Annotated in this window: 55 protein-coding genes (2 of these 55 running past the window's edge); 32 read left to right on the top strand and 23 right to left on the bottom strand. The window is 72.1% G+C overall.

All coding sequences use genetic code 11. The features are described from left to right. On the top strand, positions 1-443 hold the end of the coding sequence (locus ABZ953_RS10770; protein ID WP_361720049.1) for a glutathione S-transferase C-terminal domain-containing protein. Its footprint begins 574 nt before the window's first position; only the last 443 of its 1017 coding nucleotides appear in the window; its start codon lies off the left edge, out of view; it ends in the stop codon at positions 441-443. Positions 444-445: 2 nt separating this feature from the next. On the opposite strand, the gene ABZ953_RS10765 is transcribed toward ABZ953_RS10770, so the two are convergent. Beyond that, a complete protein-coding gene (locus ABZ953_RS10765; protein WP_361720046.1) occupies positions 446-700 on the bottom strand; it encodes a hypothetical protein in 255 nt (84 codons plus the stop codon). Positions 701-879: 179 nt separating this feature from the next. Here ABZ953_RS10765 and ABZ953_RS10760 point away from each other — a divergent pair, with 179 nt between their 5' ends. Continuing rightward, the gene (locus ABZ953_RS10760) at positions 880-2130 is read left to right on the top strand and encodes an MFS transporter (protein ID WP_361720043.1); all 1251 of its coding nucleotides are present in this window, start codon (positions 880-882) and stop codon (positions 2128-2130) included. A gap of 19 nt (positions 2131-2149) precedes the next feature. Here ABZ953_RS10760 and ABZ953_RS10755 read toward each other — a convergent pair whose 3' ends face one another. The 4 genes from ABZ953_RS10755 to ABZ953_RS10740 all read right to left on the bottom strand — a co-directional run bounded on the left by ABZ953_RS10755 (position 2150) and on the right by ABZ953_RS10740 (position 5219). Beyond that, on the bottom strand, positions 2150-3361 hold the full coding sequence (locus ABZ953_RS10755; RefSeq protein WP_361720040.1) for a glycosyltransferase: 1212 nt from the start codon (positions 3359-3361) through the stop codon (positions 2150-2152). Next, the gene (locus tag ABZ953_RS10750; protein WP_361720037.1) at positions 3358-4218 is read right to left on the bottom strand and encodes a MerR family transcriptional regulator; all 861 of its coding nucleotides are present in this window, start codon (positions 4216-4218) and stop codon (positions 3358-3360) included. Before ABZ953_RS10750 ends, ABZ953_RS10755 begins: the two co-directional genes overlap by 4 nt. A gap of 76 nt (positions 4219-4294) precedes the next feature. Further along, the gene (locus tag ABZ953_RS10745; protein WP_361720034.1) at positions 4295-4528 is read right to left on the bottom strand and encodes a hypothetical protein; all 234 of its coding nucleotides are present in this window, start codon (positions 4526-4528) and stop codon (positions 4295-4297) included. A gap of 13 nt (positions 4529-4541) precedes the next feature. After that, entirely contained in the window at positions 4542-5219 is a 678-nt protein-coding gene (locus ABZ953_RS10740; RefSeq protein ID WP_361720202.1) for a TNT domain-containing protein, read from the bottom strand. 340 nt (positions 5220-5559) lie between these two features. On the opposite strand from ABZ953_RS10740, the gene ABZ953_RS10735 reads away from it, so the two are divergent. Continuing rightward, the gene (locus ABZ953_RS10735) at positions 5560-6795 is read left to right on the top strand and encodes a lactonase family protein (protein WP_361720032.1); all 1236 of its coding nucleotides are present in this window, start codon (positions 5560-5562) and stop codon (positions 6793-6795) included. A gap of 48 nt (positions 6796-6843) precedes the next feature. Here the strand turns inward: ABZ953_RS10735 and ABZ953_RS10730 are convergent, their stop codons facing one another. Beyond that, entirely contained in the window at positions 6844-7737 is an 894-nt protein-coding gene (locus tag ABZ953_RS10730; RefSeq protein ID WP_361720030.1) for an NADP-dependent oxidoreductase, read from the bottom strand. Between the two features lie 70 nt (positions 7738-7807). Between ABZ953_RS10730 and ABZ953_RS10725 the strand changes: the two genes are divergently transcribed. Next, on the top strand, positions 7808-8383 hold the full coding sequence (locus ABZ953_RS10725; RefSeq protein WP_361720027.1) for a helix-turn-helix domain-containing protein: 576 nt from the start codon (positions 7808-7810) through the stop codon (positions 8381-8383). 20 nt (positions 8384-8403) lie between these two features. On the opposite strand, the gene ABZ953_RS10720 is transcribed toward ABZ953_RS10725, so the two are convergent. After that, positions 8404-8577: a hypothetical protein gene (locus ABZ953_RS10720; protein WP_361720024.1), complete on the bottom strand. Its 174-nt coding sequence runs from the start codon at positions 8575-8577 to the stop codon at positions 8404-8406. A gap of 223 nt (positions 8578-8800) precedes the next feature. After that, on the bottom strand, positions 8801-9574 hold the full coding sequence (locus ABZ953_RS10715) for a glucose 1-dehydrogenase (protein ID WP_361720021.1): 774 nt from the start codon (positions 9572-9574) through the stop codon (positions 8801-8803). Positions 9575-9721: 147 nt separating this feature from the next. Here ABZ953_RS10715 and ABZ953_RS10710 point away from each other — a divergent pair, with 147 nt between their 5' ends. Continuing rightward, complete coding sequence (locus ABZ953_RS10710; protein ID WP_361720018.1) at positions 9722-10501, top strand: inositol monophosphatase family protein; 780 nt, start codon at positions 9722-9724, stop codon at positions 10499-10501. A 44-nt stretch (positions 10502-10545) separates the two neighbouring features. Then, positions 10546-10836 (top strand): hypothetical protein, encoded by a 291-nt coding sequence (locus ABZ953_RS10705; protein WP_361720015.1) that lies wholly within the window; start codon positions 10546-10548, stop codon positions 10834-10836. On the opposite strand, the gene ABZ953_RS10700 is transcribed toward ABZ953_RS10705, so the two are convergent. The 3 genes from ABZ953_RS10700 to ABZ953_RS10690 form a co-directional block, all read right to left on the bottom strand. Further along, positions 10798-11511, bottom strand: coding sequence for a DUF2470 domain-containing protein (locus ABZ953_RS10700; protein ID WP_361720012.1), 714 nt, complete (start codon positions 11509-11511; stop codon positions 10798-10800). The genes ABZ953_RS10705 and ABZ953_RS10700 overlap by 39 nt on opposite strands. Positions 11512-11640: 129 nt before the next feature. Then, a complete protein-coding gene (locus ABZ953_RS10695; protein WP_361720009.1) occupies positions 11641-12297 on the bottom strand; it encodes an MBL fold metallo-hydrolase in 657 nt (218 codons plus the stop codon). Beyond that, the gene (locus ABZ953_RS10690; RefSeq protein ID WP_361720006.1) at positions 12297-13382 is read right to left on the bottom strand and encodes an S-(hydroxymethyl)mycothiol dehydrogenase; all 1086 of its coding nucleotides are present in this window, start codon (positions 13380-13382) and stop codon (positions 12297-12299) included. The genes ABZ953_RS10695 and ABZ953_RS10690 overlap by 1 nt, the downstream gene beginning before the upstream one ends. A 106-nt stretch (positions 13383-13488) precedes the next feature. Between ABZ953_RS10690 and ABZ953_RS10685 the strand changes: the two genes are divergently transcribed. Together ABZ953_RS10685 and ABZ953_RS10680 are read left to right on the top strand one after the other, a co-directional pair. Next, on the top strand, positions 13489-14265 hold the full coding sequence (locus ABZ953_RS10685) for an ABC transporter permease (RefSeq protein WP_361720003.1): 777 nt from the start codon (positions 13489-13491) through the stop codon (positions 14263-14265). Between the two features lie 11 nt (positions 14266-14276). After that, positions 14277-14765: a glutathione peroxidase gene (locus ABZ953_RS10680; protein ID WP_361720001.1), complete on the top strand. Its 489-nt coding sequence runs from the start codon at positions 14277-14279 to the stop codon at positions 14763-14765. A gap of 32 nt (positions 14766-14797) precedes the next feature. Here ABZ953_RS10680 and ABZ953_RS10675 read toward each other — a convergent pair whose 3' ends face one another. Next, positions 14798-15208, bottom strand: coding sequence for a helix-turn-helix domain-containing protein (locus ABZ953_RS10675; protein ID WP_361719998.1), 411 nt, complete (start codon positions 15206-15208; stop codon positions 14798-14800). A gap of 101 nt (positions 15209-15309) precedes the next feature. Between ABZ953_RS10675 and ABZ953_RS10670 the strand changes: the two genes are divergently transcribed. After that, complete coding sequence (locus ABZ953_RS10670; RefSeq protein ID WP_361719995.1) at positions 15310-16173, top strand: alpha/beta hydrolase; 864 nt, start codon at positions 15310-15312, stop codon at positions 16171-16173. 12 nt (positions 16174-16185) lie between these two features. Here the strand turns inward: ABZ953_RS10670 and ABZ953_RS10665 are convergent, their stop codons facing one another. Next, positions 16186-16839 (bottom strand): LysE family translocator, encoded by a 654-nt coding sequence (locus tag ABZ953_RS10665; protein ID WP_361719992.1) that lies wholly within the window; start codon positions 16837-16839, stop codon positions 16186-16188. A 269-nt stretch (positions 16840-17108) separates the two neighbouring features. Here ABZ953_RS10665 and ABZ953_RS10660 point away from each other — a divergent pair, with 269 nt between their 5' ends. Continuing rightward, positions 17109-18311: a serine hydrolase gene (locus ABZ953_RS10660; RefSeq protein WP_361719989.1), complete on the top strand. Its 1203-nt coding sequence runs from the start codon at positions 17109-17111 to the stop codon at positions 18309-18311. A 61-nt stretch (positions 18312-18372) separates the two neighbouring features. After that, positions 18373-19425 (top strand): Gfo/Idh/MocA family oxidoreductase, encoded by a 1053-nt coding sequence (locus tag ABZ953_RS10655; RefSeq protein ID WP_361719986.1) that lies wholly within the window; start codon positions 18373-18375, stop codon positions 19423-19425. A gap of 15 nt (positions 19426-19440) precedes the next feature. Here ABZ953_RS10655 and ABZ953_RS10650 read toward each other — a convergent pair whose 3' ends face one another. Then, positions 19441-19854, bottom strand: a complete 414-nt coding sequence (locus ABZ953_RS10650; RefSeq protein ID WP_361719983.1) for an SsgA family sporulation/cell division regulator — start codon at positions 19852-19854, stop codon at positions 19441-19443. 305 nt (positions 19855-20159) lie between these two features. On the opposite strand from ABZ953_RS10650, the gene ABZ953_RS10645 reads away from it, so the two are divergent. The 4 genes from ABZ953_RS10645 (at position 20160) to ABZ953_RS10630 (ending at position 24127) form a co-directional block, all read left to right on the top strand. After that, the gene (locus ABZ953_RS10645; protein WP_361719980.1) at positions 20160-21707 is read left to right on the top strand and encodes an ATP-dependent DNA ligase; all 1548 of its coding nucleotides are present in this window, start codon (positions 20160-20162) and stop codon (positions 21705-21707) included. A 114-nt stretch (positions 21708-21821) separates the two neighbouring features. Next, a complete protein-coding gene (locus ABZ953_RS10640; RefSeq protein WP_361719977.1) occupies positions 21822-22235 on the top strand; it encodes a hypothetical protein in 414 nt (137 codons plus the stop codon). 136 nt (positions 22236-22371) lie between these two features. Then, positions 22372-22857: a TrkA C-terminal domain-containing protein gene (locus ABZ953_RS10635; RefSeq protein WP_361719974.1), complete on the top strand. Its 486-nt coding sequence runs from the start codon at positions 22372-22374 to the stop codon at positions 22855-22857. A gap of 4 nt (positions 22858-22861) precedes the next feature. Beyond that, positions 22862-24127, top strand: coding sequence for a cation:proton antiporter (locus ABZ953_RS10630; protein ID WP_361719971.1), 1266 nt, complete (start codon positions 22862-22864; stop codon positions 24125-24127). Positions 24128-24183: 56 nt separating this feature from the next. Here ABZ953_RS10630 and ABZ953_RS10625 read toward each other — a convergent pair whose 3' ends face one another. Then, positions 24184-25827, bottom strand: a complete 1644-nt coding sequence (locus ABZ953_RS10625; RefSeq protein WP_361719968.1) for an ABC-F family ATP-binding cassette domain-containing protein — start codon at positions 25825-25827, stop codon at positions 24184-24186. 540 nt (positions 25828-26367) lie between these two features. Here ABZ953_RS10625 and ABZ953_RS10620 point away from each other — a divergent pair. Next, positions 26368-27615 (top strand): hypothetical protein, encoded by a 1248-nt coding sequence (locus ABZ953_RS10620; RefSeq protein WP_361720199.1) that lies wholly within the window; start codon positions 26368-26370, stop codon positions 27613-27615. Between the two features lie 24 nt (positions 27616-27639). Here ABZ953_RS10620 and ABZ953_RS10615 read toward each other — a convergent pair whose 3' ends face one another. Further along, entirely contained in the window at positions 27640-29730 is a 2091-nt protein-coding gene (locus ABZ953_RS10615) for a transglycosylase domain-containing protein (RefSeq protein WP_361719965.1), read from the bottom strand. 248 nt (positions 29731-29978) lie between these two features. Between ABZ953_RS10615 and ABZ953_RS10610 the strand changes: the two genes are divergently transcribed. The 5 genes from ABZ953_RS10610 (at position 29979) to ABZ953_RS10590 (ending at position 35839) form a co-directional block, all read left to right on the top strand. Continuing rightward, positions 29979-31097 (top strand): amidase domain-containing protein, encoded by a 1119-nt coding sequence (locus tag ABZ953_RS10610; RefSeq protein WP_361719962.1) that lies wholly within the window; start codon positions 29979-29981, stop codon positions 31095-31097. Between the two features lie 105 nt (positions 31098-31202). After that, the gene (locus tag ABZ953_RS10605; RefSeq protein WP_361719959.1) at positions 31203-31925 is read left to right on the top strand and encodes a hypothetical protein; all 723 of its coding nucleotides are present in this window, start codon (positions 31203-31205) and stop codon (positions 31923-31925) included. A gap of 83 nt (positions 31926-32008) precedes the next feature. Then, entirely contained in the window at positions 32009-32632 is a 624-nt protein-coding gene (locus ABZ953_RS10600; protein ID WP_361719956.1) for a sigma-70 family RNA polymerase sigma factor, read from the top strand. 201 nt (positions 32633-32833) lie between these two features. Beyond that, positions 32834-34294 (top strand): MFS transporter, encoded by a 1461-nt coding sequence (locus tag ABZ953_RS10595; RefSeq protein ID WP_361719953.1) that lies wholly within the window; start codon positions 32834-32836, stop codon positions 34292-34294. A gap of 12 nt (positions 34295-34306) precedes the next feature. After that, positions 34307-35839, top strand: a complete 1533-nt coding sequence (locus ABZ953_RS10590; protein WP_361719950.1) for an MFS transporter — start codon at positions 34307-34309, stop codon at positions 35837-35839. Positions 35840-35848: 9 nt separating this feature from the next. Here ABZ953_RS10590 and ABZ953_RS10585 read toward each other — a convergent pair whose 3' ends face one another. Further along, the gene (locus ABZ953_RS10585; RefSeq protein ID WP_361719947.1) at positions 35849-36337 is read right to left on the bottom strand and encodes a GNAT family N-acetyltransferase; all 489 of its coding nucleotides are present in this window, start codon (positions 36335-36337) and stop codon (positions 35849-35851) included. Between the two features lie 274 nt (positions 36338-36611). Here ABZ953_RS10585 and hemC point away from each other — a divergent pair, with 274 nt between their 5' ends. The 8 genes from hemC (at position 36612) to ABZ953_RS10545 (ending at position 45203) form a co-directional block, all read left to right on the top strand. Beyond that, positions 36612-37547, top strand: a complete 936-nt coding sequence (gene hemC / locus ABZ953_RS10580) for a hydroxymethylbilane synthase (protein ID WP_361719944.1) — start codon at positions 36612-36614, stop codon at positions 37545-37547. Positions 37548-37722: 175 nt separating this feature from the next. Next, complete coding sequence (locus ABZ953_RS10575; protein WP_361719941.1) at positions 37723-38673, top strand: trypsin-like serine protease; 951 nt, start codon at positions 37723-37725, stop codon at positions 38671-38673. Between the two features lie 167 nt (positions 38674-38840). Continuing rightward, positions 38841-39653 carry an SGNH/GDSL hydrolase family protein gene (locus ABZ953_RS10570; RefSeq protein ID WP_361719938.1) on the top strand — a complete coding sequence of 271 codons (813 nt, stop codon included), beginning with the start codon at positions 38841-38843 and terminating at the stop codon, positions 39651-39653. 109 nt (positions 39654-39762) lie between these two features. Then, the gene (locus ABZ953_RS10565; protein WP_361719935.1) at positions 39763-41037 is read left to right on the top strand and encodes an acyltransferase; all 1275 of its coding nucleotides are present in this window, start codon (positions 39763-39765) and stop codon (positions 41035-41037) included. A gap of 104 nt (positions 41038-41141) precedes the next feature. Then, on the top strand, positions 41142-41933 hold the full coding sequence (locus tag ABZ953_RS10560; RefSeq protein WP_361719932.1) for a response regulator transcription factor: 792 nt from the start codon (positions 41142-41144) through the stop codon (positions 41931-41933). After that, the gene (locus tag ABZ953_RS10555; RefSeq protein ID WP_361719929.1) at positions 41930-43435 is read left to right on the top strand and encodes a HAMP domain-containing sensor histidine kinase; all 1506 of its coding nucleotides are present in this window, start codon (positions 41930-41932) and stop codon (positions 43433-43435) included. The genes ABZ953_RS10560 and ABZ953_RS10555 overlap by 4 nt, the downstream gene beginning before the upstream one ends. Then, positions 43432-43974, top strand: a complete 543-nt coding sequence (locus tag ABZ953_RS10550; protein ID WP_361719926.1) for a hypothetical protein — start codon at positions 43432-43434, stop codon at positions 43972-43974. The genes ABZ953_RS10555 and ABZ953_RS10550 overlap by 4 nt, the downstream gene beginning before the upstream one ends. A gap of 92 nt (positions 43975-44066) precedes the next feature. Further along, on the top strand, positions 44067-45203 hold the full coding sequence (locus tag ABZ953_RS10545) for a hypothetical protein (RefSeq protein WP_361719923.1): 1137 nt from the start codon (positions 44067-44069) through the stop codon (positions 45201-45203). On the opposite strand, the gene ABZ953_RS10540 is transcribed toward ABZ953_RS10545, so the two are convergent. After that, entirely contained in the window at positions 45179-45871 is a 693-nt protein-coding gene (locus ABZ953_RS10540) for a hypothetical protein (RefSeq protein ID WP_361719920.1), read from the bottom strand. The genes ABZ953_RS10545 and ABZ953_RS10540 overlap by 25 nt on opposite strands. After that, complete coding sequence (locus tag ABZ953_RS10535; RefSeq protein WP_361719917.1) at positions 45868-46053, bottom strand: hypothetical protein; 186 nt, start codon at positions 46051-46053, stop codon at positions 45868-45870. Before ABZ953_RS10535 ends, ABZ953_RS10540 begins: the two co-directional genes overlap by 4 nt. Positions 46054-46621: 568 nt before the next feature. On the opposite strand from ABZ953_RS10535, the gene ABZ953_RS10530 reads away from it, so the two are divergent. Continuing rightward, entirely contained in the window at positions 46622-46990 is a 369-nt protein-coding gene (locus ABZ953_RS10530) for a PRC-barrel domain containing protein (RefSeq protein WP_361719914.1), read from the top strand. 32 nt (positions 46991-47022) lie between these two features. On the opposite strand, the gene ABZ953_RS10525 is transcribed toward ABZ953_RS10530, so the two are convergent. Then, positions 47023-47253 (bottom strand): hypothetical protein, encoded by a 231-nt coding sequence (locus ABZ953_RS10525; protein WP_361719911.1) that lies wholly within the window; start codon positions 47251-47253, stop codon positions 47023-47025. Between the two features lie 424 nt (positions 47254-47677). Between ABZ953_RS10525 and ABZ953_RS10520 the strand changes: the two genes are divergently transcribed. Then, positions 47678-47944: a glycosyl hydrolase gene (locus ABZ953_RS10520; protein WP_361719908.1), complete on the top strand. Its 267-nt coding sequence runs from the start codon at positions 47678-47680 to the stop codon at positions 47942-47944. 30 nt (positions 47945-47974) lie between these two features. On the opposite strand, the gene ABZ953_RS10515 is transcribed toward ABZ953_RS10520, so the two are convergent. Further along, positions 47975-48421, bottom strand: a complete 447-nt coding sequence (locus ABZ953_RS10515; RefSeq protein WP_361720196.1) for an alpha/beta fold hydrolase — start codon at positions 48419-48421, stop codon at positions 47975-47977. 402 nt (positions 48422-48823) lie between these two features. Beyond that, entirely contained in the window at positions 48824-52588 is a 3765-nt protein-coding gene (locus ABZ953_RS10510; protein ID WP_361719905.1) for a hypothetical protein, read from the bottom strand. Positions 52589-52891: 303 nt separating this feature from the next. Here ABZ953_RS10510 and ABZ953_RS10505 point away from each other — a divergent pair, with 303 nt between their 5' ends. Beyond that, on the top strand, positions 52892-53275 hold the full coding sequence (locus ABZ953_RS10505) for a hypothetical protein (RefSeq protein WP_361719902.1): 384 nt from the start codon (positions 52892-52894) through the stop codon (positions 53273-53275). A gap of 107 nt (positions 53276-53382) precedes the next feature. Here ABZ953_RS10505 and ABZ953_RS10500 read toward each other — a convergent pair whose 3' ends face one another. Beyond that, on the bottom strand, positions 53383-55080 hold the 3' portion of the coding sequence (locus ABZ953_RS10500) for a BTAD domain-containing putative transcriptional regulator (RefSeq protein WP_361719899.1). 1527 nt of this gene lie beyond the right edge of the window; only the last 1698 of its 3225 coding nucleotides appear in the window; its start codon lies off the right edge, out of view; the stop codon is at positions 53383-53385.

Genomic DNA, 55080 nt, shown 5'->3' with positions numbered 1-55080 from the left:
AATCCGCGTGCCGCGATGTCTTCCGCCGTCTCGAGCTCACCTCCGAACGCCTGGCGAGCCGCCGCTATCTCGTCGGGGACACCCTCACGGAGGCGGACATCCGCCTGTTCAGCACGCTGGTGCGGTTCGACGCCGTCTACCACGGCCACTTCAAGTGCAACGTACGGAAGCTGACCGAGGACCCGGTCCTGTGGGCGTATGCCCGCGATCTGTTCCAGACCCCGGGGTTCGGCGACACCATCGACTTCGACCACATCAAGCGCCACTACTACCAAGTGCACGCGGGCATCAACCCGACCGGCATCGTGCCGCTGGGCCCGGACCTCGCCGAGTGGCTGACGCCGCATCACCGGGAGGAGCTGGGCGGGCGGCCCTTCGGTGACGGCACACCGCCGGGGCCCGTGCCTGCCGGGGAGGAGGTGCCGGCCACCGGGCGGCCCTGAAGTCACCGCTCCTCCGCCCGGCCCGGGACCTGCTGCCAGGTGAACTGGTCGCCGCCCACCCAGCGCACCGCGTCCGGGTCGTCGAGGTCGTGCACGGTGATGCCCGCCATGGCGGCCGCGTCCAGGACGTCCGTGACGGTCTTCGCCTTGCCGACGACCTGGCCGTCGATCTCGACGATGCGGAAGGGCGGGTGCCCCGGCTGGACGCCGAGGACCGTGATACGGGGGTTTGCCATGTAAAAGTACGCTTCGGTCATGCCTGGAAGCCTTCCACGGTGACCGGGCGCGGCCACCTCGCCTGTCGGCCGCTCGGGCTACCCAACGCGTGGTTGTGACCCGGGGCCGAGCAGTTGTTTGATCAGCGGACCGGTCGCTCGCTTGGATGTCATGCGGCAGCACGAGGCTGCCCGGTGAGTCCTTCGAGGAGCGGCGGGGCATGGCGGGGAAGCGGTCGCTGGGGCGACGGTTCGGGTGGCTGTGGGCGGCGTACACGGTCAGCACGTTCGGGACGCGGCTGGCGTTCGACGCGTTCGCCATGATCGCGATCCTGACCCTTGACGCCGGGTCGGCGGAGGTGGCGGTGCTCGCGTCCGCGGGGCTCGCGGTGGGCGCGGCGGCGGCGATCCCGCTCGGGCCGTGGGTGGAGGTCCGGCGCAAGCGGCCCGTGATGGTGGCGATGGACCTGGTGCGGTGTGCGGCGCTGCTGAGCGTGCCAGTCGCCTTCGTGCTCGGCCTGCTCACCTTCGCGCAGCTCCTCGTCGTCTCGGTGGTGGTCGCCGCGGCCGACATCGGGTTCGGGGCGGCGAGCGGCGCGTATCTCAAGACGCTCGTGGCCCCGCAGGACCTGCTCGTCGCCAACGGCCGCTTCGAGTCGACGGCCTGGACGGCCACCATGCTGGGGCCGCCGCTCGGCGGGGCCGCGGTCGGCCTGTTCGGCCCGCTGTTGACCGTTGCGGCCGACGCCGTCAGCTATCTGCTCTCCGCGGTGGGCCTTTGGGCGATCGGCGGCAGCGGCGACGAGCAGACACCTCCCGTGCGCTCCGGGGAGGCGAGGCGGCTGCGCGCGGGAGATGTGCTCGAAGGCTGGCGGTTCATTCTGGGCAGCGCGGCTCTGCGGCCGCTGTTCCTCAACACCGTCCTGGTCAGCGGACTGATCATGGCAGCCTCGCCGCCGCTCGCCGTCCTCATGCTCGGCCCCCTCGGCTTCGCGCCCTGGCAGTACGGCCTCGCCTTCGCGCTGCCCTGCCTGGGCGGCCTCGTCGGCGCGCGGCTGTCCCGACGCCTCGTCGCCCGTTACGGGCAGCGCGCGGTCATGCTCGTGGCCGGCACGCTGCGCGCCTGCTGGTCCGTCGGGCTCGCCTTCGTACAGCCCGGCGCCGCCGGGCTCCTCCTCGTCGTGGCCGTGGAATTCGGGCTCATCACGTGCATGGGGGTCTTCAACCCGGTGTACGCCACGTACCGGCTTGCGCGGACCCCGGCGGACCGGGTCGCCCGCACCCTGTCCGCCTGGTCGGTCAGCAGCAAGGCCACCGTCGCCGCCATGACCGCGCTGTGGGGTCTGCTCGCCGGTCTCACCGGCCCCCGCACCGCCATCGCCGTCGCCGGTCTTCTCCTGCTCGCCACCCCGCTGCTGCTGCCCCGGGCCGACCGTTCGGCGCCGGAGGCAGTGCGCGTTCCCGCCCGTTAGGGCGTTCTGCGGAAGCGCCCTAGGCCAGCCGCTCGACCGCCTTGAGGGCCTGCCCCGCGCCGTCCTCCGCGGCCATGGTCCTGGCGAGGCCCGCGGCCGCCCGTCCGTACGTCTCCTCTCGCACCGCTCGCCCGAGCGCGTCCGCGAGACGGGGTGCGGTGAGGTCCTTGAAGGGGATGGGGTCGGTCGCCGCGCCGAGTGCGGCGAGGCGGCGGGCCCAGAAGGGCTGGTCCGCGGTGACCGGGACGGGGACGGCCGGGACGCCCGCGCGCAGCGCCGCCGCCGAGGTGCCCGCGCCCGCGTGGTGCACCACGGCCGCCACCCGGGGAAACAGCAGGGCGTGCGGCACCTCACCGATCGTCAGGACGTCGTCGCAGGACGCCGCGAGGCCGGCCCGGCCCGCCTGCAGCACGCCCCGCAGCCCGGCCGCGCGCAGCGCCCGCACCGCGAGCTCGCTCAGCCGCTCGCCGTCACCGCCCGCCATGCTGCCGAACCCGATGAACACCGGGGGCGGCCCGGCGCGCAAGAAGGCGTCGAGGTCCGGCGGCAGGCCGCTCGCCGGGTCGTGGTGCGGCCACCAGTTGCCGACGACGTCGAGCCCGGCCCGCCAGTCCGCGGGTCTCGGCACCACGGCGGGGCTGAATCCGTGCAGCACGGGCCACCCCGCCCGCTCCTGCCGGGCGCGGACTTGGCCCGGCGTGGCGGCGGGCAGCGAGAGGCGGGAGCGCAGATCGCGTACGGCGTCGGCGTAGACGCGGTCGACCATGCGCAGCGCGAGCCCGCCGAGAACGCGGTTCCCGAAGCCGCCGAGGGACCGCGCGGCCCCGACGACGGGCGGAAACGCCCGGGTGGGGTGCGCCGGTTGGAGGTACGCCCCGAGGGCCGGTATCTCCATCGCCTCGGACAGTTGCCAGCCGAGCGGCGCCGTCGTCGTGGAGAGCACCAACAGGTCGGCGCCGCGCACGGCCGCGTCGACGAGGCCGCCGCCGAGTGCGCGCACGAAGACCGCGGCGGCCCGCATGAGTTCCTTGCCCCCGTCCGCACGCTGTTGGTCGTCCGTATCGGCGGGCAGTTCGCGGAACTTCAGGCCCGCGGCTTCGACGAGCGGGGCGAACGTGCCGTGCGTGGCGAGCGCGACATCGTGTCCGGCTTCGCGCAGCCGGAAGCCGAGGCCGGTGTAGGGGGCGACATCGCCGTACGAACCGGCTGCGGCGATCAGAATGCGGGTCATCGGTTTCCTCCACCCTCAATCTCACCTTTAGGGTGAGGGTCACTCTCAGGCTCATGTCGAGCCTCCTGCTCATGCCGGGCCTCCTGGCTGCCCCGGGCCTCCGCGTTGGCGCGTACCGCCGTACGCAGATACGCGGCGAGCCCCGGCCGCTGCTGGGACGTCGGCACGACGAGGGCGAAGGCTCGCGGGTCGTCGGCGAAGTCGTCCGCGATGCGCAGGTGCATGTCGAGCGGGCACGGGGTGAACCAGCGGGCGAGGTGCTGCCGGTGCGCCTCGGCCAGGTCACGGGCCCGTGCGCCCGCCGCGGGCTCTGCGGCGTCGAAGGCGGCGAGCAGCTCCTGCCGCCACTGCGCGGCCTCGCCCATGAGCCGCGCCCAGTCCTCCTTCGAGTGCGTGGCGGCGCTCTCCATGGCTGCCCGGTGCCCCGCGCTGTCCTGCCACTTCAGCTCGGCCTCGGTCGCGTAGCTCAGGTCGAAGGTGATCTCACCGAACACCTCGGACCGCTCCCGAGGGCTGAGGCTCACTCCGGTCCGCTGGAGCTCCATGGCCCGTTCGGTGACCTCCGCGAGGCGCTCAAGATCGTCGATCTGCTCGCGCAGCGCCCGGTGCCTGGCCTTCAGCAGGCCGAGGGCGTCGGCCTGCGGACCCGTGAGAATCCCGGCCGTCTCATCGAGGGTGAACCCGAGCTCGCGGTAGAAGAGGATCTGTTGCAGCCGGGCCAGGTCGGCGTCGTTGTACAAGCGGTAGCCGCCGGGGCTGCGCTCGCCGGGCGTGAGCAGCCCGGCCCGGTCGTAGTGGTGCAGGGTGCGGACGGTGACGCCCGCGAATCCGGCGACCTGACCGACGGTGTAACTCATGGACCTCGCCTTTCGTCACCGCAAGCCTGCAGCCTGACGCGACGTGAGGGTCAACCGGGGGTGCCGAGGCAGGCTCTCAGATCAGCTGACGCAGCAGATGAGCACAGGCCGCCGCCTCGTCCATGTGCCGGGCGAGGGGGTGGTGCACGCCCCGTTCGTACGTTCCGACCTCCCACGCCCCGCCGTCGGCTCTGCGCAGATATACGAAGTCGGGTGGGGTGGGGGCCGGTTCATGGACGCCCTCGATCCAGTAGTAGCCGTCGGCCACGTGTGCGGCGCGCAGGGCTGCCGCTGCTTCTCGGACGTCCATGTCGCGATAGACCCTAGACCTTCGCCTGCTCCAGGTAGCCGTGCTCCAGCAGCCACTTCACATTGAGGCGCTGCCCCTCGCCCGGGTCCACGAAGGCCGGGTCCAGCTTGATCTGCTGTCCCTTCCCGGGCTGCTCGAACCACGGGGCGATGCTGCCCTGCCAGACGCGGAACGGCTTGATCACCTTGTAGACGTGGTAGTCGCAGGCGAAGGCGGCGTCGCGGGTGTTGAGGTTCTGCGGGGGCAGTGCGCGCTTCGCGTAGGAGTCCCCGGCGGGCGCGAGGTACCCGCCGTACTCCGAGCCGAAGCGGTCCAGCTTCTGGCCGCGCTCCAGGCGCTCGCGGTGCTTGTCGACCTTGCCGTTGACGGTGCCGAAGCCGTCGTTGGGCGGGTATTTCCAGCTGCCGCTTTCCGCGGGGCCCTCCCAGTACTCCTTGAGGAAGGCCTGCGGTGACAGCTTGCCCGTCCGCTTCCAGTTCTTCAGGAGCGGTCCGACGGGGCGCTGCCACTGCTTGGGGAGCCAGGCCGGGCCGAGCCGGGCGTCATCGTGAAACTCTCCCGTGCACGGGTCGTGCGCCGCGGCGGCGCTCACCGGGGGCGCCGGTGCGGCGGAGGCCGTGCTGACGGCGGGGGCGGCCGCTGTGGCGCCTGCGACGGCCAACGCGGCCAGGACAGTACGTATTCGGATCACATGGCTGTGGTCCACTCGGCAACTCCTCATGCGGGTGCGCGCGGTCGGGTCGGTCCGTGCTGACCGCACTGCGTATGCGGTCGACGTCAGGTGCGGCGCACACCGTATAAGAGCAGCGGCTCTCAGTGGTCAACTCGTCGGGAGGGACGCCCTCTGATGGCCGAAATCCCCCCGTAGCGGTCCTCCGACGCGCGGCCCGGCCGGTTCCACGGGCCCGCCCCGTGACACACATCGGACACGGCCCACGACACCCTTGCCCCTCCCATCATGTACGGGACACTGTGTCTGCCACATCCGTCACCACCGACGCACGAGGTGCAGGCATGACAGAGGTGCGGGCATGACCAGTGGAGCAGGGCCGACCACGGTTTTTGGCAGCGGCCACGGGCGGCGGCGGTTCATCGGCGCACTGACGGGAGTGGCCGCCGCGGGCGCGGTGTCGGCGGCGGCGGGCTGCGCCACGCCGACCGCGGCGGAACGAGAGCGCCCCGAGCGCGCCCACCGCGACACCGCCTCCTCCGCCGCCCACCGGCCGCGCCGCGAACGGCAGTTGTTCCTGGGTACATACACCTCCCAGGAGGGCGGCGGCGGGGGCATCGGCCTGGCGACGTACGACGACGTGACAGGACGCATCACCGGCACCGGCACGCTCACCGGCGTCCCCGACCCTTCCTATCTGGCGCTACACCCCTCGGGCCGCACCCTCTACGCCGTCAACGAGCGCGCGAAGGGCGGCGTGACCGCTGTCGCGCTCTCGCCGTCCGGCGACCACGAGGTCCTCGGCACCCGCGACACCGGGGGCGCGGGCCCCTGCCACCTCTCCGTGCACCCCGGCGGGCGGTGGCTGCTCAGCGCCAACTATTCCTCCGGCAGTGTGGCCGTCCACCCCGTCGAGGCGTCCGGCGCGCTGGGCGAGCGGACCGACCTGGTCGAGCACTCCGCGCCGCCGCCGGGGCCCGGCCAGCAGGGGCCGCACGCCCATCAGATCAGCACGGCCCCGGACGGCCGCCACGTACTCGCAGTCGACCTCGGCAACGACACCGTCTATACGTACCGCCTCGACGAGAAGGCGGGCACGCTCAGCCGCGTCTCGCACGTGACCGTGCGGCCGGGCGCGGGCCCCCGCCACCTCACCTTCCACCCTTCGGGCCGTTTCGCGTACCTCGCCAACGAAGTGGACGACACAGTCGTCGTCTGCGGATACGATCCCGCCACCGGCCGCCTCACCCCGGGCGAGCCGCAGGCGACGGGCTCCGGTGAAGGCACCAACTATCCGGCCCAGATCGTGGTGACGCGCGAGGGCCGCTTCGCCTTCCTCGCCAACCGGGGGCACAACAGCATCGCGCGGTACGCGATCGAGCGCGGCGGCGCCCGGCTGCGACTTCTGGACACGGTCTCCGTCGACGGCGACTTTCCGCGACAGCTCGCGCTCTCCCCGTCCGGGCGGCTCTTGTTCACCGCGAACCAGAAGTCGCATTCGGTGAGTGTCTTTCAGGTCGACGAGCGCACCGGAGATCTGCGCCTCACGGGCAAGCCGTTCAAGGCGCCGATCGCGGTATGCGCGCTGCCGCTCTGAGTGCAGCACTGCCGCGAGGCGTTCATTCGTACGTGCCCGTCGCTGCGGTCAGACGACCATGACCCGGCGCCCCCGCGTGTGACCGGCCTTGCTGTCGATGTGCGCGGCCGCCGCCTCGGCGAGCATGTACGACTTCTCGACCGGGATGTGCAGCTTTCCCCGCGAGATGAGGCCGGCGGCCTCGGCCAGCGCATCCGGCACGCTCCCGGCCACGCCGGAGAAGCGGACACCGAGGTCCGGTGCGCCGAGATCGGCGATGGAGATCACCTTCCGCGGGTCCCCGGTCAGCTCGACGAGCTCGCGGATCACGCCGGACCCGGACAGATCGAGAGCCGCGTCGACCTGACCGAGGTGCCGCACGCGCTCGACCCAGCCCTCGCCGTACGTCGTGGCGACGGCCCCCAGGCCGCGCAGATAGTCCTGGTTCGCGGCTCCGGCCGTGCCGATCACGGAGATGCCGCGCTCGCGGGCGATCTGCAGCACAGCCGATCCGACTCCCCCGGCCGCGCCGCTGACCAGCAGTGTCTGTCCGGGGCGCACACCGGTCTCGCGGATGATGCGCAGCGCGGTCTCCACCACGGAGGGGTACCCGGCCGCCTCTTCGAACGTCAGGCCCTCGGGCATGCGGGCCCAGGCCGAGAGGACGGCGAACTCGGCGTAGGTGCTCGCCCCTTCGCCGAACACGTGGTCGCCGACCGCGACCCCTTCGACACCCTCACCGACCTCGTCCACCACTCCCGCGGCATCCTGCCCCACGCCGGAGGGCAACTTCGTGGGATGCGCACCCAGGACCTGGCCTTCGCGGACCCGCCAGTCGACGGGGTTCACGCCCGCCGCCCGTACGGCGATGCGTATGTGGCCGGGGCCCGCGTGGGGCTCCTCGGCGTCGATGAGGTGCAGGACATCGGGGCCGCCGAACTCGGCGAAGCTCACTTTCTTCATGCCGCTGAACATAACACTAACGGTTAGTGTTTAACAACGGTTACGGTTTTGCAGCTGATAGCATCACGGCATGACCGAGCCGCCAGGCCGCCGTGAGCGCAAGAAGGCCGCGACCCGTCAGAAGATCGCCGACACCGCCCTGCGGCTCTTCCTGGAACGCGGGTACGACGCAGTGGGCATCCGTGACGTGGCCGCCGAGGCCGACGTCGCCGTCACCACGCTGTTCTCCCACTTCGCCTCGAAAGAGGCGCTGGTGTTCGAGCAGGACGAGGACTTCGAGCACCGCCTCGCGCAGGCGGTCGCCGACCGAGCTCCGGACGAGCCGCTCATCCCCGCGCTGCGCCACGAGATGCGGGCCCTGGTCCGCCACTGCACGGCGGACGGCTCGGCCCCGATCTGGCGCATGATCGACGCATGCTCCGACCTGCGGGAGTACGAGGAGTCGATGAGGCTGCGCCATGCTCAGTCGCTGGCCACGGCCATCGCCGCCGATCTCGGCCTCCCGCAGCCCACGACGGCCTGCCGGACGATCGCGAGGTTCGTGGTCGACGCCCATTCACTGGCCCGCGAGTCGGCCGATCCTGACGCCGCGGTGGACGAGGTCTTCCGGATGATCGAGGCCGCCTGGGGCGTCACCGGCCTCTGACGCGACGTCCGGCACAGGCCCTAGGCGAACAGCTCGTACCGGAAGGGGTCATCGGCCTGACGGGTCGCCATGCCCGCTCCGGCGACCGCCGCGACGATCGACAGGCCGTACCCGGCCATGTAGTCGACCGTGCTGATCTCCCCGGACCGGGAGCGCACGATGACGTACGCGGGCCCGGCGGCACACAGCAGCATCGCGTCGCCCCCTCAGTAGGAGTAGCCGAGCGGGCTGGTGACGTGGTGGTCGAACATCAGCAGCGACGCCGCCCAGCGGAGGCCGGGCAGCGGAGGCCGGGCGTACGAACAAGGGCGTACGGGCAGGGGCGTACGGGCAGGGGCGTACGGGCATGGGCGTACGGCGCTTTCAGGTGCGGGGGCGCCGCTGGCCCACCCCCGCACCCTCGCCCGCGCCGTGGCGTCAGTTGGAGGTCAGGCCACCGTCCACGGCCAGGGCCGTCCCCGTGGAGAACGAGGCGCGGTCGCTGCACAGCCACAGGGCCGCCTGCGCGATCTCGACCGGCTCGGCCATGCGCTTCTGCATCTGACGGGCGACGAAGGCCTGTTCCAGCTCCGGCCGCGCCTCGACCACCTGGCTGATCATTTCGGTGCGCGTGGTGCCGACGACGAGCGTATTGATACGGATGTCGTGCGCGGCGTACTCGGCCGCGGCGGCCCTGGTCATGCCGAGCACCGCGTGCTTCGCGGCGACGTAGGGCACGGGGGCGCCGGTGGCCACCATCGCCGCGGTGCTCGCCGTGTTGACGATCGCGCCCTTGCCCGCTTCGAGCATCACCGGGATCTGGGAGCGCAGGCAGTTCCAGGTGCCGCGTACGTTGATGTCCATCGTTCGGTCGAAGACGTGACGGTCGAGCTCGTGCAGCGGTGCCAGCTGATCCCCGGCGTACCCCGCGTTGTTGAACGCCGCGTCCAGCGCGCCGAAGTGCTCGCGCGTCGCGTCGACCGCGCGCTGCACATCATCGGCGACCGAGACGTCGCCCGCGCTGACCGCCGCCCGGCCGCCCGAGTCGTTGATCTCCTTGGCGATGCGGGTCAGCGCGTCCTCGCGGCGGGCCATGAGCAGGACCGCTGCCCCCTCCGCGGCGAACAGCCGCGCGGCCGCCTCACCGATCCCGCTCGACGCACCCGTGATCATGACGGCCTTGCCGGCCAGCAGTCCATTCGTTTCGGTCATGGCGTGAGTAAAGCCCCTGCGGCCCGGGTCCGCACCCCTCAATGATCATGAGATCTCCCACAGTAGAGGGATTCGCCGGGTGGGTGGCTTCCTCTCGATAGGGTGCACGGTGTGATCAACTCATCTACTGCCAACGCCAGTACGAGCTTGAACGACACCGAGGTCGCGGCGGCCGGGGCGGGCGCGGGCGCCGACGTGGTGCGCGCCATGTACGGCCGACAGCTCACCCGCATCGACAAGGGCGCCGGGGACTTCGCCACCGCCGCCGACGTGGCGGCCGAGGAGGCGATCCTCGACGTCATCCGGACCGCCCGGCCCGACGACGCGGTGCTCGGCGAGGAAGGCGGACAGCAAGGGTCCGCCGACGCCGCGCGCCGATGGCTGGTGGATCCGTTGTGCGGCACCTTGAACTACGCCGCCGGAAACATGCTGGTGGGCGTCAACGTGGCGCTGCGCGACGGTCCCGCGGCGGTGGCCGATCCGTTCAGCGGCGAGGTCTTCATCACCGACGGCGAGAGCGCCAGGCTGCGGCACGAGGGCGTCGATGCCCCGCTGGTCCCCACCTCCGCGACCCGCCTCGTGGACGTCAACCTGGATCCGCCGTTCCCGGGCGCGCCCGGGTTCCGTGGCGTGGACCTCCTCGCCCACCCGGAGTTCGTCGCGCGGTTCCGTCCTCGGGTCGTGTCCACGTCGCTGGCCGTGGCGTGGGTCGCGGCCGGCAGGCGGGCCGCGTACGTCACCGACGGCGGCGACCTGTCGGGAAGCGTGCATTTCGCCGCCGGGATCGCCTTGTGCCGGGCGGCGGGGTGCGTGGTGACCGGCATCGACGGTGCGCCGGTCGGGCAGGGCGGCCGGGGGCTCGTGGCGGCGGCCGATGCCGAGACCCACGACCTGTTGATGTCGATGATCCACGGCCGGGGGCAGTAGCCCTTACGGGACGCGGGGCCTCGACTTCATTAACGTACGTGGGTATGAGCACGGACCTGACCGCACTTCTCGTCGGCGCCGCCGTTCTGGTCGCCGCGACGCTCGCCGTCGCGGTCGTACTGCTCGTACGTCTCGTCCGGGCCCGGCGCGACCTGCGCAGAGCCGGACTTCCCGTCGAGCGGCAGTGGGTCTTCTGGGCAGCGGTCGGCTATCTCGTGCTGCCCGCCGACCTGCTGCCGGATCCCGTCTTCCTGGACGACATCGGGGTGCTGGTGCTGGCTCTGCGGTCGATGCGGTCAGCCTCCGACGGGCCGTCCGCGCCGCGTGGTCGATAGCTTGGCCTTCACCAGGAGCGCGTGCATGCACTCCGTCACCTGCGTGACGTCCTCGACGAGCTGGTGGAACGGCAGGCGGACGTCCGCCTGGCCGCGGGCGCGTTCGAGGCGCAGGGAGATGCCGTGCCGGTCGATGGCGAGCGGGCGGACCCGCACCACGCCTTGCAGACTGTCCGGGCTGATGAGGCGGGTGAGTTGCTCGACGGCGTCCTGGTGGGCGTCGGCGAGATGGGTGAGCAGGCGCGACTCCGCCTCGGCCAGCGGGTCGGGCACGGTCAGGGCGAGTTCGTCGAGTTCGACGCCCACGCGCTCTCCCGCCGAGTCGTGCAGCACGGCGCAGGTCGGCTCGAAGACGAGCTCCTGCCCGTCGTACGCCAGCGCCCCGGACAACCAGAGCCGTGCGCGGATCCGGTCCCTGACCGGCACCGGCGCGACGTCGGCGAACTCGACCATCGTGGACGGCTCGCCGCGTGGCGCGCAGATCAGGGCGGCGGCGAGCGCGCTGTCCTCGGGTGGGGACAGCCTAATCCTGCCGTCCTCCATGACACTGTGCGCGCCCACGAGTTCGTCCCTGCCGATCTCTGTGGTCACCGCGCAGGACCACGCGGTGGCGAGCACTGAACGAGCGCGTGCCGCCGCTGTGGGCACGGTTGTGCTGCTCTGACGGACACCCATCCTCAACCTCCATTAGGTAAGCCTTGCCTAACTTATCCGAGATCGCGGAACAGAGCCAGTACGCCTCATGGCCCCGCGCGGCGAACCACGCGGGGCCATGAGATGTACGTCGGGTGAGGCGACGGGCCGTCAGTGACCCCGGGCGATCCACTCCTCCAGGTGCGGTGCCTCGTCGCCGATCGTGGTGCTGTCACCGTGTCCGGTGCGCACCACCGTCACGGGCGGCAGCGTCAGCAACCGCTCCCTGATGGACGTCACGATCGTCGGGAAGTCGCTGAACGAACGGCCCGTCGCACCGGGGCCACCCGCGAAGAGCGTGTCGCCGGTGAAGACCGTGCCGAGTCCGGGTGCGTGCAGGCTGACCGCGCCGTGGCAGTGGCCGGGCGTGTGCAGCACCTTCAGGACCGTGCCCGCGACGGCCAGTTCCTGCCCGTCGGAGAGCTCGCCGTCCGGGGCGCGGTCGGGGTGCGTCCGCTTCCACAGCTCCGCGTCGGCCGGGTGCAGCAGGATGGGCGCGCCCGTGCGGGCGGCGAGCGCCGGGGCCGCGTCGATGTGGTCGTCGTGGGCGTGCGTGCAGACGATCGCGACGAGCCTGCGCTCCCCCACCGCATCGGCGATGGCGTCCGCGTCGTGCGCGGCGTCGATGACGACGCACTCGCTGTCGTCACCCACGATCCATACGTTGTTGTCGACCTCCCAGGTCCCGCCGTCCAGGGAGAACGTCCCGGACGTGACGAGGTGGTCGATGCGCGCGCCGGGCGCGCCCGCCGTGGCGTCGGCCGCCATCAGAACATCACCACCGAACGGAGCACGTCGCCGTGGTGCATGCGCTCGAAGGCCTTCTCCACGTCCTCAAGGGCGATCGTCTCCGTGACGAACGCGTCCAGGTCAAGACGCCCCTGCTGGTACAGGTCGATCAGCATCGGGAAGTCGCGGGACGGCAGGCAGTCCCCGTACCAGCTCGACTTGAGCGCGCCGCCGCGCCCGAAGACGTCGAGCAGCGGCAGCTCGATCTTCATCTCCGGCGTCGGGACCCCGACAAGGACGACCGTACCGGCCAGGTCGCGGGCGTAGAAGGCCTGCTCGTACGTCTCGGGGCGGCCGACCGCCTCGATGACGACGTCGGCGCCGTTGCCGCCGGTCAGCTCGCGGATCGCCTCGACGGGGTCGCCGGAGCGGGAGTTGACCGTATGCGTGGCGCCCAGGCTCTTCGCCGTCTCCAGCTTCTTGTCGTCGATGTCCACGGCGATGATGCGCGCGGCACCCGCCAGGCGGGCCCCCACGACCGCGGCGTTGCCGACGCCACCGCAGCCGATGACGGCGACCGAGTCGCCCCGGCCGACGTTGCCGGTGTTGATGGCGGCGCCGATGCCCGCCATCACGCCGCAGCCGAGGAGCCCGGCCGCGGCCGGCGAGGCGGCCGGGTCGACCTTGGTGCACTGCCCGGCGGCGACGAGGGTCTTCTCGGCGAAGGCCCCGATGCCGAGCGCGGGCGACAGCTCGGTGCCGTCGGCCAGGGTCATCTTCTGCTTCGCGTTGTGCGTGTCGAAGCAGTACTGAGGGCGACCGCGCAGACACGCGCGGCACTGGCCGCACACCGCTCGCCAGTTGAGGACCACGAAGTCGCCGACCGCGACCTCGGTGACGCCCTCGCCGACCGACTCGACGACGCCCGCCGCCTCGTGCCCGAGCAGGAAGGGGAAGTCGTCGTTGATGCCGCCCTCCCGGTAGTGCAGGTCGGTGTGGCAGACCCCGCACGCCTGGACCTTCACCACGGCTTCCCCCGGACCCGGGTCCGGGACGATGATCGTCTCGATCCGCACCGGCTCACCCTTCGCCCGCGCGACCACTCCCTGAACCTGCTGCGCCATGAATCCAGCCCTTCTGTCTCTGCCTGTCTTACCCCTGCATCGTTTCAGGTCGGACGCCCTGGCGGAGCACGCCGAGGAGGCGGGCCGCGCGATCTAGGCTGAGCTCGTGCGCAACCTCGCCGCTCAGGCCCTTCTGCCGGTCAACACCGCACTCGCCGTGGCGCTGCTCGTGCTGCTCCTAGTGGCCGCGACGGCAGCGGCCGTCTTCCGGCTCACCCCCGACGGCTCGCGCGCCCGGGCCCGCGAGATCCTCGTCGCCGGAGTACGCGCGACCGCCCAACTGGCCGCGGTCTCCCTGGTGATCGGCTGGGTCGTGCACCACGCTCCGGCCCTGTTCGGGTTCCTGCTCCTCATGTTCGCCGTGGCCGTCCGCACCGCGGGCCGGCGCATCACGCCGAACGGCACCTGGTGGTGGGCGGCGCTGCCGATCGCGGGCCCCGTCGTTCCGGTGGTGAGCGGACTGGTCCTCGCGGGCCTGCTTCCCGTACGAGGTGTCGCGATCATCCCCGTGACGGGCATCCTCATCGGCGGAGCGCTCACCACGTCGGTGCTCGCGGGCCGCCGCGCCCTCGACGAACTGCGCACCCGATTCGGCGAGTTCGAGGCCGGTATCGCCCTGGGCCTCGCCGACCGCGAGGCCCGCCTCGAGGTGATCCGCCCGGCCGCGTCGGACGCGCTGCTGCCCGGCCTCGACCAGACCCGTACGGTCGGCCTTGTCACCCTCCCCGGCGCCTTCGTCGGCATGCTCCTCGGCGGCGCCTCACCCGTGCTCGCCGGAGCCGTGCAGCTCTTCGTCCTGATCGCCCTGATGGCGGTCCAGGCGATCGCCGTCGCCGCCACGGTCGAACTGGTCGCGCGGGGCAGGCTGCACCGCGGGGCGTAGGCTCGGTCACTATGTCTGTCTACGAAGAAGAAATCGCCGCCCTGCAGGGCGGCCCCGCCGACCTGCGCCAGTACGAGGGCAAGGCCGTCCTGGTCGTCAACGTCGCCTCCAAGTGCGGGCTCACTCCGCAGTACGCGGGCCTCGAGCGGCTCCACGAGCAGTACGCGGCGCGCGGCTTCAGCGTGCTCGGGGTGCCCTGCAACCAATTCATGGGCCAGGAGCCGGGTACGTCCGAGGAGATCGCCGAGTTCTGCTCGGCGACGTACGGGGTGACCTTTCCGATGACGGAGAAGGTCGACGTGAACGGTGACGACCGGCATCCGCTGTACAAGGAGCTCGTCGGGACGGCGGACGCGGAGGGCCACACCGGTGACATCCGCTGGAACTTCGAGAAGTTCCTGATCGATCCGTCGGGCAGCGTCGTGGCCCGTTTCTCCCCGCAGACCGAGCCCGACGCCCCCGAGCTCATCAGCGCCGTCGAGAAGCACCTGCCGGCCTGACGGCCTCGTGGTCACGGGCCAGGACGCCCTGGTCAGGTGGGGGACGCGTCGGCGAGCCGGTTGCTGCGGTCGATCTCCGGCATGTGTGTCTCTGCCCAGACCCGCAGGGCGGAGAGCGGCCCTTCGAGGGACAGGCCGAGCTCGGTGAGCCGGTAGTGGACGGCGGGTGGCACGGTGGGTTCCACCCGGCGCGCGACCAGGCCGTCGCGGACGAGGCTCTGCAGGGTGACGGACAGCATCTTCTGTGAGATGCCCGAGATACGGCGCCGCAGTTCCGCGAAACGGAGCTCGTCCGGCGCCTCCTCGGCCAGCACCTTGACCGCCATCGACGTCCACTTGGTGCCGATACGGTCGAGCAACTGGCGGGTCGGGCAGAGCGGATTCAGCACATCACCCCGCTCACCGGGTCGTTGGCCGGGTTCGCCGGGCCTCGACGTGGTCACTCGGGGCTCACCACCTGAAGGGAAAGTGCCGTCTTGGAGGAACCAGGGTAGTTCCTTAGCGTGATGTGGTCACTATTCCTCACCACCCCTGGAGCCTCTCCATGCCCGAGCTGCGGCGCGTCCCCGTCAACGGTGTCGAACTGAACGTCGCCCTCGCCGGATCGGGCCCGGCCGTCCTGCTGCTGCACGGTTTCCCGCACACCTGGGAGCTGTGGACGGATGTCATGGCCGACCTGTCCGACCGCTACCGCGTCATCGCGCCGGACCTGCGCGGGTTCGGCGCGAGCAGCGGGGCCGCCTCCGGGTACGACGCGGGAACCCTGGCCGAGGACGCCGCGGCGCTTCTCACCGCACTCGGCGTCTCCTCGGCCACGGTGGTGGGCATCGACGCGGGTACCGCTCCGGCCTTCCTCCTCGCCCTGCGCCGCCCCGGTCTCGTCCGGCGCCTGGTCGTCATGGAGTCCCTGCTGGGCAGACTGCCCGGCGCCGAGGACTTCCTTGCCGACGGGCCACCGTGGTGGTTCGGCTTCCATTCCGCTGCGCCCGGCCTCGCCGAGACCGTACTGGAGGGCCACGAGGCCGACTACGTCGACTGGTTTCTGCGTACGGGCACGCTCGGCGACGGAGTGCGCCCCGCCCTCCGGGACGCCTTCGTCCGCGCATACACCGGCCGCCAGGCCTTGAGCCGCGCGTTCTCGTACTACCGGGCGCTGCCCGAAAGCGCGGTACAGATCGAGCGGGCGGTCGCCACTGCCCGCCTGACGGTGCCGACGATGGCGGTGGGCGCCCGGCCCGTCGGTGCCGCGCTGGAACGCCAGCTGCGCCCGGTCACCGACGATCTCACCGGACACATCATCGAAGACTGCGGCCACATCATCCCCCTGCACCGGCCGCGCGCCCTCCTCACCCTGCTGCGTCCATTCCTGGCCGGTGCGCAGGCGCTCACCCGGCCGAACAGCATGTGACACCGGGGCCCGTCACTCCACCGTGGCCACAGTGATGCCGAGGGCGATGAAGAGACTGCCGCTGACCTGCTCCCAGCGGCGGCGCCAGACCGGGCGGCCCAGAACCGTCCGCAGGCGCGCGGCGAAACGTACGAGAGCCAGCCAATAGACGACACCGACCAGGACGTCGAGGGTGCCGAGCAGGAAGATCTGGCGCGTCGACGATCCACCGTGGTCCACGAACTGCGGCAGGACGCTCAGGAAGAACAGCGCGGCCTTCGGATTGAGCACGTTGCTGAGGAACCCCTCGACAAAGCTGCCCCACCGGCCGTGCCCCCGTACCCCCGCCGCGCCCCCTGCCGCCTCCTCGCACTCTGCCGTCGCGCGCCCTCGGTGCCCGCTGTCCTTCCGGGCGGCCAGCAGGGCTCGTACGCCGAGGTAGATGAGGTACGCGGCGCCGGCCAGCTTGATGGCGGTGAACGCGAGGGCGGACCGGGCGGCTATCGCCGACAGGCCCAGCGCGGCGGCACACATGTGGACGCAGAGGCCCGTCTGGGCCCCCAGCGCCGCCGCGCGCCCGAGGGACACCCGGCGCGCGGCGGCTCGCACGATCACCAGAAAGTCGGGGCCGGGTACGAGATACGCGAGCACCACCACCCCGAGGAAACCGGCAAGGTCGACGGTCATGATTCCGCTCCGTTCTGCGCCCGACCGCCGGACGCGTCCTGCCCCTGCGGGTTCCACCGGAACCGCCCCTCATGCGGCACGCCAACTCCCCTGTGCACAACGGCGCGCACCTTCGGCGCGGCACCCTCCCGGGGCCCCAGCCGCCGCGCGCGGCAAGCGAAGTGACGGGGTGCCACCTGGCGGGCCCCGTACGGACCGCTGACCTCGCAATACCTCCAGCCGGACCAAGCCGATCTGCGGACTCCGGACAGCGCTCATACGGTGGCTGAATGGTCATCAGGTACCTTTCGCGCTCCTCCTCCGTACGCACCGCGGCCCTCGCGCTCGGGGCTCTGGTCCTCCTGTCCTCACCTGCCGCGGCCGTCGGCGCGCCCGCCGAGCCCGCCCCGCCGCGGCCCGTGCCCGCCTACTCGTCCGCCCTCCTCGACCGGCCCGGCGTGCAGGTCAGGCCCGGCCCCGGTGCATCCGGGCCGCCCAGCGACGTGTCGGCCCTGGCCTGGGTGGTGGCGGATGCCCGTACGGGCGAGGTGCTTGCCGCGCGGGACGCGCACCGCAAGCTGCCGCCCGCCTCGACGTTGAAGTCCCTCTTCGCCCTGGCGACGCTCCCCCATCTGAACGCGGACATGCGGCACGTCGTCTCCGAGCACGAGCTGGACGACGTGGGTGAGGGCAGCAGCATGGTGGGGGTGGCAACCGGCCGCTCCTACCGGGTCGCCGACCTGTGGCGCGGCGTCTTCCTCAGCTCCGGCAACGACGCCGTGCACGTTCTCGCGCGGCTCAACGGCGGCCTGGACGAGACCGTTCGGCAGATGCGCCTCAAGGCCCGCGAGCTCGGCGCGCGGGACACCGACGTGGTGTCGCCCGACGGCTACGACGCCCCGGGGCAGGTCTCGTCGGCGTACGACCTGGCGGTCTTCGGCAGGGCCGGGCTCACCGACCCGGAGTTCACGCGGTACTGCTCCACCCGCGTGGCGCAGTTCCCCGCGGGCGGCTGGTCGTACCCCATCCAGAACACCAACCGGCTGCTGACCGGCGCCGACGGCGTGTCCCCCTACCCCGGTCTGCTCGGCGTCAAGAACGGCTACACCAGCCACGCCGGTGCCACGCTGATCAGCGCCGCCCAGCGCGGGGGACGCACGCTCGTCGTGACGGTGATGAACCCGCAGGCGGGCGGCGGCCACGCCGTGTACGAGGAGGCGAGGTCGCTCCTCGACTGGGGCTTCACCGCGGGCGACAAGGTGGCGCCAGTGGGTTCCCTGCTGCCCCCGCGGAAGACGAACCGGACGGTGCCGGGGCCCGCCCACGCGGCCGGTAAGGCCGCCGCGGCCGTGGCGTCGGAGGGCTCCGACTGGACCGCGATCCTGCTGGTCGGCGCGGGGTCGGCCGTCCTGCTCGCGGGCTGTGTCCTGGCGGTCAAGCGCCGGGCGGCTACGGTGGCCCGACGCAAGCGCGCGGGACGCGCCGTCGACTGAGCGGACCGGTCGAGCGGGCGGATTGAGCGGACGGATTGAGCGGACAGGGGGTGGGCGCCGGATGAGTGATCTGCTGGGAGTCGCCGTGCTGGGGGCGGGCCACATGGGCGCCGATCATGTGCGCCGGATCGGCGACACGGTCGGCGGGGCCCGCGTGGTCGCGGTCGCGGACCCCGACACGGCGCGGGCCGAGGCGGCGGTGGCGGGCCGCGAGGATGTGTCCGTGCACCGGGACGCGGTCGCGGCGGTGGACGCTCCCGGCGTGGCCGCGGTTCTGGTGGCATCGCCGGAGGGCGCGCACGAGGAGGCCCTGCTCGCGGCCTGTGAACGCGGCCTTCCGGTGCTCTGCGAGAAGCCGCTGACCCCCGACTCGGTCTCGGCCCTGAGGGTCGTGGAGGCGGAGGCCCGACGGGGGCGCAGGCTGATCCAAGTGGGCTTCATGCGCCGGTACGACACCGAGTACGCGGCCCTGAAGCGTTTGCTCGGCTCCGGGCAGCTCGGCCGCGCCCTTCTCCTGCACTGCCGCCACCGGAACGTGGCCTCTCCCCCGCACTTCACCTCATCGATGCTGATCAGCAGCTCCGTCTCCCACGAGATCGACGCGGCACGGTGGCTGCTCGGCCAGGAGATCACCGCCGTCACGGTGCTACGGCCGACCCCGTCGGCGGGCGCCCCGCAGGGCCTGCTCGATCCGCAGCTCGTGCTCTTCGAGACGTCCGGGGGCGCCGTCGTCGACGTGGAGGTCTTCGTCAACAGCGGCTTCGGCTACGAGGTGCAGTGCGAGGCCGTCTGCGAGCGCGGCAGCGCCCGGCTCGGTGACGCGCACACGATGGTGGTCCGTTCGGGCGGCCGCGCGCACGAGGAGGTGGCGCAGGACTACCTGGTGCGGTTCGCCGACGCGTACGACCGTGAGGTGCGGGCGTGGGTGGCCGCCGCACGGGAGGGCCGGGTCACGGGCCCGAGCGCGTGGGACGGGTACGCGGCCGCGGTGGTCGCCGAGGCCGGCGTCGAGGCGCTGCGCACCGGCGGGCGCGTCACCGTGGCGATGCCCGAGCGGCCCGCGCTGTACGGCGCGGTCGACGTGCGCGAGGCTTCCGGAGCGCCGTCGGCGTGACTCACGGGGGGAGTCTCAGACGCCGCCGAGCAGGCGCGAGAGTCCCGTATCGAGATCCATGCTCTCCTCCTCGCCGCCCGCGGGGACCACGGCGTACGAGCGCGTCAGGAAGCGGCGCAGCGCGATCTTGTCGAACTGGACGAGGGCCAGTCCCTGGTGCGAATGGAACTCCAGGACCGTCCGGGCCCGCCCGCACGGCCAGACGTGCACGTCGCCGCTGCCCGTCGGGGCGCTCATGCCGTCCTCCAGGAGCTGGCGGGCGAAGATCCAGGTGACCTCCACGCCGTCGAGCGCCGCATGCGAGGGGAAAGTCATCTGGATCGCCAGGGGGTCTGCCGCCGAGTAGCGCAGGACCACGGGCAGGCCGCGCTCACGGCCCTCGGGGGTGATGAGACGGGCGCGGGCGGGCTCTTCGAGGGTGACGGCCATGGTCGTGCTCCAGTTCTGGTGTTGCTGTTCTCTGCGTTCCGCTTCCGGTGACTCCTGTGCCCTTAGGACCCCGGACGAAGGGGGGTCATTACGCCAATACGCCGGGAGATTCCTGTGACCTGCATCACATGCCTGTCAATCGAGTCGCCCGGACGAGCGAGGGAAACGACCGCCACGCTCGTCCGGGTGCCCACCCCATGCGAGTACACGCGTGTTTCCCCGCAACATCACCCCCATTTGGCGGCACAGGTCGGCCACCCGAGTCCGGCCGCGCGCCGCGCCCGGTCCCGGTGCAGGATGAGCCCATGCTGCTCGCCCGGCTCGCGCACGTGTCCAAGGAAGTGGCCGCCACCTCGGCGCGGTCCAAGAAGATCGCGCTGCTCGCCGAGTTGTTCCGGGCCGCCGAGCCGGACGACGTACCGATCGCCATCCCCTATCTGGCGGGCCGGCTGCCCCAGGGACGGCTCGGCATCGGCTGGAGCACACTGAAGGACACGGAGCCGCCCGCCGACGAGCCGACGCTGACCGTGCGCGGCGTGGACGAGGCGCTCACCGCGATCGGCGCGGTGTCGGGCGCCGGGTCACAGACCGAACGGAGGCGGCTGGTCGGGGAGTTGATGGGCGCCGCGACCGCCGACGAGCAGCGGTTCCTGATCGGGTTGCTCACCGGCGAGGTACGGCAGGGCGCGCTTGACGCGGTGGCCGTCGAAGGGCTCGCGCTCGCCACCGGGACCCCGGCGGACGCCGTGCGGCGCTCCGTGATGCTCGCCGGTGCCGTGAGCCCCGTGGCCCAGGCGCTGCTGGCGCGCGGCGCGGAGGCGTTGGACGAGTTCCGTCTCACCGTGGGCCGTCCCATCCAGCCGATGCTCGCGCACAGCGCCGCCTCGGTCGCCGAGGGCATCGACAAGCTGGGTCCGTGCGCGGTCGAGGAGAAGCTCGACGGCATCCGGGTCCAGGTCCACCGGAGCGGGGACGACGTACGCGTCTACACCCGCACTCTGGACGACATCACCGACCGGCTCCCCGAGCTGACCGCCGCCGCGCTCGGCCTGGCGGGGTCCCACTTCATTCTGGACGGCGAGGTCATCGCGGTGGACGGCGACGGGCGGCCGCGGCCGTTCCAGGAGATCGCGGGCCGGGTCGGTTCGCGCGTCGACGTGTCCTCGGCCGCGGCCGGTCTGCCCCTGTCCCCCGTCTTTTTCGACGCCCTCTCCGTGGCGGGCCGCGACCTGCTCGACCTGCCGTTCACCGAGCGTCACGCGGAGCTTGCGGCTCTGGTGCCCGAGCCGATGCGGGTGCGCCGGGCGCTCGTGGCGGACCCGGGTGACGAGCGCTCGCGCGGCGAGGCCGGGGAGTTCTTCGAGGCGACGCTGGGGCGCGGCCACGAAGGGGTCGTGCTGAAGGCGCTCGACGCCCCCTACAAAGCGGGCCGGCGTGGCGCCTCCTGGCTGAAGGTGAAGCCCGTCCACACCCTGGACCTGGTCGTCCTGGCCGCCGAGTGGGGCCACGGCCGCCGCACCGGCAAGCTTTCCAATCTTCACCTGGGCGCCCGGCGGCCCGACGGCACCTTCGCCATGCTGGGCAAGACCTTCAAGGGCATGACGGACGCGATGCTCGCCTGGCAGACCGAGCGCCTCCAGGAGCTGGCGGTCGACTCCAGCGGTTACGTGGTGACCGTGCGCCCCGAACTCGTCGTGGAGATCGCCTACGACGGCCTGCAGAAATCCACCCGCTACCCCGCCGGCGTCACGCTCCGCTTCGCCCGGGTGGTGCGCTACCGCGAGGACAAGTCCCCCGATGAGGCGGACACGGTCGAGGCGGTCCTGCGGGGCGGCGGTCCCGTCACGGCGTAACTCATGATCTTTTGTCGCGTTGGTACGCGCGGGGTCGCACGGCCGTCGCCACGGCGGCGGCACACCGGCCCGGAAGACACCAACCGACAGGGCCCGCTGCCTGGTCACGGGTCCATGAAGAAGACTCGAGGGTCCCTCGCCATGCTCGACATCACCAAGAAGTTCGCCGCCGGAATCGGCGCCGTCGCCGCCGCGCTCGGCTGCCTCATCGCCACGGGCCCCTCGGCGGTCGCCGACGGCAAGTGGTGCAACAACTCCGTCTGCATCGAGACCTACGACTCCGGGACCTACCTGGGCCGGGTCGAGGTGTCGGTCATCAACACCAACCAGCCGAACCGCATCAGCGCACGCGTGTGGACCACCAACGGCTGGAGCGCCGACACCAAGGTCGAGGACGTCGCCAAGTTCAGGACCTACCGGGACCAGGCGTACCCCCAGCGGCACTTCCCGGCCGGCACGCGGCTCTGCGCGGAGGGCTTCCGCGGCGGGTCGAGCGTGGGGCTGCCCTGCGTCACGCTCACCGACTGACGCCGCCCTCTCCCCCTCCGGCCCCGCCCGGCGTCACGCCTGGTGGGGCCGCGTGGCGCCGGTAGGATTTTGCCATTCCTTGGCCCCGATAGGGTGACAACCGGGGGAGATCATTCATCACGCAAGGGGAGAAACTGTGCCCGCATCACGACTCAGCCGTACGCCGCTTCCAGGCATCGGCATCCGGTACGACCTGACGACCCGAGAACAGCAGCGCCTCTCGGTGATCGCGCACCGGGACGGAGCGCGGACACTGAGCGCCTACCGCTCCGACGACCCGGACGAGTGCGCGCTGTCGCTGCGGCTGAGCTCGGGCGAGGCGGACTCGCTGATCGACGCCCTGATGCCGTCGCACCACAGCCCGAACCTGCTGCACACCACCGATCTCGGCCTGGTCGCCGAGCGCGTTCTGCTTTCGGCCACGTCGCACTGGAACGGACGGCTCCTCGGCGAGACCCGGATGCGGACCGAGACCGGCGTCTCGATCGTGGCGGTGCTCCGGCGGGCCGACGCCATTCCGTCGCCGACCCCTGACTTCCGGCTGGCCGGTGGCGACACCCTCATCGTGATCGGGACGCGCGAAGGCGTGGAGACGGCCGCGACGATACTCGGGCGGGAGTGAGCGCATGCATTCCGCTGTCTTTCTGATCGAGTTCGGCGCGATCATCCTCGCTCTCGGGCTGCTCGGCCGGTTCGCGGGCCGCTTCCGCTTCTCGCCGATCCCGCTGTATCTGCTGGCCGGTCTCGCGTTCGGCGAGGGCGGGCTGCTGCCGCTCGGCGCGAGCGAGGAGTTCGTCGCCATCGGCGCCGAGATCGGCGTCATCCTGCTGCTGCTGATGCTCGGCCTCGAGTACACGGCCAGCGACCTCGTCAGCAACCTCAAGACGCAGTACCCGGCCGGTCTGGTCGACTGCACGCTCAACGCCCTGCCCGGCGCCATCGCCGCGCTCCTGATGGGCTGGGGTCCGGTCGCCGCCGTCGTCCTCGCCGGAGTCACCTGGATCTCGTCGTCCGGAGTCATCGCCAAGGTCCTCGGCGATCTCGGCAGGCTCGGCAACCGCGAGACGCCGGTCATCCTCAGCGTCCTCGTCCTCGAAGACCTGGCGATGGCCGTCTACCTGCCCATCATCACGGCCCTGCTGGCCGGTGTCGGCCTTGCCGCGGGCAGCCTGACGCTCGCCATCGCGCTCGGCGCCGCCGGCCTCGTCCTCTTCGTCGCGGTCCGGTACGGGCGGCTCATATCGCGCTTCGTCTCCAGCGACGACCCCGAGAAACTGCTGCTCGTCGTGCTCGGCCTGACGATCCTCGTCGCGGGGATCGCGCAGCAGCTGCAAGTCTCCGCCGCCGTGGGCGCGTTCCTCGTCGGCATCGCGCTGTCCGGTGAGGTCGCCGAGGGCGCGCACTCCCTGCTCGCGCCCCTGCGCGACCTCTTCGCGGCCGTCTTCTTCGTCTTCTTCGGACTGCACACCGACCCGTCGAGCATTCCGCCGGTGCTGCTGCCCGCGCTCGCACTCGCCGTCGTCACCGCGCTGACGAAGATCGCGACCGGCTACTGGGCGGCCCGGCGCGCGGGCATCTCGGTCAAGGGCCGCTGGCGGGCGGGCGGCGCGCTCGTGGCGCGCGGCGAGTTCTCCATCGTCATCGCGGGGCTCGCCGTCACCTCGGGCATCGAGCCCTCGCTCGGCCCGCTGGCGACCGCGTACGTCCTGATCCTGGTGATCGTCGGCCCCCTGACCGCCCGTTACGCGCAGCCCATCGCGGGCTACGCGAGCGGCGCACTTGCCCGCCGCCGCGGGGTCACCGGCCCCGCTGCCGAGGCCGGTGCTCCGGTGCCCGCGCCCCGGGAAGCGGTCGAGACCCTGGACGGGCAGGACGTGGCCGACCGCTCGTAGGCCCTGTTCCGCCGGACCGGCACCAGGGGTGCTTCGTCAGGTTCTGGTCCGGCGGGTCATGCGGGGGTTTCGGTGCAGGTGCCGTCGTGCAGTTCCAGGCGGCGGGTGATCCGTACGGTCCGCAGCAGGCGGCGGTCGTGGGAGACAAGGAGCAGGGTGCCGGAGTAGGAGTTCAGGGCGGATTCGAGCTGTTCGATCGCCGGCAGGTCGAGGTGGTTGGTGGGCTCGTCGAGGACCAGCAGGTTCACCCCGCGGCCCTGCAGCAGTGCCAGCGCCGCCCGGGTCCTTTCGCCGGGGGACAGGGTGCTCGCCGGGCGCAGGACGTGGTCGGCGCCCAGGCCGAACTTCGCCAGCAGGGTGCGGACTTCGCCGGGCTCCGTCTGCGGGACGGCGGCCCGGAAGGCGTCCAGGAGTGCTGCGGCTCCATGGAATGCGGCCCTGGCCTGGTCGATCTCACCGATCACCACCCCCGAGCCGAGTGCCTGGCGGCCGGCCGCGAGCGGGATACGGCCGAGGAGGGCGGCAAGGAGCGTCGACTTGCCTGTGCCGTTCGCGCCGGTGATCGCGACGCGGTCGGCCCAGTCGATCCGCAGCGTGAGGGGTCCCAGCACGAACTCGCCCCGCCGGACGGTGGCCTCGTCCAGCGTCGCGACGACCGCGCCGGAACGGGGCGCGGCGGCGATCCGCAGGCGCAGCTGCCACTCCTGGCGCGGCTCCTCCACTTCCTCCAGGCGCTCGATGAGCCGTTCGGCCTGCTTGGCCCTTGCGGCCAGGTTCTCGCTGCTCTCCATCCGGCCGCTGCGGGCGAACTTGTTGTTGTCCCTGCTGCGGCGCTGTGCGGTGCGCACCCCCTTCTCCGCCCAGGACCGGTGCATGTTCGCCCGGTCCTGCAAGGCGGCCTTGCGCCCGGCGTACTCCTCGTACTGCGTGCGGGCCTGCTGCCTGGCACGTTCTGCTTCCTCCAGGTAGGCGGCATAGCCGCCGCCGAAGTGGCGCACCTGTTGCTGGGCGCGGTCGAGTTCGAGGACCTGGGTGACGGTTCGGGTGAGGAACTCACGGTCGTGGCTGACCACGACCGCTCCGGCGCGCAGCCCGTGCACGAACTGCTCCAGCTGTTCCAGACCGGCCAGGTCGAGGTCGTTGGTGGGCTCGTCAAGCAGGAAGACGTCGAAGCGCGAAAGGAGCAGCGAGGCCAGCTGCGCGCGGGCGGCCTGGCCGCCGGACAGCGACGTCATGGCCTGCTCGAGGCCGATGCCCAGGCCGAGCGTGGCGGTGACAAGCTCGGCGCGCTCCTCCAGGTCCGCCGCTCCCAGGCTCAGCCAGCGCTCCAGGCTCGCGTCGTATGCCTCATCGGCCCCGGTGACGCCGTCGGCCAGGGCCTGCGATGCGGTGTCCAGTCCACGCTGGGCGGCGGCGACGCCGGTGCGGCGGGCGAGGAAGGCGTAGACGCTCTCACCCGGGCGCCGGTCCGGTTCCTGGGGCAGGTACCCGACGGTCGCACCGGCCGGGGCCACGTGGACCTTTCCCTCCTCGGGGTGGTCGAGCCCGGCGAGGAGGCGGAGCAGGGTGGACTTGCCCGCCCCGTTGGTCCCGACGAGGCCGATCACCTCTCCCGGTGGCACGGCCAGGTCGAGGCCGGTGAACAGGGGGAGGTCGCCGTGGCCTGCGGCGAGATTCTTGGCTGTCAGGGTTGCGGTCATGCGGGTCGCCTACCTGAAGAGGTCGGTCACCTGTGGTGACAAGTGTGCGAGGGAGGCACGCGCTCGGCATCGCGACGGCAGGCGGAAGTGCGGCGCATCCAGGAACGTCAGGAACGGATGCGGGTTCGGACTCAGGTGGCTTCACCCGGCGCCCACAAGGGAGCCGGGCGGAAGCGCAGAGGGGTGCACGACCGCCACCGTCGGCATGGCCGACCGCGGCAGGGCAGCACGGGCGAACGCCGTACTGGCAACAGGGGCACGTACCTCAGCTGCGCAAAATCCACCTCAATCGGCGACAACAGGACCGCTGACCACGGTACACACCGTCCGCGGCACGGGGCCAGCCCTTTCGACAGCCGGGCCCCGGAGTACGGACGGCCACGCCGTCAGTCCTATATTCATACAAACAATTCACGCGCGGCCCTGCTGCGATGAACACGGGGTGGGACCGCAGTGATCGAAGCCGACGGCACTGAACCCGCCCGGGCCGAGTCCCGCGCTGCTCGCAAGGCGCGCGAGAAGGCCCGGAGACGCAAGCGCATGGCCGTGGTCGCGGCGGTACTCGGCCTGGGCGGGGTGGCCACGACGGGCGTTCTCGCCCTCGGGAACTCCTCCGGGAGCCGGAGCGGCGACGGGCACACCGCGTCCGACTCCGCGGGCAGTGCGGCGGAGAAGGCACGTGCGGCGAAGCGTGCGAAGAAGGGGGAGGAGAAGTGGGACGGCAAGGTGCGGGTGCTGGGTGACGGCTCCACCTCGTACGCCGGGCCGCAGCCCGAGCAGCTCAAGCCCAAGAAGCTGAAGCCCGGTGAGAAGCCGCCGCAGTTCGTGGTCTTCTCCTGGGACGGCGCGCTGGAGGGCGACGACCGCCGCTTCTCCCACTTCCGTCAAGTGGCGCGGGAGAGTGGGGCCCACATGACGTTCTTCCTCACCGGGATCTATCTCTTGCCGGAGAGCAAGAAGTCGCTCTACCACCCGCCGCAGCACAACCCGGGGTCGGCCGCCATCTCGTATCCGACCGTCCCGCACATCCAGACCACGCTGGAGCAGCTGCGCGGTGCCTGGAAGGACGGCAACGAGATCGGTTCGCACTTCAACGGGCACTTCTGCGGCCCCAAGGGCGGCGGGGACTGGAGCCCCGAGGAGTGGAAGAGCGAGATCGAGCAGGCGTATTCATTCATGAAGGAGTGGAAGACCAACACCGGTTTCGCCCGAGAACGGCCCCTGCCCTTCGATCCGGACCGGGAAGTGGTCGGCGGCCGCGCACCCTGCCTTGAGGGGCAGAAGAACCTCCTGTCCGCGGTCAAGCCGTTCGGCTGGCGCTACGACGCGAGTTCGTCGGGGGACTTCCAGATATGGCCGTCCAAGGCCGACGGCATATGGAACTTTCCGCTGCAACTCCTGCCCATGGAGGGCAAAGAGGTGCAGGTCCTCTCCATGGACTTCAACTTCCTCTATCACCAGTCCGGCGACAGCACCCAGGGCGACCCGGCGAAGTTCCCGGCGTGGCAGGCGCAGGTTTCGCAGTCGTACATGAACGGCTTCAACCGCGTCTACAACGGCAGCCGGGCGCCGATGTTCATCGGCAACCACTTCGAGGACTGGAACGGCGGCATCTACATGGACGCCGTCGAGGACGTGATGCGCAAGGTGTGCCCGCGCAAGGGTGTGCGCTGCGTGTCGTTCCGGGAGCTGGCCGACTGGCTCGATGTCCAGGACCCGAAGGTCCTGGCCCGGCTGCGTCTGCTCGACCCGGCGCAGGCGCCGGAGTGGAAGTCGCTCGTCGAGTAGCGGGGCTGTGGAGCAGGCGGGCGCCTACGTGAGCGCCTCGATGTAGTGGGCCCACAGGTCCACCGCCCGTCCGCTGGCGAGTGTTTCGGGGGCGTCACCGCCCAGGCCCTTCAGCGGCAGCGGCACCAGGTCCTTCAGCGACATGCGGTAGACGACCACGGCGGTGGACTCGTCCTTGGTGCCCCCCACGAACCAGCCCGCCGTGTTCGCGGTGGTCGTCCCCGTCTTGCCCACGGCACCGGCGTGCGCCCCGCCCGCCGCCTTGGCCGACCCGTCGGTCATGGTGGCCCGCAGGGCATCCGTGACCGCCTGGGCGGTCTTCGCCGACATGGCCCGGGCGGGCTTCGGTTCCACGAGCGGCACCGCGTCCCCGGCCCGGGTGACCGAGCGCACCGAGTAGGGGTCGGTGTGCATGCCGTGGGCGGCGAAGGTCTGGTAGGCACCGGCCATCCGGATGGCGCTGGGCGTCGAGTTCTCTCCGAGCGCGAACGCGGGGATCCGCTCCCCCAGGCTCGATTTGAGGAGCCCCGCCCGCAGGGCGTACCGCTCCGCCCGGTCCAGGCCGACGTCGAGGCCGAGTTGGAGCATGGGTGTGTTGACGGAGTCGGCGACGGCCTGACGCAAGGTCACCTCGCCCCAGTCGCGGCTGCCTTCGTTGCGGCCCTTGACGACCTTGCCGCTGCGGTCCCAGTACGGGCCCTCCGGCGTCCGCACCGCGATCCGGTCGTCGCCGTCGTAGACGCTGGCCGGGGAGACAGGGGTGCGGCCCCCCTCACGGGTGCGCTGCACGCCGTCCTCGAGCGCGGCGGCATAGACGAAGGGGGTGAACGCCGAACCGGCCGGAATGGTCGTCGCGTTGGACTGGTTGAAGCCCTGTTTGAGGAAGTCGTGGCCGCCGTACACGGCGAGCAGCCGGCCGTCCGGGGCCACGCTGGCCGCGCCGATCTTGGCGTACTGGTCGGTGTCGGGCCGCCGCTCGGCGTCGAAGCCCTTCTCAGCCTTCTGGACGGCGGCGGTCAGGGCCTTCGTGCGCTTGCGGTCGAAGGTCGTGCGGATCTGGTAGCCGCCGAGGTCGTAGTCGGCGGCCCTGATGTGCCCGGCCTTGATCGCGTTCCGCTTGGCCAGCTCCACCAGGTAGCCGGTCTGTGCGCCGGGGATGGTGCCGCCGGACCCCGGCTTCGTGGGCTCCGGGAACTTCTTGTACGTGGCGCGCTCGGCCTGCGTGAGGTGGCCGGTGGCGACCATGCGGTCCAGGATCCAGTTCCAGCGTTCGACGGCCCGCTCGCGGTTCTCCTTGCCGAGGGCCGGGTCGTACAGTCCGGCGCCCTTGAGGAGCGAGGCCAGAAAGGCGCCTTCGCTGGGGTTGAGCCGTGAGACGTCCTTGCCGTAGTACGCGTGTGAGGCGCGCTGGATGCCGTAGGTGCCCCGCCCGAACCAGCTCGTGTTCAGGTAGTCCTGGAAGATCTTGTCCTTGCTCGTGTGGTTGTCCAGCTTCACGGCGAGCAGGGCTTCGGTGAACTTCCGGGACAGGGTGCGGTCCTGGCTGAGGTAGACGTTCTTCACGTACTGCTGGGTGATGGTCGACCCGCCCTGGGTCTCTCCTCCGGTGACCGCGGCGGTCGCGGCGCGCAGCACACCGGACGGCGAGACCCCGGAATCCGAGTAGAAGCTGGCGTTCTCGGCCGCGAGGACGGCGCCCCGGACTTTCGGCGGCACCTTGTCCAGCGGTATCTCCTGTCGGATGACCCAGCCGGTGCGGGCCATGACGGTGCCGTCGGACCAGTAGTACACGTTGTCCTGTTGCGTGGCGAACGAGTTGAGGTCGTCCGGTATGTCCGTGGTGGCGTAGGCGATGGCGACGAATCCGGTCAGGCCGAGGACCGTGTACAGGAAGGCGCCCAGCCACTGGCGCCACGAAGGCATCCACCGCCGCCATCCGCTGCGGCCCGGCCTGGGGTACGCGGGACGCAGCCGCCGCAGTTGCCTGCGCGCCCCGGCGAGGGCGCCGGGTATGCCGCCCTCCGGCCGCTCCCTTGACTTCCTGCGCCGCCCGGTCGCCGTGCGGCGCTCCCCCGGTATCGCCCGCCGCCCGCCGCTGCCCTGACCTGCGGCCATCCTGCCCCCACCCACCCCGTACGCCTCCCGTGTCGCGCTTTGCCGCTCACATTAGAGGTACGTGGGGCGCGGCCGACGGGGCCCTGGCGCCTTGGTCCGGAGGCCTTCGGGGCCCGTGGAGGAGGCAACGGCACCGAGAGGGCATGGAGTTGTGTCAAGATTCCGTGCCCCGATCGGGGTGATCCGGTGACGAAAGAGGAGACGCAGTGATACCCGTAGCGATACCCAATAGATACAGACCCGCCGTCGTGGCAGGTGTGACCGCGGCCGTGGCGTCAGCCTCCCTGCTCGCACCGCCCGCGCACGCGGACGCGGCCGGCAGCGCGCCCCGAAAGGCCGACCGCCGGGCGGTCGCCGCCTTCGCCCGCATCGCCGATGACGTCCTCTCCCGGCGCACCCAGGCCCTGGTGGAGGACGGCGCGGCACGCGGCGGCTCGGGTGCCGAGGCCTTCACGACGCGCATGTCCGGGCGGCTGAAGAAGGACGAGGACGCCGCGCTCCGGTCGTTGCGCGCCCGCAAGTCGCGGCTGGCGAAGCTCGGTGAGGCCTACACCAAGGCCGACACCCGCGTCGTCGTGGACAGCGCCACGGTCACCGGCACCACGGCGACCGTCCAGGTCACCTCGTCGTCGACGCTCACGTACAAGAAGGTGCGCGGGGACGAACCGGAGACCACCGCGTCATCGACGCGGCAGGAGCTGAAGCTCGCCGCCACGAAGGACGGCGGCTGGAAGCTGACCACGATCACCTCGCGGGACGACGGCCCCGTCGCGGTCGACGAGCCGTCGGTGGCCCGGATCAACACCGTCAAGGACGACGGCAACCAGTACCCGGACGGCACACCCGCCTCCACCAAGTCCCCCACCACGCCGATGCCCTCGGGCAAGACGGCCGGTGCCTACGACTACTCCGCCGCGGCCAAGTACGCGGAGAAGTACTGGCGCAGCTACAACCCGGCGTACCGGAAGTTCAACGGAACCGGCGGCGACTGCACCAACTTCGTCAGCCAGGCGCTGAAGGCGGGCGGCTGGAAGCCCGTCCCGGGCTCCGCCTACGACTACCGCAACTGGTGGTACGAGAGCGCGAACCAGAGCACTTCCTGGGTCGGCGTGAACGAATGGGCGTGGTTCACGCTGTCCAACCGGCGGGCCCCGAACCTGGCGAGCGCCTACCAGATGGACGTAGGTGACGTCCTGCAAGTGGACTTCGACAAGAACGGGTCCAAGGACCACACCATGCTGGTGACGTACCGCGACAGGCGGGGCATGCCGTACTTGACCTACCACTCCACCGACACCTACCGAAGGTCGCTCGCGAGCGTCATCGCGTCCTATCCCGACGCGCGTTACTTCGCGTACCGCACCTGAGGGAACCGGTAACCCCCGCGGACGGATCGGGGCAGTGCGGTGTACTTCGGGCATCTCACGGACTCGCCGCCCCGCACCGCCCCACCGCCTGGCACGATGCTCCTCATGACCTCGGGTCCCGCGTTCCGCCTCGCACGAGCCGCGATGTTCGCGGCCGTCTGCGTGGTGGCGACGGCCCTGGGTCACGCGCTCATGTCCGGTGCCGCGCTGCCCTGGTGGGCGGTGGCGTACGCGTTCGGCGCCACCATAGCAGCGGCGTGGTGGCTGACGGGGCGCGAGCGCGGGGCCGCGGCCGTCACGGGCGCCACCGTCGCGGCCCAGCTGTGCCTGCACGAACTGTTCGGCTTCGCGCAGCGGTTGGGCGCGGCGCCGAGCGGAGGCGGGCCGCTCGGCAGCTCCGCGCTGCCGCGCCACGGCAGCGACGGCATGAACCACATGCACCACCCGATGCCGATGACCCCGCCGCTCTCCGGCACCGGCCCGTCCGCGTCCCCGCACGCCGCCGCCATGCCGGACAGCGGCGTCTCCCACTGGATCATGTCCGTCTTCGGGCACAGCGACTTCGGCATGTTCCTCGCCCACGTGGCCGCCGCGCTGATCTGCGCGCTGTGGCTGTGGCGCGGCGAGACCGCCGCCTTCCGCACCGGACGCGCCCTGGCCGCGGCCGTGTTCGTGCCGCTGCGGTTCGTTCTCGCGGTCCTGGTCGCCGCCCTTCCCCCGGCGGCGCCCCCGGTCGGCGCGCTCGTGCCCGTACCGCGACTGCGCGGGGTCCTTCTCCAGCACGTCGTCTCACGCAGAGGTCCACCGGTCCTTCCGGTCAGTTCCTGACACCGCCCGCACCCCTAGGTGCCGGGCGGATCTTCGGCGTCCGCGCCGCTTCCCGAACTCCCTTCACCGAAGGACCTCTTGCGATGACTGCTGCCCTGTTGCGATCGCGGCCCGGCGGAGAGCTGAACCGCGCCGACCTGACCCGCGACGACCTGACCCGCGATGACCTGATCACCCAGTGGGCGCTGGCCGCCCGCGACGGCGACGCCCAGGCCTTCGAGCAGTTCGTGCGGGTCACCCGCCGCGACGTCTGGCGCTTCGTGGCCCACCTCAGCGGCGACCCGCACAGCGCCGACGACCTGACCCAGGAGACGTATCTGCGCGCCCTGACCTCGCTGCACGGCTACGCCGCCCGGTCCGGCGCGCGCACCTGGCTGCTCACCATCGCGCGCCGGACCGTCGCCGACCGTTTCCGCTCGGCTGCGGCCCGGCCGCGGATCGCCGACACCGGCGACTGGCAGGCTGCGGCCGAGCGGGCCCAGCCCCGCGGGCTCCCCGGCTTCGAGGAGGGCGTGGTGCTGCTCGATCTCCTGGAGTCGCTCGACGCACCCCGCCGCGAGGCGTTCGTCCTGACCCAGCTCGCCGGGCTGCCGTACGCGGACGCGGCGGACGCCGTCGGCTGCCCGATCGGCACCGTGCGCTCGCGCGTGGCACGGGCCCGGGAGCGGGTGAGCGAGCTGCTGGTCGCCGCGGACCGGGCCGGCTGACGATCCGCCCTCCCCGCCGTGCCGGGGCCTCTCGGAAAGGGGCCCCGGCCAGGCGCGCGACGACCCCGGTCGCGGCCCCCGACCAGGGCGCTTAGCGTGGAGCGGGGATGTTGGGAGGCCACCATGGACCGCGAAGCCGTGCCTGCGCCGGAACCCGTACCCGCGCCGGACACCGCCCCTGCGACCGGACCCTCGGGCGCCGTGCCGTACCCAGGAGGCGGGCGCCACGAACATCGCTGGCTGATCCTCGCGGTGATCGGCATCGCCCAGCTCATGGTGGTGCTCGACGCGACGATCGTGAACATCGCGCTGCCCTCGGCCCAGAAAGACCTGGGGTTCAGCGACGGCAACCGGCAGTGGATCGTCACCGCGTACGCCCTCGCCTTCGGCTCCCTGCTGCTGTTCGGGGGCCGCATCGCCGACCTGGTCGGGCGCAAGATCGTGTTCCTCGCCGGTCTCGCCGGATTCGCGGTGGCGTCCGCGATCGGCGGCGCGGCGAACAGCTTCTCGATGCTGGTGGCGGCCCGCGCGCTGCAGGGCGTGTTCGGCGCGCTCCTCGCACCCGCCGCCCTGTCGTTGCTCACCACGACGTTCACCGATCCCCGGGAACGCGCCAAGGCGTTCGGCATCTACGGCGCGATCGCGGGCGCGGGCGGCGCCGTGGGCCTGCTGCTCGGCGGCGTCCTCACCGAGTATCTGAACTGGCGCTGGTGCCTGTACGTGAACCTCGCGTTCGCCGTCGTCGCGATGGTCGGCGGCGCGCGCCTGCTGCACGCGGGCGCTCCGCCGGACCGGCCCAAGCTGGACGTGCCCGGCACGCTGCTGGTGTCGGCCGGTCTGTTCTGCATCGTCTACGGCTTCTCCAACGCCGAGACACATGCCTGGGGTGATGTGCTGACCTGGGGCTTCCTCGTGGTCGGCGTCCTGCTGGTCGCGGCGTTCGCGTGGTGGCAGACGCGCGCCACGCATCCGCTGCTTCCGCTGCGCGTCGTCCTCGACCGGGACCGCGGCGCGTCGTTCCTCGCCATGTTCATCTCGGGCGCGGGCATGTTCGGCGTGTTCCTGTTCCTCACGTACTACCTCCAGCAGATCCTGCAGTACACGCCGGTCAAGACCGGTCTCGCGTTCCTGCCGATGGTCGCCGTGATGGTGGTCGGCTCGGTGGTGACCACCAACAACCTGGTGCCGCGGGTGGGTGCGAAGCCGGTCGTGCCGCTCGGCATGGGGCTCGCGGGCGCCGGCATGGCCTGGCTCACCGCCCTCGACGTGTCGAGCGGTTACGCCGCGCACGTGCTGCCGCCGCTGCTGCTCGCCGGGCTCGGCCTCGGTTTCGTCTTCGCCCCCGCGATGAGCATGGCGACGGCCGGTGTCGCGTCCCACGACGCGGGCGTGGCCTCCGCCATGGTCAACACCTGCCAGCAGGTGGGCGGTTCGATCGGCACGGCCCTGCTCAATACGCTGGCCACCACGGCCGCCTCCAACTATCTGGTGGGCAGGAAGCCGACTCCGCAGGTCCAGGCGCAGGCCGCGATGCAGTCGTACTCGACCGCGTACTGGTGGTCGGCTCTCTTCTTCGCGGTCGGGCTCGTCGTTACCGTGATCCTGTATCGCAGAGGAGCGCCGGTGCATACGGAGACGGGCAGCGGCACGGTTCACATGTAGGGCGGTGGCTCGATGGCATCGAATCCGGCTCCGGGCCCCGGCGCGGGCCCGGCTTCCGGTGCCGGAGGCGGAGTGGCGCTCGCGTCGGCCCGCGGCCGCTGGGTCCTGGCGTGCGCGGTGCTCGCCTCGGGCATGGCGCTCCTCGACGGGACCGTGGTGAACGTCGCCCTGCCGACGCTCGGCAGGGACCTCGGAACGTCACTCTCCGCGCTGCAGTGGGTCGTCAACGCCTACATGCTCACGCTCTCGGCGCTGCTCCTGCTCGGCGGGGCCCTCGGCGACCGCGTCGGGCGGCGCCGCACGCTCGTCATCGGGGTGGTGTGGTTCGCGGCGGCGTCCGCGCTGTGCGGGCTCGCGCAGGACGCCGGGACGCTGATCGCGGCCCGCGCGCTGCAGGGCATCGGTGGGGCGCTGCTCACGCCCGGTTCGCTGGCGCTCGTCCGTGCCTCGTACCGCCCCGAGGACCAGGCTCGCGCGGTGGGCGCGTGGTCGGGGCTCGGCGGTGTCGCGGGGGCCGTCGGCCCGTTTCTCGGCGGCTGGCTGATCGACGGGCCGGGCTGGCGGTGGATCTTCCTGATCAACGTGCCGCTGGCCGCACTGGTCCTGTACGCGGTGCGGCACGTGCCGGAGAGCCGCGACGAGACGGCGGCCCAGCAGCCGTTCGACGTTCCCGGGGCGTGTCTGGCCGCGCTGTTCCTCGCGGGCATCAGTTTTTCACTGATCGGCGCGTCCGGTGACACGTCGGCGGCGGGCGTGGTCCTGCCGGGCGTCCTGGGACTCGCGGCGGGCGTCGTCTTCGTCGTGGTCGAACACCGCAGGCGGGATCCGATGCTGCCGCTCGTGCTGTTCCGCTCGCGCCTGTTCACCGCGGCCAACGTGATGACGTTGTGCCTCTACTCCGCCATCGGCGGAATCCTGTTCATGCTGCCGGTGCAGTTGCAGACGACGCTCGGGTACGACGCGCTGCGGGCGGGCACGGCGACGCTGCCGATCACCGTCCTGATGCTGCTCCTGTCGGCGCCCGCCGGCGATCTGGCGCGGCGCCTGGGTCCGCGCCTGCCGCTCGTCGTGGGGCCGACCGTGGCGGCCGCCGGGGTGCTGCTCATGCTGCGGATCCGGCCCGGGGCCTCGTACGTCACCGAGGTGCTGCCCGCGGTGGTCGTCCTCGGTCTCGGCATGAGCCTGTTCGTGGCGCCGCTCACGGCGACCGTCCTGGCCTCGGTGGACGCGAGCCGCGCCGGGCTCGCCAGCGGCGTCAACAACACGGCGGCGCGCATCGCGCAGTTGCTCGTCGTGGCCGGGCTGCCGCTCGCGGTCGGCCTGTCCGGTACGGCGTACGCGGACCCCGACGCGCTCGACACCGCCTTCGGCAAGGCGGCCGTGGGCTGCGCGGCGCTGTTCGGTCTCGCGGCGGCGGCCGCCGCGGTGTTCGTCCGGCCGAGCCCGGCGGCCTGGCACGACGAACGCGGCAACGCGCCGCAGTGCAAGACGTGTCTGGGCCTCCAGGCCCCGCCGCTGGAGCCCGGTGACCGTGCCGGGGAGTGACCGCGGCCCCTACCCGCTGACCTCGCGTACGACCTCACGTACGAACAACGTCACGGACACCGTCGCCTCGAATCCGTTGCGCCGCATCAGCGTGGCCGACGCGGTGTTGCGGGACTCCACATCCGTCACGATGGTGCTCGCGCCCGCCTCCGCCAGCGTCGCGCAGCAGGCCTTCACCAGGCGGCTCGCGATGCCCTGTCCCTGGTGCTCGGGGGCGCTCGCGATCCACTCCAGGTTGCCCCAGTCGGCGCGCTGGTCGAACCCCATCGAGCCGAGCACGTATCCGGCGAGGCGCCGGTCGCCGTCCAGCGCGACCCAGCAGGCGGACGACTCGTTGTCCAGGTGCCGGGCGATCGCGGAGAGCGACCAGGACGTGTACGGCTTCACGGACGTGTCGTAGACCCGACGGCCCAGGGCGAGGACATCGGCCAGATGGGTGGCCGTGAGCGGTTCCAGGACGATCGACGCCGAACGCTCCGGCGCGGCGGGGCTGGACATGGGGCCTCCCAGGGAGCGGGCGCGGCGCCGGGCCGCGGCCGCGCGCACCTCACACTATGAGGCGCCCGGTGCTCGCGCATGCCGAGATCCGCCGGGCCCCGGGGTCCCGAAGCCCCCGCAACGCGTCGGGCGGCGTCCGCGAAACGCCCGCCGGGCAGGGCCGGGCAGCCATCGGTTCCCACCCGTCGAGCGCCCAACTCGCCCGCGTATCCTGTCCTTTGATCAGGTGGACGCCTGTCCGAGGCATGGCGCGGGAGCCCTTATCGTGGAGCGCATGTCCGTTCCTGAGCTGATCCGCATCGTCTCCCGCTCCTCCCCCATGGCCCTCGCCCAGGTGGAGCGCGTCCGCACCGAACTCGCCGCGCTGCACCCCGGCATCCGCACCGAGGTCGTGCCGGTCACCACCTCCGGGGACCGCTGGATGGGCGATCTGGCGGCGCTCGGCGGCAAGGGAGCGTTCACCAAGGAGGTCGACGCCGCACTGCTCGCGGGCGAGGCGGACCTCGCGGTGCACTGCGTCAAGGACGTTCCGGCGGACCGGCCGCTGCCCGCGGGGACCACGTTCGCCGCGTTCCTGGAGCGGGACGACATCCGGGACGCGCTCATCCATCCCAAGGGGCTGACCCTCGACGAGCTGCCCGCAGGGACCCGTATCGGCACGTCATCGGTCCGCCGCGTGGCGCAGCTCGCCGCCTCCCACCCTGAGTTGGAGTGCGTCCCGATGCGCGGCAACGCGGGCCGCAGGCTGGCGAAGCTCGCCGCGGGCGACGCCGACGCGCTGCTGCTCGCCCAGTCGGGTCTCGACCGCATCGGCCGCCCCGACCTGGCCAGCGAGATCCTGTCGGTGGAGACGATGTGCCCGCCGATCGGCGCGGGCATCCTCGCCCTGCAGTGCCGCGAGGACGACACCGCCACCATCGACGCCGTCACGGACCTCGGCGACAAGAACGCCTGGCGGGAGGCGACCGCCGAGCGCATGTTCCTGCACGTCCTGCAGGGCCACTGCAACTCGCCGATCGCCGGGTTCGCCCGCTCTGAACGCGGCGGCGACCTGTCGCTGCGCGCCTGCGTGTTCACGCCCGACGGCAAGACGGTGCTCAACGCGCACGAGTGGGCGGGCCCGCTCGACCCCGCGACGCTCGGCACGTCCGTGGCCGTCGCGCTGCTGCGCCAGGGCGCCCGGGAGCTGATCGACGGCATCGCCCACTGAGCGGTGCGGGTGGCGGGTGGCGGGTGGCGGGGGCTGAGTCCCGCATGCCGGGCAGGCGTCGGCCTTTTGTGTCACAGGTCGTCGACAGCGCCAACCGCGCGGGCGGGTTCTCCCCTCTTGCACGGCGGGCCGACGGCCCCCTTCGCTGCCCGTACCTGTTGAGGAGTCAGCCACCATGCTCAAGAGATCCGCGTCCATGAGACCCGCGTCCACGATCCGGCCTCTTCGCCGTCGCGCCACGGGACTTGCCGTGGCCGGTACGGTCTTCGCCCTCGCCGCCTCCGTGCCCGCGACGGCCGCGCCCGACCGGGCGCCCGCCGCCCCCACCGCCGCCGCGGCGGCCGGTCCGATCTCCGTCTTGAAGTACACCGCCCAGGAACGCCGGGAAGCGCTCGCCTACTGGACTCCCGCTCGTATGAAGGCCGTCGGCAAGTCCGTGGACCTCGGTCCCACCGGACCGATGGCCAAGCCGTGGCGCGGCACCACCCTGAAGACCGTGGGACGGCTCTTCTTCGTCAACGCGAGCGGCGCCGACACCTGGTGCACGGCCACCGCCGTGAAGAGTGCCAACCGTTCCGCCGTGATGACCGCGGCCCACTGCGTGCGCCGTGGCTCCTCTCCCGTCAACACCAACATGTCGATGGTGTTCGCCCCCGGCTACAGCAAGGGCAAGGCGCCGTACGGCGCGTTCGCGGTCCACCAGGCCGTGACCCCGCGCGCCTGGGAGGAGGACTCCGCCAACGACATGTCCGCCCTGACCGTCGACGCGGGCAGGACCGGCAAGAAGCTCACCTCCGTCGTGGGCAGCCAGGCCGTCGCCTTCAACCGTCCCGTCGGCGGCACCATCTCCTCGTTCGGCTACTCCGCGACCCGTCCGCAGCTCGGCGAGCAGCTCCTGCGCTGTGTCGGTACGGCGAAGAAGGAGCACGGCACGCAGTTCATCCCCTGTGACATGAGCGGCGGCTCCAGCGGCGGCCCGTGGCTGGCCGACTTCGACGCCACCACCGGCAAGGGCGTCGTGGTCTCGGTCAACAGCTCGCTGGACTCCCTGACGCCGACGAAGATGTACGGAGAGATCTGGGGAGCCACGGCCAAGAAGGTGTACGACCGGGCACAGCAGCTCTGACGCGGCGCCGGGGGCGCGGCTGCGTGACGGGCTGTGTGACGGGGCGGCTGTGTGACGGGCAGCTGTGTGACGGCGCTTCTCGTCGCGTGTGACGAGAGTTCTCGCGGTAGATGATGAAACGATGACAGACCCCCTGAACCCGGGTTCCAGGGGGTCTGCTGGACGACATGAACACCGAGAACATCCCCTCCTCCCCCAGCCCCCGGCGCCCCGTGCGGCGCACCGCGGCGGTCGCCCTTGTGGCCGCCGTAGGCATCGCCGCTCTCGCCGCCTGCGGCGGCGGTGAGAGCGGCGCCGCAGCCGACAGCGGCAAGGCCTCCGCCGACGGGGACAAGAATACGAACGCTCCCCGGGTCCTGTGGATGGGCGACTCCATCGCCGGGGCCGAGGCCCCGGCTCTCGGCGCGGCGCTGAAGGCGAGTGACGCGTCGTTCAAGTCGATGGCGGCCGACGGCGGCGGCGGTGTCACCGGAGAGATCGCCGAGCCCACCTGGGAGCAGCTGCCCAAGGAGCTCGCGTCCTTCAAGCCGGACGTCGTGGCCTACCAGATCACCACCTACGACTGGGGCAAGCCCGCCGAGCAGCGCACCGGCTACGAGAAGCTGGCCAAGACGGTCGGCGACGCGGGCGCCGAGCTCGTCATCGTCACGGCGCCGCCCTTCAAGATCGACGACTTCTACGAGCCGCACAAGGCCGAGATCAAGTCCGCGCCCAAGTCCGCCGAGGACGTGGCCGCCAAGCACCGGGACACGGTGCGCTTCCTCGACTCCGCCGCCCTGTGGGGCGACGACGGCACCGCGCCCAGGGCCCGGCGCAGCAAGGACGGCATCCACACCTGCCAGCAGGGCGCGGCGGGCTTCGCGCAGTGGCTGACCAAGGAGCTGGGAAAGCAGTACTCCTTCACGCCCGCCCCGGCCGACCGGTGGGCCACCGGGTCGTGGACCGGTGACAAGGTCTACGGCCCGCTGGGCTGCAAGTAGGCGAGCAGCCGTACGGCGGGGGCGTCCGTCCGCCCTCGTACGCCGAGCCGGAACGTCGATCGCGTGGGGCCCGAACCGGGCCCCACGCCGTCCGCAAGGAACGAACCCCATGCCCGCGCACGCCACCCCTCCCGCCCTCGCGTCCCACCGACGGCAGGCCCCCGCCCCCGCTGCCGCGCCGATACCCGGCAGGCGGCACATCGCGCCCCTGGACGGTCTGCGCGGCCTGGCCGTCCTGGGCGTGCTGTTCTTCCACGCCGGTCGGTTCAGCGGTGGCTTCCTCGGCGTGGACCTGTTCTTCGTGCTGTCCGGGTTCCTCATCACCGGCCTGCTGTTGGAGGAGGCGGCCCGCGACGGCCGCGTCGACCTGGTCGCCTTCTGGGGGCGGCGCGCCCGCCGCCTGCTGCCCGCCCTGGCCGTGACGGTGGCGGGGACGCTGCTCCTGGTGTGGGGCTTCGGGTCGGTGACCCTGCTGCGGTTCGGTCTCGACGACACCCCATGGGTCCTTGGCAACCTCGCGAACTGGCATTTCATCGCCGACCAGGTCGGCTACTGGGACTCCGCCGACACGCGGGTGTTCAGCCACTTGTGGAGCATCGCGGTCGAGGAGCAGTTCTACCTCGCGTGGCCGCTGGTCGTATGGCTGGTGGCGCGCGGTCGGCGCCGGGACGGTGCCGCCGGGGGTGGCGGGCGCGTCGCGGTCGTGGCCGCCACCGGGGCCGTTGTGTCGCTGGCGCTCATGATCGCCTTCACCGGGCCCGTCGACACGACGCGCGTGTACGAGGGCACGGACACCCGGGCCTTCTCGCTGCTGCTCGGCGCGCTGATGGCGACCGGGCCCGCCACCCGTCTGCTGGCGCGGGCAGGGGCACGGGTCACGTCCTGGGCCGCGCTGGTCCTGGCCGTCGGCATCGCCGCCTACTGGATCCTGGCCGACGGTCAGAACTCCCCCTCCCTGTTCCGGGGCGGACTGTTCCTGCACGCGCTGGCCGCCGCCCTTCTCATCGGCTGCCTCGCCCAGGCTCCGGACGGCCCCGTGGGCCGGGGCGTCGGCACCGCCCCGCTGCGCTGGTTCGGCTCGATCTCGTACAGCCTCTATCTGTGGCACTGGCCGCTCTACGTCCTGCTGAGCGAGGAGCGCCTGGGCAGCGCGGGCTGGGACCGTACCGCGCTCGTCATCGGCGTCTCCGTCGCGGCCGCCGCGCTCTCCAAGTACCTGGTCGAGGACCCCGTCCGGTTCCGGGCCCGCTGGGCGCACGGCCGCTCCGGAGCGCTCGCGCTGGTGGCCGTCCTCGCCGCGCTCGTCGCCCTGTGGGCCGTCATTCCCGTACCGCGCGCCGGGGTCGGTTCCGTGGACGTCACCCGGCTCACCGCCGACGGCTGAGCCGGGGCGCGGCGGGCCCCCCGCCGAAAAGTGGGCCAAAATCACAGAGACACCTCCCGCATGGCAATGACATCAACCGCATACCTGGAGACGAGCACATCCCGATGCCACGAGTTCTGCTGATCGAGGACGATCCCGCGGTACAGAAGGGGGTGTCGCTCGCGCTGCGGCGCCGGGGTCACAAACTGGAGGTGGCGGCGAGCGGTGAGACCGGACTGCTCACCCTGGAGCGCTTCCGGCCCGATCTGGTGCTGCTCGATCTGATGCTGCCCGGCATGTCCGGCCTCGAAGTGTGCCGCCGCATCCGCGAGACCAGGCAATTGCCGATCATCATCCTCTCCGCGCGGGGCGACGACATCGACCTGGTGGTGGGCCTGGAGGCGGGCGCGGACGACTACATCGTCAAACCGGCCAGCGGCGAAGTCATCGAGGCCCGGATGAAGGCCGTGCTGCGGCGGGTCGTCCCCCAGGACCCCGCGACCGCCCCCGGGCGGACCGAGCAGACCGGGCAGACCTTGCAGTCCGGGCAGACCTGGCAGACCTGGCAGGGCACCCTGGAGCTCCACGGCGACCTCGCGGTGGACCGGAGCGCCCTGCTCGTGTCCAAGGACGGCCGTGAACTGACGCTCGCGCCCTCCGAGTTGAAGCTGCTGCTCTTCCTGTCCGCCGCACCCGGCCAGGTCTTCAGCCGCCAGCATCTGCTGGAACAGGTGTGGGAGCACAGCTTCTACGGCGACGCGCGGCTCGTCGACGCCTGTGTGATGCGGCTGCGCGGCAAGGTCGAGGACGACCCGCGCCGCCCGGTGTACATCCAGACGGTACGGGGCTTCGGTTACCGCTTCGGCCCCGTGCCTCAGCCGGAGGAGCCGCGACGGCAGGAGGACGGCGCGTCGTGAAGCTGCGTCCGCCCCGGGGGCTTCGCGTCCGCCTCGTCGTCGCCTTCCTCCTCGTATCGGCGCTCAGCGCGCTCATCACCGCCGCGCTCACGTTCCGGCAGGCCCGCTCCGCGATCCTCGACCGTACGCAGGACAACGCGGTACGCGACCTCCGCGCCCAGGTCGGGTCCCTCGCCCCCGATCTGCCCTTCCCGCCCAGCACGCGGGATCTGCGCAACTTCACCCTCCAGCTGGACCGGGCCGGCGCCTCCCGCGACTGGCGCACCGCCGCGTCCTACCGGAACGGCCCGGCGGTCACCGCGCCGGGCACCGAACAGCGCACGGCGGTGCCGGCCGCGCTGCGCGCCTCCGTGGCCGACCGGGTGGACACGGTCGTCCGTCAACGCATCGAGCGGGACGGCTCCCCGTGGCTCGTCATCGGCATGCCCGTCTTCTACGCCGCCGAGCCCGGCGAAGAGCGGACCGCGTCCGGCCTCGTCGTGTACGCCGACTTCTCCCTGGACGGCGACAAGGCCGACATCTCCGCCCTGGTCGGCGCCGCGGAGGCGGGCGCCGTCCCCGCCCTCGGCATCGCCCTGGTCCCGGCCCTGTTCGCGGCGCGCCGCGTCCTGCGCCCCGTCCGGGGGCTGCGCAACGGCGCGGAGCAGATCGCCTCCGGCGAACTCGGCACCCGGCTCCCGGTCACCGGCCACGACGAACTGTCCGACCTCACCAGGACCTTCAACACCATGGCGACGCACCTGGAGGAGGACGACGCCGAGCTGCGCCGCATGGAGGCCACCGCGCGCCGCTTCGCCGCCGACGTGGCACACGAACTGCGCACCCCGCTGGCCGCCATGTCCGCGGTGACGGAGGTCCTCGACGAGGACGCGCACAGCGGCATCCTGCCACCGGACACCGCCGACGCCGTGCTCCTGATCAGCGGCGAGACCCGGAAGCTGACCCGCATGGTGGAAGACCTGATGGAGGTCTCCCGCTTCGACGCGGGCGCCGCGGCCCTGCATCCGGACGACGTCGCCCTGCGCACCCTCGTGGAGAAGACCCTGCATCTGCGGGGCTGGCAGTTGCCGCCGGGGCAGGTCGTCGTGGACGTGCCCGAGGACGTACGGGTCTCCGTGGACCCCCGGCGCATCGACGTCGTCCTGGCCAACCTGATCGGCAACGGCCTGCGGCACGGCGCTCCCCCGGTCGTCGTCCGGGCGCGACCGGCCCCGGGCCCCGACGGGGGCACGGTCGTCGTGACGGTCACCGACCACGGTCCCGGCATCCCCGAGGACGTACTGCCGCATGTCTTCGACCGCTTCTACAAGGCCGACGCGGCCCGTACCCGGTCCGAGGGCAGCGGTCTCGGCCTCGCCATCGCCGCCGAGAACGTCCGCCTGCACCACAGCACGCTGACCGCCGCCAACTCGCCTGACGGCGGCGCCGAGTTCACCCTCGCGCTGCCGCTCTCCCGCCCTGACACCCCCCGTCCAGGAGCCGCCGCGGAGGGCCGCCCATGAGAAAGAAACGCCTCCCTCTTCCGCCCCTGCTCGTCGGGCTGCTGTTCCTGGCGGCGGGCTGCGGTGTCACAGAGACCGGTCCCGAAGGGGCGGGCACCCCGGCCTCCGGCATCCAACGGCCCGGCACGCACGCCGACTACGCCCGCCTCTACTTCGTGGGGCCCTACGGCCTGCGCGCCGCCACCCGCCCCACCGACCGCCTGCTCCTCCCGCAGCAAGCCCTCGGCCTCCTCCTGGAAGGCCCCACCGACGCGGAACGGGAGCGCGGCCTGATCAGCGAGGTCCCTTCGATGAACGGACGCCTGACAGCGACGGCCACCGCCGGCACGGTCGACATCTACCTGCCCGTGAACGTGGCGGAACTGGAGGTCGCGGCGGTCAGCCAGCTCACGTGCACCGCCGCCCACGCCGACGTCCCCGGCGGTCGGCGCCCCACCGACGTGGACGTCCGCTTCCACGAGAACCTCGACCGCTCCCCTGCTCCGTGGACCGTGCGCTGCGACGCCGCCGGGAACGCCCATCCGCATACGCAGGCATGACCTCGTCCCGTACGGATTTGTCACGTGTGTGGCTAGTCGGCGGTGCATCGGCAGTTCACCGTTGGTCCACCTACCCGAGGAAAGGACCCACGGTGAGACGCAGACAATTCGTGACGGGGACGATCGGCGCGGTGTCCGGGCTCGCTCTGGCGCAGGGCTCGGCCCGCACCGCCACAGCCGCACCCGCCCGCCGTGCCGCCCAGTGGCGGGCTGTTCCGGCGCCGGGCAGCTCCCCGGCCGCCCAGCTGCGCCGCATCTCCGCGGCCGGGCCCCAGCAGGCCTGGGCCGTCGGGGAGGAGGGGCGCGCGGGGGCCTCGCGGGGGCGGGCGCTCGCCATGTACTGGAACGGCAGCGCCTGGTCGAAGTCCGACCTGACGCACCTGGACTACTCGGGACGGCTGAGCGACGTCGCCTGCGTCGGCCCCGCCGCGGCGTGGAGCGTCGGCCTGCCCGCGGGCGACGCGAGCCCGCTGCTCCGCTGGGACGGCGCCACGTGGCGCGAGGCCGCGTTCCCGGGCAGGGGCGAGTCGGGCGTCGGCCTCGAGTCGGTGGCGGTCGGCGGCGACGGGCGGGTGTGGATCTGCGGCAGCCGTGGCGGCGCCGCCCGGCTGTTGCGGGGAGACGGAGACCAGTGGCGGTGGCTGGCCCCGCTGCCGGTCGCGGGCGCCGGCCTGTACCGAGTGGTCCTGCGCACGCCGGACGAAGTCTGGGTCAGCGGCGACCAGGCGTCCGGCGGCGGCTGGTCCGGGCTCGTCGCACGCTGGGACGGCGCGTGGACAGTCCTGCCCCCGGTCACGGGCGCCCGTCTCAGCATCAGTGACCTGCACGCGGCCGCTCCGGACGACGTGTGGGCCGTGGGCACCGAAGCGGGCGTCGGCGGGCCACCGGGGCGCCCCGGCAACCCCGTACTCGCCCACTGGGACGGCGCCGCCTGGAGCCACGTACAACCGGGTTTCACCGTCGGCTCGTTGACCGGGATCGCGGCCGACGCACAGGGGCGCGCCGCCTGGATATCAGGCTGGAACCACCAGGACCAGAGCCGCAGCACGTACCTGCGCCGGGACGGTGAGGGATGGGCGGTCGCCCGGGGCCCGGCGGGCACGGCGACAGCCCCGTACCTCAATGACGTGACCTCCGTCCCCGGCACCGCGGGGTTCTGGTCGGCGGGCATGACGAGCTCCACCCCCGCCCCGCCGACCGAGGCCTACACGGAGCGCTTCGACGCCTGACCCCGCCCCCGACGCCGCTCACGCGCGAGTTCCACCGTGGTGACGACGCGGGTCAGGGAGGGCCTGCGGGGGACGGACCCGAAGCCGAACCGGACCGGCGGCCGCACGGGCCGCAGCTCTCCCAGGTCCGCACCGTCCCAGGTCGCGCCTGCCGTCGCGATCGAGCGCAGGTCCCGCGCCGCGTACCACTCGCGGCGCCCCCCGCCCGCGCTGCCGCGGGTCCGTACGCCCGGCATCAGAAGGCGGGCCGGTACGTCGCACAGCGCCGCCCACCCGGGGCTGGTCGCCAGGCGGCCCGGGACCAGACGCAGCAGCCGCCCCAGCGCGGTGGACGGTCCGGGTTCGAAGGTGAGCCGCAACGGCCCGGCCGCCACGGTCCACCGCTCACGCCCGGGTTCGACGGTGACGGGGCAGATGACGATGTCGTCGAACCGGTATGTGGCGGCGACGAATTCCGCCACCCGCTCGGACGGCGCGAGGAGCACGCGCCGTCCGTCGGCCCGCTCCACCATGACGTCGGCGAACGCGCCCAGGGGCGACAGCGGCCAGTACCCGACGACCAGACGTACACCGGCGGCGGTGCCGAGGCCCGCGATCCACCCGTCGAAGCGCATGCGGTCCGGCCGCCCGCCGGACCGGTCCTGTGTCATCGGGGTCGTCGGGGTCATCGGGCGGAGGCGGGCGCGCCCGGCACCCGCCGGTCGCCGCCGTCGCGGTCCTGCCACTGCCGGACGACGTCCACGGCACCGTCCCGCGGTTCGTGGCGCATCGGGAGGCGGCGCTCCTGCCAGGGTCTGGCGAACTCCTCGTAGAAGCTGCTCAGGTCGATGGTGCGCTGCACGAAGTGCATGTCGTGCCTCCGGTGCGTTCATACGTGGCCAGTGCCGTCGGTACGCGGTCGGGCTCGACCCCCCGTACCGACCACCTCAGTGTGCGTGACCTGGGCTCCACAGCATCCGGGGACACACGCGCCGCACGCGTCAGGCCGCTTCGTCGCGGCGTGCTTCCGCCGCTCCGGGACGTTCCGCCGCTCCGGGACGTTCCGTCGCTCCGTGACGTTCTGCCGCGGGCTCCTCGCGGTGCCGTGCGCGGCCGTGCCCGGCGACGAGCCGGAGGTGCGGTCGGCGGTGTGCGCCGCGCCGCGGGGGATCGCCGGTCAACCGGTCTTCGAACCTGTCCATGCCGACCAGCAACAGACCCATGACGGGCAACAGCAAGAGTGCGACGACGAGCATCGGTGGCGACCTCCCCATAGCGTCCCTTTTCGCCTGCCCGACTCGAACGCCTTCACGGGCCCACAATGTGAAGGTCCCGCGACGGCTCTCGTCGCGCGCTCCGGCCTGCCGGTTTCGACGGCGCCGTCGCGGACATGTGAGTTCCCACCACGGATGCCGTGTACGGCGGAGAGGATCAGAGCAATGACCGACAGCGGCCAGGCCCCCGAAACCCCCCATCGGCACCTCTCGACCGCCGGCCTCCTCGGCTGGGCGGTCGAGGCGAGCGACGGCTCGGCCGGCAAGGTCGACCCCTGCTCGGAGGAGGTGGCGCCCGACCATCTCGTCGTCGACACCGGCGGCACGCTGCTGAGCAAGAAGGTGCTGCTGCCCCTGCGCTTCGTCACGCACACCGACGAGCCGAACCGCACCCTGTACGTGGCCCACACCAGGGAACACCTCAAGGACGCCCCGCGCTTCGACCGCGACCTGCGGGTCACCGACCCCGGCTACCGTGCGCGGATCGACGCACACTATGCCGGCACTCGCTCTCCGGGCGAGCCCGGCATCTGACCCGGCTGATCACCTCACCCCGGTCGATCGCCTCACAGGGACAGCGCCAGGGCCGCCGCGACGATGGACGCCGTGGCCAGGGTCAGCATGAGGACGCGCCCGCGCAGGCCGACCCCTTTGAACAGGCCCGGCGCGCGTTCCTGCACACGCAGAGGCCCACCGCAGAGGCAGTGCTCGCCGTGCGCCTGGTCCGGGGCGTCGAGCCAGTAGGCACCGAGGAGCTGCGCGCCGTGCCGGGCGCCACCAGTAGTCGTAGTCGTCATGCCCGTTCAACCGACGCGACCGGCACCAGGCCACCGGCTCGTCCCCGTTCGTTGCGGTGACTACACCGGCTCGTGATCTTGGCACTGTCACCCGCACATGCCGGAGGTCTTTCCCGTACCCCGCGGCAGACACGGCGCAGGCCTTCCCCGCCCCCCCCCCAAGCAGAATGTGCTGAACTACCTCCGTTCCATTTCCGGGAATCACATCGTTTCCGGAGAGCACAACAAGGAGCCCGCTACGCGGCCAACCGCCAGCGGGTCGTCGACCAGGCGAAGACGGAGTGGGCGAACAGCTCTCTGACTGCCCTCACCTGGCACGTCTGCCCGCCGACCGGCCCAGGCACCTGCGCGTTCGACGGCGGTCTGGAACGTGCGGGACGATCCTGCGGGCGGTTGGAGCAACTACTGTCCCGGAAATCAGTACGTGGACGTCGTATCACTGGACGTCTGGTACAAGAACCACCCGAGCTCCGCCGACTACCAGCAGATGCGGACCATCGCGGGCACAAAGCCCATGGCTCTCGCGGAAATGGGCAGAATGCCGACCGCGTCGCTCCTGGCCGGTCAGCCCCAGTGGGCGTGGTTCATGATGTGGTCCGAGCACTTGCGCGGCAACAATACGAACCCCGAGATACAAGCGGCGTACTTCCACTCGCGTGTGTTGAACCAGGGGGAGATCACCCTCCCCTGACCGGTGGTACGGCGGTCACGGGCGGCTCGGTCACAGCCAGCCCCGCAGCCCGTGGAGGAAGCCCGCCGGGGGGTCCCAGGCGGCGAGGGCACGCAATTCGGCGGTGATGTCGTCGTGCCATCGCGGGTGCGCGGCACGGCTCCGGCGGCGGGTGGCGTGCTTGACGGCGCGCAAGGCGTCCAGGTCCCTCGCCCGGGGCAGCCACGCGGGGTCGCAGTGGACGGCACGGGCACAGCCGAGACCGGGCACGGCGAGCAGGAGCGCCGCCGAGCCCAGTGAGTGGCCGATGGCCAAGTCGGGTGCGGGCGGCAGGGTTTCGATCAGGTCGGCGGCGAGGGCGGCGGGCGTGTAGCTGCCGGACGGCCCGCTGTCACCGTGACCGGGGGAGGTCACGGCGAGTACGCGGTAGCCGTACCCCGCGATCGACGGCGCGACCCGGCTCCAGCCTCCGGCGTCCGTCATGTTGCCGTGCGCCAGGCACTGCCGTGCCGAACGATGTCGTACTCGCCGAGAAGTCGGGTCGCCCGGGGAATCTCACCCCCGGGCTCCCACAGAACCGTGCGTAACCATCTCTCGTTACATCATGTCCGGGCGAGCCACAGCGGCGCACGGAGCGACCGATCAACATACAACTTCACCCAAACGGCGTCGGTGTGAGTCTCCACGGCCTTGACAATGAGGTCCCGAGGGACGCTGTCGAATACACGGAGCAGCCGTGGGTGAGGAGGTCGGACAGGGGCCGTGCCAGCCCTGGTGCTGCTTCGCAGCTCCTGGGTGTGTCGAGGGATCAGGAACCGGATGGCAGGCCATGACAGACCATGACTGGCCATCCGCAGCCATGCTCAGAACCCTGGCGTACGCCCGGAGGTCGGGACGGACTCAGCAAGTGGGCCGGTACGGCACGTCGGGGATGTACGCCTTCCAGTCGCGGCGGGACAGCCCCGTGCTCGTGCGGGCGCAGACGTCGGAGGCCACCTGCTGCGGTGCGACGCGGTAGCGCTGAAGGGGGACGCGCTCACCCGCCGCGTAGACGGTGGCGCTGTCCGGGGCGAACGCGAGGGTGATCTGCCGGTCGCCGGGGGTGGGAAGCGCGGCTCCCAGAGCCTGGTTGGCGGTGGCGTCCCACAGCCGCAGTGTTCCCTCGGAACCGCCCACGGCGAGGGTCTGGCCGTCGGGAGAGAAGGCCAGGGTGCCCACCGGCTCGGCGGCGTCCTGTCGCTCACTGGTGAACGTACCGTCGAACTGCCCTACACGGCGGCGCAGTTCGCCGTCCCAGAGCGTGACACGCCCCGAGGCGTCACCCGCCGCGAACAGCCGACCGTCGGGGCTGAACGTGATCGCGGTCACCGAGTCCGAGTCCTGGCCCAGGCTCACTCGGGTCACGCGGCCGCCCCGCGGGTCGGCCACGCGGCCGTTCGCGTTCACCAGCAGCCTTCCGTCGGGCCGGACGGCCAGGGCGCCTCCGCCCATCCCCCGCAGCACCTTGGTGCGGGTCCCCCGGCGTACGTCGTATACCTCGGTGCGCCCGTCCTGTTCCTCCCCGCGGGAGAGGAACAGGGATCTCCCCTCCGGGCTCAGCGCCATGGAGAGGACGCCTTCTCCCCCCAAGCCGGGAGCCCGGAGGGCCTTCGGTGTCCTGTCCCGGCCCGCGGCGACGTCCCAGATGGTGAACCGTTCCCTCTCCCCCGAGTCCACCGGGCCCGTCCGGTAGGCGAGCGTCCGTCCGTCGGCGCTGAACGTCATGTCTTCCAGACAGTCGTCCACGTACTCCGCAGTGCACCGCAGCCGGGGCAGCTCGCGCGTGCGGCGCCCGGTGCGTACGTCGAACAGCTGGAAGCGGACCCCGTCGGCCCCCTGCCACGATCTGGCGAGCAGGCGGCCGTCCGGGCCGAACGCGGCTTCGGATACGGCGGGTTCCTGCCAGGTCGGGGCGGCGGCACCGCGCAGCGCGACCGAGCGCACGACGCCCCCTCGCATCTGGCGTTGTGACAGATAGCGGATGCGACGATCGTCGAGGTCGAGGCTGAGCCGGCCGACGGAGAGCGTGCTGACCGGGTACCGAAGCACCGGGTCCTCAGCATCGGACAGCCGCCAGAGACTGATCTCCTCGGCGTCCGACGTCACCATGAACCTTCCGTCGGCGCCGAACTCCAGGCTGCTCACGCCTACTTGGTCGACTCCCGGCAGCGGTTTGCCGGTCCGCGCCCGCCATATCCGCACGGCGTCAGGGGTGACGGCCGCCACCGTGCGGCTGTCGGGCGCGAACCTTACCTCCGCGCACCTGTCGTCTCCCCCGCGCGGCAGGGAGCCGGGAACGGGAAGCCGCCGCCGCTGGGCGATGTCCCACACCTGGAGCCGGCTTCCGGCCGGGCAGAGCGCCACCATGCGCTCGTCCGGACTGACGACGGCCGCTTCCACCTGACCGACAGGAGAGGTGAAGAGAACACGCCGACGCACCGTGTCCCAGACGCGGAGTCGTACGGCGGCGGTGTCCCCCAGGACGACGGTGCGCGCGGTGGAGCCGAACCCCAGGGTCACCGCGTCGGGCGAGCCAAGCCGGCGTCCGGCTGTCCGGCCCGTTCCGATGTCCCAGACGAAGACGCCGTCGTCCGTCTCAAGCAGCAGCCCCCGCGCGTCGGGGCTGAGGTGAGTGGCCGTACCGACGTGGCGGCCGAGACCCGGGTACTTCCCCGTCCTGCGCTTGGTCCGCACGTCCCACTTCGTGACGTGACCGCGGTCGGCGACGACCAGGGTGCGCCCGTCCTGGCTCAGGAACTGCTGGGAGTCCAGGCTCTCGGGCACCGTGAAGACGTCCTCCTCCGGCTGGGTGTGGGCACCCATGAGCCCCGCGCGGGTCTCCGGTGTGTCGGCCACCCGCCAGGCGGCGACGCTCAGCCGCATGGCCGTGACCGGGTCGGAGAAGCGCATCCCGTTCGCCAGCGCGCTGACCTTACGGGCGACTGCTTCGGTCCTGCGCTTCTCGCTCGTGCGGTTCTGCTGCCAGGCGACCACTCCGGCCACCAGCGCCAGGACCAACAGGACGGACAGCGTCCCCAGCAGGGACCGGCTGCGGCGGCGGTCCCTGGTGCGGGCAGTGACAGCGGCGGCCAGGAAGGCACGCTCGTGCCCGGTCAGCGCTACCTCCCCGACCTTCCCGTCCTTCCCGTCGTACGCACCGCCCTTCCCGTCCTTCCCGTCGTACGCACCGCCTCTCCCTGCGAACGCCTCCTCCACGGCGGCCAGTCGGTTGCCCCGGTACAGGGCCCCGGTGTCGCGCCCGCTCTCCTCCCACGCGTTCGCCGCGTCCGTCAGGCGACGGTGCAGCCGCAGCCGCTCCCTGTCCTCCTCCACCCAGCTACTCAGCCGGGGCCAGGCCGTGATCAGCGCCTCGTGGGCCAGATCTGCCGAGGACTCCTCCAGGGTGATCAGCCGGGCGCGTGCCAGCCGTTCCAGGACCGGGGCAGTGCCCTCGCCCACCGCGAGGAGTTCGGCACGGTCGGCCGGGCGCCGGGTGTCCGGCGCCCCCTCCCCCGGCATGATCAGACGCAGCAGGAGGTGCCGCGCGAGAACGGCCTCACCGGGCGTGAGCCGCGCGTACACCTCCTCGCCGGTGTGGGCGATGGCTCCCCGCAGGCCGCCTGCCGCCTCGTAGGACGACTCGGTCAGCGCCCGGCCCTTGCGCCGCCGCCATGTCTCGAGGAGCGCGTGTGACAGCAGGGGCAGACCGCCCGGCTGGTCGGTGACCTCCGTGACGAGCCTGGCGGTCAGGGCCCGTTCGACGAGGGCTCCCCGGGTGGCTGCAGGACCGACGATGGCCTGGCGCAGCTCTTCCTGGCTCATGGGCCCCACCAGCAAGCTGGTCCCCCTCAGGGCTGCGGCGAGCGCGCGGTGCTCCGCGCACCGGCCGTAGAAGTCGGCGCGTACGGCGATGACGACGCGCAGGCGGCTGTCCGGCCGGCGGGCGGTGAGCAGCCGGTCGATGAATCCCGCCCGTTCCTCCTGGCTCCGGCACAGGGTGAAGGTCTCCTCGAACTGATCGATGACGACGACCGTGTCGCGTGCGCCGTCCGCCGGGCAGAGCGGTGCCGCGTGCGCGGCGAGGGGGTGCGCGCCGGGGGTGAGGATGCGAATGGCCGCGGGGCGCCGGTGTGGCTCGTCGGCGTGCTGGAGGGCGGGGATCAGACCCGCACGCAGCAGGGAGGACTTGCCGCTGCCGGAGGCTCCCACGAGCGCGGCGAACCGGTTCTCCGCCACGACGGTGAGCAGTTCTCCGGTCAGTTGCTCGCGGCCGAAGAACTTCTCCCGGTCGCCCGGCTCGAACCGGGCCAGGCCGAGATAGGGCGCGGGCTCGTCGTCCGCGGCGGCCGAGGGCACGGCGGCCGCCTCTGCTGCGGCCTCGCGCCAGCGGTGCTCCCACTCCGCCTCGTCACCGCCGCAGGCCGCCACGTAGGCGCGGAGGACCGGCAGCGACGGCAGCCGCTCTCCCGCGGCCGCCTGCGCCAGGGTGGTGACCGAGTACCCACCGCGCGCGGCCATCGTCCGGTAGGTCGGGCCGCCCGCGTCGCGGCGAAGCGCGCGCAGCTCGTACGCGAAGCGCTGCACGGGACCCGCGTCCGGGTCCAGTGGACTCTCCCGACGCCCCACAGTTCCCTCCCCCGGCACGCGGCAGATCGCGTCAAGGTACGCGGGGCCGTGGCGCACGGCAACGCGTCGCAACAGGCGGGGGCTTTCTTCGGCCACCCCGTGCGACCGGCGGCGTTCGCATTGTCCGGAGTGATCGTGGGGGGCTGCCGGACAACGCGGCGGCAACTGCAATCGAGTCATCGGCCAGGGATCGGTCGGCGCCACTGGGGGGATCTCGCCCAGGTGCCTCAGCCATCCCCGGAGGCCGGACACAGCACAGCGATCGGACGAGCCCTGCCGGGGCTCAGTCGGGGGAGATATTCCATGCGCATCAAGCAAGCGATCGGCGTGGCCGCCGGGGCAGTGGCGGCAGTGAGCATCCTGACCACCGCCGCGGTGGCCGAACCGGGCGCCGCGCCCGGTGAGGCGGACGCGGCGGCGCGGAGCACCGCGCCGGACACGAGGACGGGGCCGCCGACCGAGACGGTCACCCTCACGGGGAACGGGCCGCTCACGGGAGAGGGCAGCACGGGCAACTGGCCGCCGCCCCTCACCACCACCACACCCAACTGGCCGCCGCCCCGCGCCACCGTCACGGGCAACTGGCCGCCGCCCCAGACCACCACCACACCCAACTGGCCGCCGCCCCGCACCACTTACACACTCAACTGGCCGGCGCCGCAATCGGTCGTTGGACTCGGCACCTGACACCGCTGAGGCAAGAGCCTGCCCTGCCCGATCGCGGCGGGGCAGCGCCCGTTTCTGAGCCGGTGCCTTAGCAGGTACAGGCAGAAGTACGCGCACGCCGACCATGGTCAGGGGTTCCCGGCGGGAGTGAGCAGGGCACGTACATGTGCGGCCTCGGGGCTTCCGATTCGTTCGAGCAGGGACAGCGCCTCCTGCCAGCAGGTGTGCGCACGTTCCTGCTGGCCGAGCCGGCGCAGGGTCTGCGCGAGCAGGGACAGCACACCGGCGAGCCGCCGGTCGCCGCCGATGTCGCGCAGCAGGGCGAGAGCCCGTTCGGCGTGTGCGGCGGCCGCTTGCGGGCGCGAGGCGGCCAGTTGGGCGGTGGCCATACGGAAGTGGGTCATGCCGATCCAGTACGGCTGCCTGCTCTCCTGGAACATCACGAGGCCCTGGTGGAACCGTTCCAGCGCCTCGTCGTAGCGGCCCGCCTCGTGAAGGGCGAGACCAAGGGCGTAGTAGCCGTTCGCAAGCCGCAGGGTGGCGCCGAGCCCGCGCCACAGTTCCACCGCCTGCTCGGACGCGGCGATCGCGCTCTCGGTCTGGCCGAGACCGAGCTGGGCCCGGCCGAGGTTCATGAGCATGGCTGTCTCGCCGTAGTGGTTGCCGTCGGCCCTGAAGGCCCTCAGGGCCTGGGTGAAACAGACGGCGGCGGCTTGGTGGCGGCCGTGGAGGATGGCAAGCAGGCCCAGCAGGTTGGGTGCGTACCCGAGCGTGAGCATGTCGTCGGCGGCGGCGCCGAGGGCGTGGGCGCGCTCGGCCTCCTCGCGCGCCCGCTCCGCGCGGCCCGCCAGGTGGTGCACTTGGCCGAGAACGACCCTCGCGCGGCCCTCGGTGCGCGGGTCGCCGACGCGCCGGGCCTCCTCGGCCACCGCCGACGCTGCCGACGCGTAATCCTGCCGGTAGGCGCCCGACTCCATCAGGTCCTGCGTCACCAGCAGGACATCGGCGGCCATGGGCGCAAGGGCAGGTTCCGCCGCGCACTGGCGTACGGCGGCGAGCAGAGCGGGCCCCTCGGAGAACACCCAGTCCAGGGCCTGTTGGCGGTCGTCGAACGGCAGGGCCTGGCGGTCGGTGGGCGCCAGGTGTTCCACCAGGCGGTCCCCCGGGTTCTCCAGCTCGTACGCGTGGCAGGCCGTGACCAGGTAGAAGCCGAGCAGGCGGGACAGCACGGCCCTCTGGTCACCGTCCGGGTCCTCGTGTGCGGCGCGGTCGCGGGCGAACAGCCGCAGGAGGTCGTGGTAGTGGTAGCGGCCCGGTGCCGCGGATTCCAGCAGACTGGTGTCGACCAGGGACTCGAGGAGCAGCTCGCTGGTGTCCTCGTTCTCCTCCAGTACGGCGGCGGCCGCGGCAAGGGAGATGTCGAGGCCGTCCGGCAGCGCGAGGCGCCGGAAGGCTCGGGCCTGCGCGGGCTCCAACTGGCCGTAGCCCAGCTCGAAGGAGGCGTCCACGGCGAGGTCGCCGAGGCGCAGCTGGTCGAGTCTGCGGCGTTCGTCGGCGAGCCGCCCGGCCAGGGTGGAGACCGCCCAGGCCGGGCGGGCGGCCAGGCGCGCGGCGGCGATACGGATCGCCAGTGGCAGGTATCCGCAGGCGGCGACGGTCTCTCGGCAGGCGGTCGGCTCGGCCTTGGTACGCGGGGCGCCGACGATGCGCGTGAACAGGACAAGAGCCTCCTGCTCGCTCATGACGTCGAGGTCGAGCACCTGGGCGCCGGGGACCGCGACGAGGCGGGCGCGGCTCGTGATCAGTACGGCGCAGTCCGGTGCGCC

The sequence above is a fragment of the Streptomyces sp. NPDC046465 genome, from assembly GCF_040646035.1.
Classification (GTDB): domain Bacteria; phylum Actinomycetota; class Actinomycetes; order Streptomycetales; family Streptomycetaceae; genus Streptomyces.
This window is presented reverse-complemented; position numbering and strand designations above follow the sequence as displayed.

Bases quoted from the DNA above. Each gene is read 5' to 3' on its own strand.
- ABZ953_RS10765 (WP_361720046.1), bottom strand. From the start codon at position 700: ATGACCGAAGCGTACTTTTACATGGCAAACCCCCGTATCACGGTCCTC.
- ABZ953_RS10760 (WP_361720043.1), top strand. From the start codon at position 880: ATGGCGGGGAAGCGGTCGCTGGGGCGACGGTTCGGGTGGCTGTGGGCG.
- ABZ953_RS10755 (WP_361720040.1), bottom strand. From the start codon at position 3,361: ATGACCCGCATTCTGATCGCCGCAGCCGGTTCGTACGGCGATGTCGCC.
- ABZ953_RS10750 (WP_361720037.1), bottom strand. From the start codon at position 4,218: ATGAGTTACACCGTCGGTCAGGTCGCCGGATTCGCGGGCGTCACCGTC.
- ABZ953_RS10745 (WP_361720034.1), bottom strand. From the start codon at position 4,528: ATGGACGTCCGAGAAGCAGCGGCAGCCCTGCGCGCCGCACACGTGGCC.
- ABZ953_RS10735 (WP_361720032.1), top strand. From the start codon at position 5,560: ATGACCAGTGGAGCAGGGCCGACCACGGTTTTTGGCAGCGGCCACGGG.
- ABZ953_RS10730 (WP_361720030.1), bottom strand. From the start codon at position 7,737: ATGAAGAAAGTGAGCTTCGCCGAGTTCGGCGGCCCCGATGTCCTGCAC.
- ABZ953_RS10725 (WP_361720027.1), top strand. From the start codon at position 7,808: ATGACCGAGCCGCCAGGCCGCCGTGAGCGCAAGAAGGCCGCGACCCGT.
- ABZ953_RS10720 (WP_361720024.1), bottom strand. From the start codon at position 8,577: ATGCTGCTGTGTGCCGCCGGGCCCGCGTACGTCATCGTGCGCTCCCGG.
- ABZ953_RS10715 (WP_361720021.1), bottom strand. From the start codon at position 9,574: ATGACCGAAACGAATGGACTGCTGGCCGGCAAGGCCGTCATGATCACG.
- ABZ953_RS10705 (WP_361720015.1), top strand. From the start codon at position 10,546: ATGAGCACGGACCTGACCGCACTTCTCGTCGGCGCCGCCGTTCTGGTC.
- ABZ953_RS10700 (WP_361720012.1), bottom strand. From the start codon at position 11,511: ATGGGTGTCCGTCAGAGCAGCACAACCGTGCCCACAGCGGCGGCACGC.
- ABZ953_RS10695 (WP_361720009.1), bottom strand. From the start codon at position 12,297: ATGGCGGCCGACGCCACGGCGGGCGCGCCCGGCGCGCGCATCGACCAC.
- ABZ953_RS10690 (WP_361720006.1), bottom strand. From the start codon at position 13,382: ATGGCGCAGCAGGTTCAGGGAGTGGTCGCGCGGGCGAAGGGTGAGCCG.
- ABZ953_RS10680 (WP_361720001.1), top strand. From the start codon at position 14,277: ATGTCTGTCTACGAAGAAGAAATCGCCGCCCTGCAGGGCGGCCCCGCC.
- ABZ953_RS10670 (WP_361719995.1), top strand. From the start codon at position 15,310: ATGCCCGAGCTGCGGCGCGTCCCCGTCAACGGTGTCGAACTGAACGTC.
- ABZ953_RS10665 (WP_361719992.1), bottom strand. From the start codon at position 16,839: ATGACCGTCGACCTTGCCGGTTTCCTCGGGGTGGTGGTGCTCGCGTAT.
- ABZ953_RS10660 (WP_361719989.1), top strand. From the start codon at position 17,109: ATGGTCATCAGGTACCTTTCGCGCTCCTCCTCCGTACGCACCGCGGCC.
- ABZ953_RS10655 (WP_361719986.1), top strand. From the start codon at position 18,373: ATGAGTGATCTGCTGGGAGTCGCCGTGCTGGGGGCGGGCCACATGGGC.
- ABZ953_RS10650 (WP_361719983.1), bottom strand. From the start codon at position 19,854: ATGGCCGTCACCCTCGAAGAGCCCGCCCGCGCCCGTCTCATCACCCCC.
- ABZ953_RS10645 (WP_361719980.1), top strand. From the start codon at position 20,160: ATGCTGCTCGCCCGGCTCGCGCACGTGTCCAAGGAAGTGGCCGCCACC.
- ABZ953_RS10640 (WP_361719977.1), top strand. From the start codon at position 21,822: ATGAAGAAGACTCGAGGGTCCCTCGCCATGCTCGACATCACCAAGAAG.
- ABZ953_RS10630 (WP_361719971.1), top strand. From the start codon at position 22,862: ATGCATTCCGCTGTCTTTCTGATCGAGTTCGGCGCGATCATCCTCGCT.
- ABZ953_RS10625 (WP_361719968.1), bottom strand. From the start codon at position 25,827: ATGACCGCAACCCTGACAGCCAAGAATCTCGCCGCAGGCCACGGCGAC.
- ABZ953_RS10620 (WP_361720199.1), top strand. From the start codon at position 26,368: ATGGCCGTGGTCGCGGCGGTACTCGGCCTGGGCGGGGTGGCCACGACG.
- ABZ953_RS10615 (WP_361719965.1), bottom strand. From the start codon at position 29,730: ATGGCCGCAGGTCAGGGCAGCGGCGGGCGGCGGGCGATACCGGGGGAG.
- ABZ953_RS10605 (WP_361719959.1), top strand. From the start codon at position 31,203: ATGACCTCGGGTCCCGCGTTCCGCCTCGCACGAGCCGCGATGTTCGCG.
- ABZ953_RS10600 (WP_361719956.1), top strand. From the start codon at position 32,009: ATGACTGCTGCCCTGTTGCGATCGCGGCCCGGCGGAGAGCTGAACCGC.
- ABZ953_RS10590 (WP_361719950.1), top strand. From the start codon at position 34,307: ATGGCATCGAATCCGGCTCCGGGCCCCGGCGCGGGCCCGGCTTCCGGT.
- ABZ953_RS10585 (WP_361719947.1), bottom strand. From the start codon at position 36,337: ATGTCCAGCCCCGCCGCGCCGGAGCGTTCGGCGTCGATCGTCCTGGAA.
- hemC (WP_361719944.1), top strand. From the start codon at position 36,612: ATGTCCGTTCCTGAGCTGATCCGCATCGTCTCCCGCTCCTCCCCCATG.
- ABZ953_RS10575 (WP_361719941.1), top strand. From the start codon at position 37,723: ATGCTCAAGAGATCCGCGTCCATGAGACCCGCGTCCACGATCCGGCCT.
- ABZ953_RS10570 (WP_361719938.1), top strand. From the start codon at position 38,841: ATGAACACCGAGAACATCCCCTCCTCCCCCAGCCCCCGGCGCCCCGTG.
- ABZ953_RS10565 (WP_361719935.1), top strand. From the start codon at position 39,763: ATGCCCGCGCACGCCACCCCTCCCGCCCTCGCGTCCCACCGACGGCAG.
- ABZ953_RS10560 (WP_361719932.1), top strand. From the start codon at position 41,142: ATGCCACGAGTTCTGCTGATCGAGGACGATCCCGCGGTACAGAAGGGG.
- ABZ953_RS10550 (WP_361719926.1), top strand. From the start codon at position 43,432: ATGAGAAAGAAACGCCTCCCTCTTCCGCCCCTGCTCGTCGGGCTGCTG.
- ABZ953_RS10540 (WP_361719920.1), bottom strand. From the start codon at position 45,871: ATGACCCCGACGACCCCGATGACACAGGACCGGTCCGGCGGGCGGCCG.
- ABZ953_RS10535 (WP_361719917.1), bottom strand. From the start codon at position 46,053: ATGCACTTCGTGCAGCGCACCATCGACCTGAGCAGCTTCTACGAGGAG.
- ABZ953_RS10530 (WP_361719914.1), top strand. From the start codon at position 46,622: ATGACCGACAGCGGCCAGGCCCCCGAAACCCCCCATCGGCACCTCTCG.
- ABZ953_RS10525 (WP_361719911.1), bottom strand. From the start codon at position 47,253: ATGACGACTACGACTACTGGTGGCGCCCGGCACGGCGCGCAGCTCCTC.
- ABZ953_RS10505 (WP_361719902.1), top strand. From the start codon at position 52,892: ATGCGCATCAAGCAAGCGATCGGCGTGGCCGCCGGGGCAGTGGCGGCA.